This is a genomic window from Gordonia hydrophobica NBRC 16057, from assembly GCF_001592365.1.
Taxonomy (GTDB): domain Bacteria; phylum Actinomycetota; class Actinomycetes; order Mycobacteriales; family Mycobacteriaceae; genus Gordonia; species Gordonia hydrophobica.
Window position 1 is genome coordinate 1 of record NZ_BCWU01000016.1, and the last position, 57,671, is coordinate 57,671.

General features: G+C 68.5%; 54 protein-coding genes (1 of these 54 running past the window's edge). 22 read left to right on the plus strand and 32 right to left on the minus strand.

What is annotated here, in order from left to right; genetic code table 11:
• Nucleotides 1–385 precede the first annotated feature (385 nt).
• Together GH2_RS19635 and GH2_RS19640 are read left to right on the plus strand one after the other, a co-directional pair.
• Nucleotides 386–1,516: a CE1758 family FMN-dependent luciferase-like monooxygenase gene (locus GH2_RS19635; RefSeq protein ID WP_066172070.1), complete on the plus strand. Its 1,131-nt coding sequence runs from the start codon at nt 386–388 to the stop codon at nt 1,514–1,516.
• A gap of 2 nt (nt 1,517–1,518) precedes the next feature.
• The gene (locus GH2_RS19640; RefSeq protein ID WP_066172071.1) at nt 1,519–2,175 is read left to right on the plus strand and encodes a CE1759 family FMN reductase; all 657 of its coding nucleotides are present in this window, start codon (nt 1,519–1,521) and stop codon (nt 2,173–2,175) included.
• A 71-nt stretch (nt 2,176–2,246) separates the two neighbouring features.
• On the opposite strand, the gene GH2_RS19645 is transcribed toward GH2_RS19640, so the two are convergent.
• Genes GH2_RS19645 through GH2_RS19670 form a run of 6 tightly spaced genes read right to left on the minus strand, consistent with a single transcriptional unit; the run spans nt 2,247 to nt 5,291 of the window.
• Entirely contained in the window at nt 2,247–2,543 is a 297-nt protein-coding gene (locus GH2_RS19645; protein WP_066172072.1) for a WXG100 family type VII secretion target, read from the minus strand.
• A 49-nt stretch (nt 2,544–2,592) separates the two neighbouring features.
• A complete protein-coding gene (locus GH2_RS19650) occupies nt 2,593–2,892 on the minus strand; it encodes a WXG100 family type VII secretion target (protein WP_066172073.1) in 300 nt (99 codons plus the stop codon).
• A gap of 39 nt (nt 2,893–2,931) precedes the next feature.
• Nucleotides 2,932–4,263, minus strand: coding sequence for a hypothetical protein (locus tag GH2_RS19655; RefSeq protein WP_066172074.1), 1,332 nt, complete (start codon nt 4,261–4,263; stop codon nt 2,932–2,934).
• Entirely contained in the window at nt 4,263–4,556 is a 294-nt protein-coding gene (locus GH2_RS19660) for a hypothetical protein (protein WP_157086168.1), read from the minus strand. Before GH2_RS19660 ends, GH2_RS19655 begins: the two co-directional genes overlap by 1 nt.
• 37 nt (nt 4,557–4,593) lie before the next feature.
• On the minus strand, nt 4,594–4,953 hold the full coding sequence (locus GH2_RS19665; RefSeq protein ID WP_066172076.1) for a YbaB/EbfC family nucleoid-associated protein: 360 nt from the start codon (nt 4,951–4,953) through the stop codon (nt 4,594–4,596).
• On the minus strand, nt 4,950–5,291 hold the full coding sequence (locus GH2_RS19670) for a hypothetical protein (protein ID WP_239589172.1): 342 nt from the start codon (nt 5,289–5,291) through the stop codon (nt 4,950–4,952). Before GH2_RS19670 ends, GH2_RS19665 begins: the two co-directional genes overlap by 4 nt.
• 87 nt (nt 5,292–5,378) lie before the next feature.
• Between GH2_RS19670 and GH2_RS19675 the strand changes: the two genes are divergently transcribed.
• Complete coding sequence (locus GH2_RS19675; protein ID WP_372434607.1) at nt 5,379–6,572, plus strand: MinD/ParA family ATP-binding protein; 1,194 nt, start codon at nt 5,379–5,381, stop codon at nt 6,570–6,572.
• A gap of 3 nt (nt 6,573–6,575) precedes the next feature.
• Here GH2_RS19675 and GH2_RS19680 read toward each other — a convergent pair whose 3' ends face one another.
• The 9 genes from GH2_RS19680 to infA all read right to left on the minus strand — a co-directional run bounded on the left by GH2_RS19680 (nt 6,576) and on the right by infA (nt 11,961).
• Nucleotides 6,576–7,001, minus strand: a complete 426-nt coding sequence (locus tag GH2_RS19680; RefSeq protein ID WP_066172078.1) for a nuclear transport factor 2 family protein — start codon at nt 6,999–7,001, stop codon at nt 6,576–6,578.
• Between the two features lie 109 nt (nt 7,002–7,110).
• Nucleotides 7,111–8,001 carry a tRNA pseudouridine(38-40) synthase TruA gene (truA, locus tag GH2_RS19685; RefSeq protein WP_066172079.1) on the minus strand — a complete coding sequence of 297 codons (891 nt, stop codon included), beginning with the start codon at nt 7,999–8,001 and terminating at the stop codon, nt 7,111–7,113.
• 48 nt (nt 8,002–8,049) lie between these two features.
• The gene (rplQ, locus tag GH2_RS19690; protein ID WP_066172080.1) at nt 8,050–8,601 is read right to left on the minus strand and encodes a 50S ribosomal protein L17; all 552 of its coding nucleotides are present in this window, start codon (nt 8,599–8,601) and stop codon (nt 8,050–8,052) included.
• A gap of 105 nt (nt 8,602–8,706) precedes the next feature.
• The gene (locus GH2_RS19695; protein WP_066172081.1) at nt 8,707–9,759 is read right to left on the minus strand and encodes a DNA-directed RNA polymerase subunit alpha; all 1,053 of its coding nucleotides are present in this window, start codon (nt 9,757–9,759) and stop codon (nt 8,707–8,709) included.
• A gap of 200 nt (nt 9,760–9,959) precedes the next feature.
• Nucleotides 9,960–10,565 carry a 30S ribosomal protein S4 gene (gene rpsD, locus GH2_RS19700; protein WP_066172082.1) on the minus strand — a complete coding sequence of 202 codons (606 nt, stop codon included), beginning with the start codon at nt 10,563–10,565 and terminating at the stop codon, nt 9,960–9,962.
• 24 nt (nt 10,566–10,589) lie between these two features.
• The gene (rpsK, locus tag GH2_RS19705) at nt 10,590–10,997 is read right to left on the minus strand and encodes a 30S ribosomal protein S11 (protein ID WP_006895581.1); all 408 of its coding nucleotides are present in this window, start codon (nt 10,995–10,997) and stop codon (nt 10,590–10,592) included.
• Nucleotides 10,997–11,365 (minus strand): 30S ribosomal protein S13, encoded by a 369-nt coding sequence (gene rpsM, locus GH2_RS19710; RefSeq protein WP_066172083.1) that lies wholly within the window; start codon nt 11,363–11,365, stop codon nt 10,997–10,999. The genes rpsK and rpsM overlap by 1 nt, the downstream gene beginning before the upstream one ends.
• A gap of 170 nt (nt 11,366–11,535) precedes the next feature.
• Entirely contained in the window at nt 11,536–11,649 is a 114-nt protein-coding gene (rpmJ, locus tag GH2_RS19715; RefSeq protein WP_009679193.1) for a 50S ribosomal protein L36, read from the minus strand.
• A 90-nt stretch (nt 11,650–11,739) separates the two neighbouring features.
• Nucleotides 11,740–11,961 carry a translation initiation factor IF-1 gene (gene infA / locus GH2_RS19720; protein WP_004023539.1) on the minus strand — a complete coding sequence of 74 codons (222 nt, stop codon included), beginning with the start codon at nt 11,959–11,961 and terminating at the stop codon, nt 11,740–11,742.
• 202 nt (nt 11,962–12,163) lie between these two features.
• On the opposite strand from infA, the gene GH2_RS19725 reads away from it, so the two are divergent.
• Entirely contained in the window at nt 12,164–12,565 is a 402-nt protein-coding gene (locus GH2_RS19725; protein WP_066172084.1) for a phage holin family protein, read from the plus strand.
• Nucleotides 12,562–13,176, plus strand: coding sequence for an SIMPL domain-containing protein (locus tag GH2_RS19730; protein WP_066172085.1), 615 nt, complete (start codon nt 12,562–12,564; stop codon nt 13,174–13,176). The genes GH2_RS19725 and GH2_RS19730 overlap by 4 nt, the downstream gene beginning before the upstream one ends.
• A 70-nt stretch (nt 13,177–13,246) precedes the next feature.
• Here the strand turns inward: GH2_RS19730 and GH2_RS19735 are convergent, their stop codons facing one another.
• Both GH2_RS19735 and GH2_RS19740 read right to left on the minus strand, forming a co-directional pair.
• Complete coding sequence (locus GH2_RS19735) at nt 13,247–14,092, minus strand: LLM class F420-dependent oxidoreductase (RefSeq protein ID WP_066172086.1); 846 nt, start codon at nt 14,090–14,092, stop codon at nt 13,247–13,249.
• Between the two features lie 52 nt (nt 14,093–14,144).
• Nucleotides 14,145–15,377 carry a PucR family transcriptional regulator gene (locus GH2_RS19740; RefSeq protein WP_157086162.1) on the minus strand — a complete coding sequence of 411 codons (1,233 nt, stop codon included), beginning with the start codon at nt 15,375–15,377 and terminating at the stop codon, nt 14,145–14,147.
• A 90-nt stretch (nt 15,378–15,467) separates the two neighbouring features.
• Between GH2_RS19740 and GH2_RS19745 the strand changes: the two genes are divergently transcribed.
• The 4 genes from GH2_RS19745 (at nt 15,468) to GH2_RS19760 (ending at nt 19,575) form a co-directional block, all read left to right on the plus strand.
• Nucleotides 15,468–16,406, plus strand: coding sequence for a TauD/TfdA dioxygenase family protein (locus tag GH2_RS19745; RefSeq protein WP_084247651.1), 939 nt, complete (start codon nt 15,468–15,470; stop codon nt 16,404–16,406).
• A gap of 15 nt (nt 16,407–16,421) precedes the next feature.
• Nucleotides 16,422–17,783 (plus strand): MFS transporter, encoded by a 1,362-nt coding sequence (locus GH2_RS19750; RefSeq protein ID WP_066172088.1) that lies wholly within the window; start codon nt 16,422–16,424, stop codon nt 17,781–17,783.
• A gap of 10 nt (nt 17,784–17,793) precedes the next feature.
• The gene (gene dtd, locus GH2_RS19755) at nt 17,794–18,246 is read left to right on the plus strand and encodes a D-aminoacyl-tRNA deacylase (protein ID WP_066172089.1); all 453 of its coding nucleotides are present in this window, start codon (nt 17,794–17,796) and stop codon (nt 18,244–18,246) included.
• A gap of 90 nt (nt 18,247–18,336) precedes the next feature.
• Entirely contained in the window at nt 18,337–19,575 is a 1,239-nt protein-coding gene (locus GH2_RS19760; protein ID WP_084247652.1) for a glycosyltransferase 87 family protein, read from the plus strand.
• Here the strand turns inward: GH2_RS19760 and GH2_RS19765 are convergent.
• From GH2_RS19765 to rpsH, 10 genes are all read right to left on the minus strand, one after another.
• Nucleotides 19,572–20,024: a hypothetical protein gene (locus GH2_RS19765; RefSeq protein ID WP_066172090.1), complete on the minus strand. Its 453-nt coding sequence runs from the start codon at nt 20,022–20,024 to the stop codon at nt 19,572–19,574. The genes GH2_RS19760 and GH2_RS19765 overlap by 4 nt on opposite strands.
• Nucleotides 20,025–20,187: 163 nt before the next feature.
• Nucleotides 20,188–20,979: a type I methionyl aminopeptidase gene (gene map, locus GH2_RS19770; RefSeq protein ID WP_066172091.1), complete on the minus strand. Its 792-nt coding sequence runs from the start codon at nt 20,977–20,979 to the stop codon at nt 20,188–20,190.
• A 5-nt stretch (nt 20,980–20,984) separates the two neighbouring features.
• Complete coding sequence (locus tag GH2_RS19775) at nt 20,985–21,533, minus strand: adenylate kinase (RefSeq protein WP_066172092.1); 549 nt, start codon at nt 21,531–21,533, stop codon at nt 20,985–20,987.
• Nucleotides 21,530–22,867, minus strand: a complete 1,338-nt coding sequence (secY, locus tag GH2_RS19780; RefSeq protein WP_066172093.1) for a preprotein translocase subunit SecY — start codon at nt 22,865–22,867, stop codon at nt 21,530–21,532. Before secY ends, GH2_RS19775 begins: the two co-directional genes overlap by 4 nt.
• Before the next feature lie 232 nt (nt 22,868–23,099).
• Complete coding sequence (gene rplO, locus GH2_RS19785) at nt 23,100–23,540, minus strand: 50S ribosomal protein L15 (protein ID WP_066172094.1); 441 nt, start codon at nt 23,538–23,540, stop codon at nt 23,100–23,102.
• A gap of 2 nt (nt 23,541–23,542) precedes the next feature.
• Nucleotides 23,543–23,722: a 50S ribosomal protein L30 gene (rpmD, locus tag GH2_RS19790; RefSeq protein ID WP_062393706.1), complete on the minus strand. Its 180-nt coding sequence runs from the start codon at nt 23,720–23,722 to the stop codon at nt 23,543–23,545.
• 2 nt (nt 23,723–23,724) lie between these two features.
• Nucleotides 23,725–24,369, minus strand: a complete 645-nt coding sequence (gene rpsE / locus GH2_RS19795) for a 30S ribosomal protein S5 (RefSeq protein ID WP_062393707.1) — start codon at nt 24,367–24,369, stop codon at nt 23,725–23,727.
• A 46-nt stretch (nt 24,370–24,415) separates the two neighbouring features.
• Entirely contained in the window at nt 24,416–24,811 is a 396-nt protein-coding gene (gene rplR, locus GH2_RS19800; protein WP_066172095.1) for a 50S ribosomal protein L18, read from the minus strand.
• A 3-nt stretch (nt 24,812–24,814) separates the two neighbouring features.
• A complete protein-coding gene (gene rplF, locus GH2_RS19805) occupies nt 24,815–25,351 on the minus strand; it encodes a 50S ribosomal protein L6 (RefSeq protein WP_066172096.1) in 537 nt (178 codons plus the stop codon).
• Between the two features lie 13 nt (nt 25,352–25,364).
• The gene (gene rpsH / locus GH2_RS19810; protein WP_066172097.1) at nt 25,365–25,763 is read right to left on the minus strand and encodes a 30S ribosomal protein S8; all 399 of its coding nucleotides are present in this window, start codon (nt 25,761–25,763) and stop codon (nt 25,365–25,367) included.
• Nucleotides 25,764–26,180: 417 nt separating this feature from the next.
• Here rpsH and GH2_RS21715 point away from each other — a divergent pair, with 417 nt between their 5' ends.
• From GH2_RS21715 to GH2_RS19865, 11 genes are all read left to right on the plus strand, one after another.
• Nucleotides 26,181–26,345: a hypothetical protein gene (locus tag GH2_RS21715; protein ID WP_157086163.1), complete on the plus strand. Its 165-nt coding sequence runs from the start codon at nt 26,181–26,183 to the stop codon at nt 26,343–26,345.
• Nucleotides 26,312–27,700: a GGDEF domain-containing protein gene (locus GH2_RS22145; RefSeq protein WP_066172099.1), complete on the plus strand. Its 1,389-nt coding sequence runs from the start codon at nt 26,312–26,314 to the stop codon at nt 27,698–27,700. Before GH2_RS21715 ends, GH2_RS22145 begins: the two co-directional genes overlap by 34 nt.
• A gap of 118 nt (nt 27,701–27,818) precedes the next feature.
• Nucleotides 27,819–28,553, plus strand: a complete 735-nt coding sequence (locus GH2_RS19825) for an AIM24 family protein (protein WP_084247660.1) — start codon at nt 27,819–27,821, stop codon at nt 28,551–28,553.
• A gap of 307 nt (nt 28,554–28,860) precedes the next feature.
• On the plus strand, nt 28,861–41,943 hold the full coding sequence (locus tag GH2_RS19830; RefSeq protein WP_204701065.1) for a non-ribosomal peptide synthetase: 13,083 nt from the start codon (nt 28,861–28,863) through the stop codon (nt 41,941–41,943).
• Complete coding sequence (locus GH2_RS19835; RefSeq protein ID WP_066172101.1) at nt 41,933–42,715, plus strand: ABC transporter permease; 783 nt, start codon at nt 41,933–41,935, stop codon at nt 42,713–42,715. Before GH2_RS19830 ends, GH2_RS19835 begins: the two co-directional genes overlap by 11 nt.
• Before the next feature lie 714 nt (nt 42,716–43,429).
• Nucleotides 43,430–47,152, plus strand: coding sequence for a nitrate reductase subunit alpha (locus tag GH2_RS19840; protein WP_066172102.1), 3,723 nt, complete (start codon nt 43,430–43,432; stop codon nt 47,150–47,152).
• Entirely contained in the window at nt 47,152–48,813 is a 1,662-nt protein-coding gene (gene narH, locus GH2_RS19845) for a nitrate reductase subunit beta (RefSeq protein WP_066172103.1), read from the plus strand. The genes GH2_RS19840 and narH overlap by 1 nt, the downstream gene beginning before the upstream one ends.
• The gene (gene narJ, locus GH2_RS19850) at nt 48,810–49,571 is read left to right on the plus strand and encodes a nitrate reductase molybdenum cofactor assembly chaperone (RefSeq protein WP_066172104.1); all 762 of its coding nucleotides are present in this window, start codon (nt 48,810–48,812) and stop codon (nt 49,569–49,571) included. Before narH ends, narJ begins: the two co-directional genes overlap by 4 nt.
• Nucleotides 49,571–50,317, plus strand: coding sequence for a respiratory nitrate reductase subunit gamma (gene narI / locus GH2_RS19855; protein ID WP_066172105.1), 747 nt, complete (start codon nt 49,571–49,573; stop codon nt 50,315–50,317). Before narJ ends, narI begins: the two co-directional genes overlap by 1 nt.
• Nucleotides 50,317–51,567 carry an MFS transporter gene (locus GH2_RS19860; protein ID WP_066172106.1) on the plus strand — a complete coding sequence of 417 codons (1,251 nt, stop codon included), beginning with the start codon at nt 50,317–50,319 and terminating at the stop codon, nt 51,565–51,567. Before narI ends, GH2_RS19860 begins: the two co-directional genes overlap by 1 nt.
• Nucleotides 51,564–51,893, plus strand: a complete 330-nt coding sequence (locus GH2_RS19865) for a cupin domain-containing protein (RefSeq protein WP_066172107.1) — start codon at nt 51,564–51,566, stop codon at nt 51,891–51,893. The genes GH2_RS19860 and GH2_RS19865 overlap by 4 nt, the downstream gene beginning before the upstream one ends.
• A 17-nt stretch (nt 51,894–51,910) precedes the next feature.
• Here the strand turns inward: GH2_RS19865 and GH2_RS19870 are convergent, their stop codons facing one another.
• The 5 genes from GH2_RS19870 to GH2_RS19890 all read right to left on the minus strand — a co-directional run bounded on the left by GH2_RS19870 (nt 51,911) and on the right by GH2_RS19890 (nt 55,999).
• Nucleotides 51,911–52,828: a LysR family transcriptional regulator gene (locus GH2_RS19870; RefSeq protein WP_066172108.1), complete on the minus strand. Its 918-nt coding sequence runs from the start codon at nt 52,826–52,828 to the stop codon at nt 51,911–51,913.
• Between the two features lie 150 nt (nt 52,829–52,978).
• Nucleotides 52,979–54,073 (minus strand): sulfate/molybdate ABC transporter ATP-binding protein, encoded by a 1,095-nt coding sequence (locus GH2_RS19875; RefSeq protein WP_244885443.1) that lies wholly within the window; start codon nt 54,071–54,073, stop codon nt 52,979–52,981.
• Entirely contained in the window at nt 54,049–54,837 is a 789-nt protein-coding gene (locus GH2_RS19880) for an ABC transporter permease (protein ID WP_066172109.1), read from the minus strand. The genes GH2_RS19875 and GH2_RS19880 overlap by 25 nt, the downstream gene beginning before the upstream one ends.
• Nucleotides 54,834–55,595: a molybdate ABC transporter substrate-binding protein gene (gene modA, locus GH2_RS19885; RefSeq protein WP_066172110.1), complete on the minus strand. Its 762-nt coding sequence runs from the start codon at nt 55,593–55,595 to the stop codon at nt 54,834–54,836. Before modA ends, GH2_RS19880 begins: the two co-directional genes overlap by 4 nt.
• The gene (locus GH2_RS19890; RefSeq protein WP_066172111.1) at nt 55,592–55,999 is read right to left on the minus strand and encodes a TOBE domain-containing protein; all 408 of its coding nucleotides are present in this window, start codon (nt 55,997–55,999) and stop codon (nt 55,592–55,594) included. Before GH2_RS19890 ends, modA begins: the two co-directional genes overlap by 4 nt.
• 201 nt (nt 56,000–56,200) lie before the next feature.
• Between GH2_RS19890 and GH2_RS19895 the strand changes: the two genes are divergently transcribed.
• Nucleotides 56,201–57,403, plus strand: coding sequence for a molybdopterin molybdotransferase MoeA (locus GH2_RS19895; RefSeq protein ID WP_066172112.1), 1,203 nt, complete (start codon nt 56,201–56,203; stop codon nt 57,401–57,403).
• On the plus strand, nt 57,400–57,671 hold the 5' portion of the coding sequence (gene moaC / locus GH2_RS19900; protein ID WP_084247654.1) for a cyclic pyranopterin monophosphate synthase MoaC. It continues 202 nt past the right edge of the window; the window shows 272 of its 474 coding nt (coding positions 1–272); its start codon is at nt 57,400–57,402; its stop codon lies beyond the right edge, outside the window. Before GH2_RS19895 ends, moaC begins: the two co-directional genes overlap by 4 nt.

Genomic DNA, 57,671 nt, shown 5'->3' on the forward strand with positions numbered 1-57,671 from the left:
ATCGTGGCCACGTACTCGCAGGAGAAACCGGACGGACATGAGCAGCGACGGCCACCGAAAATCAAACACCAAGCACAAGCGCACCAGGGATGGGGGCGACACCGACCGAACGACACCGACCGAACGATGCGGAACGAGTCGGGGTGTGGTCGGCCGGGCCGAAATGACCGGCGACCTCTCCGCAGCGACGAGCCCCAGGGCGAGGAGTGAGGACTGCGGAGCCGGCATTTCGGCCCGGCCGACCACACCCCGACGGACACCAGCGACACAGCGAACAGCGAACGGAAAACACACCCACCCACACCCCAGGGAATGAAACGGACCACGGTCCGGTTATACTCGTCGACAGCCGCGGGAGCGGTCAGACACACACAAGGAGCCAGCGATGCAGTTCGGCATTTTCACTGTCGGCGACGTGACGACCGACCCCACCACAGGCACGACGATCAGCGAGCACGACCGTCTCGAGATGATGACGGCCATCGCGCTGAAGGCCGAGGAGGTGGGCCTCGACGTCTTCGCGACCGGCGAGCACCACAACCCGCCGTTCGTGCCGAGCTCGCCGACGACGATGCTCGGGTGGATCGCGGCCAAGACCGAGAAGCTGCAGTTGACGACGGCCACCACGCTGATCACCACCAACGATCCGGTGAAGATCGCGGAAGACTTCGCGATGCTGCAGCATCTGTCGGGTGGTCGCGTCGACCTGACGCTCGGCCGCGGCAACACCGGTCCGGTGTACCCGTGGTTCGGCAAGGACATCCGGCAGGGCATCCCGCTGGCGATCGAGAACTACCACCTGCTGCGTCGGCTGTGGCGTGAGCAGAACATCGACTGGCAGGGCAAGTTCCGCACCCCGCTCCAGGGATACACGTCGACGCCCGCGCCCCTCGATGACACTCCCCCGTTCGTGTGGCACGGGTCCATCCGGTCGCCGGAGATCGCCGAGCAGGCCGCCTTCTATGGCGACGGCTTCTTCCACAACAACATCTTCTGGAACAAGGAGCACACCGAGCAGATGGTGACGTTGTACCGCCGGCGGTACGAGCACTACGGCCACGGTTCCGCCGATCAGGCGATCGTCGGACTCGGTGGACAGGTCTTCATGGCCGAGACCGAGGCCGAGGCCAAGCGACTGTTCCGTCCGTACTTCGACAACGCTCCCGTGTACGGTCACGGCCCGTCGATGGAGGACTTCACCGAGATGACACCGTTGACGGTGGGCACCCCGGAGATGGTGATCGAGAAGACGCTGTCGTTCGCCGACTATGCGGGCGACTACCAGCGCCAGCTGTTCTTGATCGACCACGCGGGGCTGCCGCGCGAGCAGGTCCTGGAGCAGGTCGAGATCCTCGGCAAGGAAGTGGTGCCGGTGTTGCGCGCCGAGTTCGAGCGACGTCGTCCGGCGCACGTCCCGTCCGATCCGCCCAGCCACACGAGTCTGGTCGACAACGCCAAGCACCGTCTGGTGACACCCGCCGAAGAGCTGGTCGGCGCAGGCGCGGAAGGGAACTGACGATGGCACGCAGACTTCTGGTGATCAGCGCGGGCGTCTCCAGCCCGTCGTCGACACGCTTGCTGGCCGATCAGCTCGCCGACGCCGTCGGAGCCGGGGTGACCGCCCGCGGCGAGTCGGTGGACGTCGACGTCCTCGAGTTGGCGCCGCTCGCCGCATCGCTGGCGACGACGGTCACCTCCGGTGTGGCGCCCGCCGAGGTGGCGGCCGCCCGTGATCTGGTGGCGTCCGCGGACGGCATCGTCGCGGTGACGCCGATCTTCACCGCGTCGTACAGCGGACTGTTCAAGATGTTCTTCGACGTGCTCGATCCCGATGCATTAACCGGGGTGCCGATGGTGATCGCCGCGACGGCGGGCACTCCGCGGCACAGCCTGGTCCTCGATCATGCGGTGCGGCCGTTGATGGCGTACTTGCGCGCGGACGTCGTCCCGACCGCGGTGTTCGCGGCGACCGAGGATTTCGGTACCGGCGAACTCGGCAGTCGTATTCGACGTGCGGCGAGCGAGTTGGCCCAGCGGTTGGTCGACACCTCGGCGGTCGCCGGATTCGGCGGACCCACCGACACCGACGATCGTCCCCGCCGTTCGGGCGGCGCGAACGATCTCGGCACGGTGACCCCGTTCGCCGAACTGCTGCAGGGGCACACCGGCGCTTGACGATCGGTGGTTCACCGGAGAGGCGGTGGGCGAGCACAGGCTCGACCCCACCGCCTCTGCTGGTCACCGGGTCACGCGGTGAAGGTCTTCCCCACGCGGATGTCCGTGTCGCGCATGTGGTTCGCGGCCTTCGAGACGCCGACGCCCAGCGAATCGAGCCGGGTGCGGGCGTCGAGGAAGACCCGGTCCCAGTTGGCCTGCGCCTGTTGGTAGGCGCCTGCGCCGCCGGAGTCCCAGTGCACGGCGAGCGCCGCCACCTGGCGCTTGAGTTGGCCGGACAGTTCCTCGAGTCGCTGGAACTGCCCGCGGATGTCGCCCGAGAGCGTGCCGAGGTTGGCGAAGTCGTAACGGATGAGCCCACCGCTCATGTCGTCCCCCTTTGAGGTGTTGTGGTGTCTGGATTCGCCGGGCTGCCGACTACGTCGTAAGCCCGTTGAGCAGCGTGGCGACCGTGACGTCCTCGTCGTCGTAGCCGCGGAACCCGGCCGTCAGCTTCGCCTCGATCTCGTCGAGCGCCGTCTGCAGTCGCACCGCGACGGCGTGCCAGTCGGTGTGACTGCTCTCGAAGGCGGTCGACGCTTTGCCGTCCCATCCGGATTTGCCGCTGACCGCGGACTTCTGGATCTGGGTGATGATCCGTTGCATCTCATCGACGACGCCCTTGATCGACGCGGCCGACGCCTGGCCGGCCGCTACATCGACTCTCACTCCCTGCATTGCACGGTCCTTTCGTTGGTGTTCCTCTGCGGTGCCGGATCACGCTGATCCGGCGAGGTCTTGGTCGCCGATGCCGAGTGCGAGCGCGACGTCGAGATCGAGCGATTCGGCGGTCATGCGGGTGAGCCACTCGGCTTCAACGGGCTGGTCGGACGGAGCCGTCGCCGCAGGTGTCACGGTGATCGGCCGAGCGGTGTCCGACGGTCGGGCTCCGGTCGCGGCGAGCGGCGCCATCGGCATCGCGGTGTCGGCGCCGACGGCAGTCATCTGCGGTGCGGCGGAACTGGTGGTCGCCGCGGGAACGGTGGACGCGTTGGTGGTCGTGGGGCAGTCGGCCAGCGGCGCCGGTGCCGGTGCGGAGACGCCGGGGGTCGCCGGGACGGACGACACCGTGGAGGCGGCCTTCACCACGGGAGCGGCACCGCTCGGCCGGGTGCCTGCCGTCGTGCCGGTCGCCGCAGTATTCGTCGCTCCGTTGGTCGCCGTGGTCTTGTCACAGGTCGCGGGGCACGTGGTTGCCACAGGTGTCGTCGAGGTCGGCTGGTCGCTCGTCGACGGATCGGTCACCGGCACACCGTCGCCCGGTGCGACGCCCGCGAGCAACGACGTCGCGAACTGCGCACCTGCCTGGACCAGCGGTACCACGGACTCCAAGAGCTTCGCCGCCGTGCCGAAGCCGTCGGCGCCGGGCACCCCGGTGACCGATACCGGAGCGCCGGTGGCGGTCATCTGCGCGGTGGGAGCGATCAGTTGGGCGCGGGTCGCACTCACCACTGCGAGCCCTTCCGCGAGCCCCTCCGCGGCGATCGCCAAAGCGGCGATCTGTCCCGGCGGCGTCGCGATCGCAGGCATCGCCGCCGACAGCAGTCCCGTGGTCTTCACCACGACGCCCTGCAACTCCAGCGCACCCGCCGCGACGACCGCCGCCGCTGCCTGCAGATTCACCGACATCCCGGTGCCCTGCGCCGCCACGACACCGGACTCGCCCGCGGTCCGCGTGGCCGCGGTGATCGCCGACGTCGCCGCCTGTCCCAGCCAACTGCCGTCGAGCGACTGCGCGGCCCTCAGCAGGGTGCCGACTCCGTCTTCCAGCACCTGCGCGATCTGCTGATGCGCGACGGCCGGATCCCCGCCGGGTGCTGCTCCCAAGGCGCCGGTCCCGAAGACGCCGAGCAGATCGGTGATCGGTTTGAGCAAGAGCGTCGGATCCACGGTCGGCAGCACCGGCAGCGGCGGAAGGTCCAGCAGCGCGGCCAGATCGGGTAGTTCGGGCAGCGTCCAGGGCGCCGGCGCAGGCGACGGTGCAGGCAGTGATTCCCCGCCCAGCGTGCTGGGCGCTCCGTCGACGCCGACCTGGTCCGGGCAGTTCATCAGGCCCCGATTCCGCCGGCGCCCGCAGCATCGGCGCCGGTGAACGACGCCAGTCCTGCGGCGGCTGCGGCGGCCGTCGCGGCATGCGCCGCGGCCAGCTGGCCGACGGCTCGGAGGTGATTGGCCTGGGCGATCGAGTACGCCACCGCGAACTCCTGCCCGATCAGCCCGAACACCGTCGTCACCGCGGTACCGACTGCGGCGGCGTCGATGGCCCCGACCGTCGCGGTGGCCGTGCCGAGCGCGGCCGCTGTCGCGCCGAAGGTCTGCACCGCATGCGGCTGCAGCATCATCTGATTCACTTGTCCCCCTGTGATTGCTGATCCGGTGTCATGAGATTGGACGCACCGGAGCGCGATTCGGTTCCATCGACACGCCGCTGGTGTCGGTCAAGGCCTCGAACTCACCGCAGAAGTCCTGCATGATCTGCGCCCGCCGACCGAAGACCTCGATCGCCGCGCGGACCGAGGCGCCGACGATCTCCTCCGCGAGCCGTGAGCCCTTGCCGCCGCCCGCGCCGGGCGACAACTGCAGGTCGAGCAGCGTGCCGTTGCCGTCCACCTCCACACGGACGCGTCCGTGGTCGCCGGTCCCGACGGCGCGCAGGTCCTGCAGTTGTCGGTGCACGTCCTCGAGCGCGCCGAGTTGCCGCTGCGCACGGTCGTGGACCGCATCCATCTCGGTGGTCATCGGCGACTCCGTCCGCAGGCGTCGGCGGCGGCCTCGGCGGCGACCAGATCCCGGCGTGACGGCAGTCCCAGCAGTCCCAGGGTCTCGTCGTCGAGGCCCTGCCCACCGAGGTCGCCCCGGGTCCGGACGCCTGCCGCGGTTCCGGCGAGCCGACACAATGCCAGGATCTCGCGCGCCAACGATTCGGGCCTGCGACGCGCGGCGGCCGCGGCGATCGTCATTCGCACCGGGAGCCCGGCCGCCGTGCACGTCACCCGGATGGTTCCCGTCTTCGAGGAGACCGACGTCAGACCGTCGTCGCCGATCACCGGAACGGATTGCTTCTTCTGTGCTGCCATGGGACTTAGACGCAGCGGAAACGAGTTCGGTTCCATCACTGCGTTGTCGGGCGTGTCGCGCCCGCGGTCACCTAGCCTTCCCCCTCAATGCCGCGACGCACGCGGCACCGACCCGAGGGGACCCGAATGAAGCCGCAGACCCATCTCTCCGACGCACCGCCGTGGCTCGTCGCACCCGACACCGCAGCGCCCAGCGCGGACATCGACCTGTCTGCGATCGTCGGCCTGGCGCCCGAACCGGCGATCGCCGCCCCGGCGCCACCGACGCCCGCGCACTACGCTCCGCCGCCGCAGTATTCACACGCGCAGCACGGGCCCCAACCCCCGAACGGGCCTGCGCTGGATCAGGTCGCGATCCTCCGAAAGGCCAGGCGCGCTCCCGCCCGCGGCTGGCGGCGCGCGGTGCATGCGTTGTCTGCCGGCGCCATCAACCCCGGAGAATCGCCGGCGGAGATCGAATATCAGCAACTCCTGGATCGCCTCCGCCGCCCGGTCCGCGGTGACTACCGGGTGGCCGTTCTCTCGTTGAAGGGCGGTGTCGGGAAGACCACCACGACCATCGGCCTCGGGTCCACCTTCGCGTCGTTGCGCGGCGATCGAGTGATCGCGGTCGACGCGAACCCCGATCTCGGCACCCTGGCCCAGCGTGTTCCGCAGCAGACGGCGTCCACCGTGCGTGATCTGCTGGCCGACGACGCCGTCCACCGCTACTCCGACGTCCGCGCACACACCTCGCAGGCGCCGAGCCGACTGGAGGTGCTCGCGTCCGAGCGCGATCCCGCGGCGGCTGAAGCGTTCAGCGAGACCGAGTATCGCGGCGTGTTGGACGTCCTGCAGCGCTTCTACAACATCATCCTGACGGACTGCGGGACCGGCATGTCCCATTCGTCGATGCGCGGCGTCCTCGACACCGCCGACGCCTTGGTGCTCGTGTCCTCACCCGCGCTCGACGGCGCGCGCAGCGCCGGAGCGACCCTCGATTGGCTTACCGGACACGGATACGGCCATCTCATCGGCGGTGCGGTGGTCGTGCTCAGTTCCGCGCGCCCCGGGTCGTCGACGATCGACGTCGATCAGCTCTCCCAGCACTTTCTGACGCGCTGCCGGGCGGTCCACACCATCGGCTTCGACGACCATCTCGCCGAAGGCGCGGAGATCGATCTGGAACTGCTCGGCAAGCACACGCGCCGGTCGTTCGTCGAGATCGCGGCGACGATCGCCGACGAGTTCGGCGGCCCGCCGCGGCGCGAGCGTGCTCGCACGACTGACGCGGACGCCTGACGCTCACAGCGCCGTCATGTACCCTTTCTCCTCCACGCGCTGCGCGATCCGCCAACCGTCGCTGGTTCGGACCAGATCGTCGCGGTACCAGAGTCCGACGAACAGGGTGTGCTCACCGCCCTGCTCGTCGTGCGAGACCATGGGGTTGAAGAGGATGGTGCGCGCGTCGGCGGTGTCGCCGTGCAGGTCGAGCCGGGTGGTCGCCGCGAGGTGCTGGGTCACGGCGAACGCGGGCAGCACCTCCGCCAGCCATGCTTTGACCTCGCCGAAACTGCCTTTGATGCCGCCGGCAGCGGTGTAGTCGATGTGCGCGTCGGGGGTGAAGACCGCGTCGAGCGCATCCCACCGACGTTCATCGATCGCATGACTGTAGCGGGCCAGCAGGTCCTGGATCTCCAGACGGTCCGACATCTCTTGCAAGGGCATCAACGCAGGTTCCTCCTCGGGACGAGTCGGGGACAGCTTCCGGTCACCAGCATTCTGGCTGCTTCACCGCTCTGCCGCGACCAGCACCGGGAATCGCCCCTGGATCCGCCGATCAGTCGTCGCTCGACGGTGCCTCGCACTCGAGGTCCGACGCATCCCGGCGGTCGCGAGTGAGCGTGCTGCGCGCCGCCCACTCCTCCGCCGGTGGATACGCGACGTGCTGCAACGACAGCCCGCGTGCCTGCGCGACGGGCACCGACGCCGACCGCGTACGTTCCGTCAGCAGGTCGGTGCACCACGCGAGGCTGCGTCGACCGTCGCCGACGGAGGCGACCGCACCGACCAGCGACCGCACCATCGACCAGCAGAAGGCGTCGGCGACCACGGTTCCGATCACCACCTCGCCCTCGCGGCGCCAGGAGAATTGTTGCAGTTCGCGGATCGTGGTCGCGCCCTCGCGGCGTCGGCAGAAGGCGGCGAAGTCGTGCAGCCCCACGAGGCCGGCGGCCGCTCGGTTCATCGCCTCGACGTCCAACTGCCGCGGCCAGTCCGCCGTGCTGCGAGCCAGCGTCGGCTCGGCGCCCCACGGGGCGTCGGTCAAGCGGTATTCGTAGGTGCGCGCGAGTGCGGAGAACCGCGCGTCGAAGTCGGCGGAGACCGCGTCGATCCGTTTTACCCGGACGTCGTCGGGGAGCATCTTCGCCAGTCGCCGGACCAGCCGGGCGGGGTCTCCGTCGATGGATCGGGCCTGCAGCGACGCCAGCGGAACATCACAGTGCGCCACTTGCCCGGACGCGTGGACCCCGGCGTCGGTGCGGCCGGCGACGGTGAGGCGAACGGGCGCACGGAGCACGGTCCCGAGGGTCTGTTCCAGGGTCTCGCAGACGGTTCGTCGTCCCGGCTGGGTGGCCCAACCGGAGAAGTCGGTGCCGTCGTAGCCGATCACCAGACGAAGACGACACAACCCGCCCTCATCGGTGATGAGGGCGGGTTGTGTCGTCATGACGTCAGACCGTCCGCGACGGACTACCGGAGCCCGGCGCGGAATCGGCTACTTGGCCTCGTCGGCCGAGTCGTCAGCAGCGGCCTCGGTGGCGGCGTCCTCGGCGACCTCAGCGGTCTCCTCGGCGGCAGTCTCCTCGACAGCGGTCTCCTCGACGGCCTCGTCGGCCGGGGCAGCCTCTTCGGCGGCCTTGGCCTTCGACGCAGCCGCGCGGGTGGCACGGTTGGCCTCCGACGATGCGGTCTTCTCCTGCACCAGTTCGATCACAGCCATGGGGGCGTTGTCGCCCTTGCGCGGCAGGGTCTTGATGATGCGGGTGTAGCCGCCGTTGCGATCAGCGAAGTGCGGACCGATCTCGGCGAACAGGGCATGCACGATGTCCTTGTCGCGGATGTCCTTCATGACCTCGCGACGGTTCGCCAGCTCGCCGGCTTTGGCGTGCGTGATCAGCTTCTCGGCGTACGGGCGGAGCCGCTTGGCCTTGGCTTCGGTGGTGGTGATTCGACCGTGCTCGAAGAGCGCCGTGGCGAGGTTCGCCAGGATCGCCTTCTGGTGGCTGGCCGACCCGCCGAGGCGGGCACCCTTGGTGGGCTTGGGCATGTCTTTCTCCTAGGAGGGACTCACGATCTCGCGACCGGAAGTCCGTTGGCACAGCGGCTCGCTGAACGCTTGGCGCACAGGAACCGAGGTGGTTCTTAGCGAGCGCTACAGCTGCTCGGTCTCGGCGTAATCCTCGCCACCATCATTGTCGAACGACGCATCATCGGACCAGGTGCCGGTGGCCGGGTCGTACCCGGCGACCTGCGACGGGTCGAAGGTGGCCGGGCTGTCCTTGAGGGCCAGACCCAGGCTGTGCAGCTTCACCTTGACTTCGTCGATCGACTTCTGGCCGAAGTTGCGGATGTCGAGCAGATCCGACTCCGTGCGGGCAACCAGCTCGCCGACGGTGTGCACACCCTCGCGCTTGAGGCAGTTGTACGAACGGACGGTCAGCTCCAGATCCTCGATCGGCAGGCTGAACGCGGCGATGTGGTCTGCCTCCTGCGGAGACGGACCGATCTCGATGCCCTCGGCCTCGACGTTGAGCTCCCGAGCCAGGCCGAAGAGTTCGACCAGGGTCTTGCCGGCCGACGCCAGGGCGTCACGCGCGGTCATGGAGTTCTTGGTCTCCACGTCGAGCACCAGACGATCGAAGTCGGTGCGCTGCTCGACACGGGTGGCCTCGACCTTGTAGGTCACCTTGAGGACCGGCGAGTAGATCGAGTCGACCGGGATGCGGCCGATCTCGGCACCGGTGGCCTTGTTCTGCACGGCGGGCACGTAGCCGCGGCCCCGCTCGACGACGAGCTCGATCTCGAGCTTGCCCTTGTCGTTGAGGGTCGCGATGTGCAGGTCCGGGTTGTGCACCGTGACGCCGGCAGGCGGAACGATGTCAGCACCGGTGACTGCGCCCGGCCCCTGCTTGCGGACGTACATGGTGACCGGCTCGTCCTCTTCCGAGCTGACCACGAGGCCCTTGAGGTTCAGGATGATGTCGGTGACATCTTCCTTCACGCCCGGGACGGTGGTGAACTCGTGCAGGACTCCGTCGATGCGGATGCTGGTGACTGCCGCGCCCGGGATGGACGACAGCAGCGTGCGCCGCAGCGAGTTGCCCAGGGTGTAACCGAAGCCCGGCTCGAGGGGTTCGATGGTGAACTTCGAGCGGTTCTCGGCGATGACCTCTTCGGACAGACCAGGTCGCTGTGAGATGAGCATGTGGTGGGATTCTCCTTCGACCGTCCGCTATTTGACGGCTTCGAGGCGGACCGAGCAACTGTTGTTGCTCAGTAGTTTTCGCAGTGCTACTCGTAGTCTCCCCCGGCCAGACACGCAAGTGCGAAACGCAACGACGCGAGGTCGTCCATAACGCACCAACGCGGGTAGTACGGGGAACACGGGGGCGGAGCCCCGTGGGTTTACTTGGAGTAGAACTCGACGATGAGCTGCTCGGTGAGCGGCACGACGATCTGCTCACGCTCGGGCAGCGAGTGCACGAGGATACGCAGCGTCGACGGAACCACCTGCAGCCATGCCGGTGCCGGACGGTCGCCGAGGGTCTCCTTGGCGATCTGGAACGGCGTGGTCTGCAACGACTTCGGGCGAACGTCGATGATGTCGTACTGGCTGACGCGGTAGCTGGGCACATCCACGCGAACGCCGTTCACGGTGAAGTGGCCGTGGCTGACCATCTGGCGAGCCTGACGACGGGTCCGAGCCAGTCCGGCGCGGTAGACGACGTTGTCCAGACGCGACTCGAGGATCTGCAGCAGCACGTCACCGGTCTTGCCCGAGCGACGGTTGGCTTCCTCGTAGTAGCGACGGAACTGCTTCTCCATGACGCCGTAGGTGAAGCGAGCCTTCTGCTTCTCCTGCAGCTGGAGCAGGTACTCGGTCTCCTTGATCCGCGCGCGACCGTGCTGGCCGGGCGGGTAGGGACGCTTCTCGAACGCCTGGTCGCCGCCGATCAGGTCGACGCGAAGGCGACGGGACTTCTTAGTTGCGGGGCCGGTATAACGAGCCATAGTTCCTTCTTCCTCCCTTTCCCGCTAGACCCGGCGCCGCTTGGGCGGACGGCAGCCGTTGTGCGGCTGCGGGGTCACGTCGGAAATGGTGCCGACCTCGAGGCCGGCTGCCTGCAGCGACCGGATGGCGGTCTCACGACCCGAGCCCGGTCCCTTGACGAAAACATCGACCTTCTTGACGCCGTTCTCCTGCGCCTTGCGGGCAGCGTTCTCGGCGGCGAGCTGCGCGGCGAACGGAGTGCTCTTGCGCGAGCCCTTGAAGCCGACGTGGCCGGAGGAGGCCCAGCTGATCACGTTGCCCTCGGGGTCGGTGATCGAAACGATGGTGTTGTTGAACGTCGACTTGATGTGGGCGTGGCCCAGCGGGACGTTCTTCTTGTCGCGACGACGGGTGCCCTTCTTCGGGCCAGCGCTACGTGACTTGGGTGGCATTACTTCTTCTTCCCGGCGATGGTCTTCTTCGGGCCCTTACGAGTACGGGCATTGGTCTTGGTGCGCTGACCGTGGACCGGCAGGCCGCGACGGTGGCGCAGACCCTGATAGCAGCCGATCTCGATCTTGCGACGGATGTCGGCCTGCACCTCGCGGCGCAGGTCGCCCTCCACCTTGACCGAGGCCTCGATGTACTCGCGGAGCTTCGCGACGTCAGCGTCGGTCAGATCCTTGGCGCGCAGATCGGCCGAGAGTCCGGTCGCTGCGATGATTTCCTTCGAAGTGGTCCGACCCACTCCGAAGATGTAGGTGAGCGCGATCTCCAGCCGCTTCTCGCGGGGGAGATCCACACCTGCAACACGTGCCATGTGGCGATTCCTTACCTGCTCAGAGGTCTGCTCCCAGTCCGTCCTGGACTCTGCGCCAGGCCCCGGCCTCTGAACCGGGGGTCGGCGACCGCGCGTCTGCGATCGCTGGTTCTGGGAGTTCTTCTATCGATCTTCAGTTGTGTGTCTTCAAGCGACCTTGAAGAAGCTGATCAGCCCTGACGCTGCTTGTGACGCAGGTTGTCGCAGATCACCATGACCCGTCCGTTACGGCGGATCACCTTGCACTTCTCGCAGATCGGCTTGACGCTCGGCTTGACCTTCACGTCAGCTTCTCCCTTTATCTTCTTGTGGCAAGTGCCATGTGCCCGGACAGCACGAAGCGACGCGTCGCCCCGGAACCGCCCGCACGAGGGTTACTTGTACCGGTAGACGATGCGTCCGCGCGCGAGGTCGTAGGGCGAGAGCTCCACGACAACGCGATCCTCGGGCAGAATGCGGATGTAGTGCTGCCGCATCTTGCCACTGATGTGAGCAAGGACCTTGTGTCCGTTCTCCAGCTCAATGCGGAACATCGCATTGGGCAGAGGCTCGATCACACGACCCTCGACCTCAATGGCCCCATCTTTCTTCGCCATATCCTCCGCGATTCTCCGGCGACCCGGCTTTCCGTGTCTACCGACTTCTGCTTCGTCTATCCGCTACGGTGGCGGTACGAACGGCCGCCTGAGTCCGATGCGGAAAGCATCGGGCGCAGGCATGCGTGACCGCACGACGCACCGACGTTCAAGCCTACGCCAAGTCGGGCGTTGTTCCAAACCTTCGTGACAGACTGGACGCATGCGCGCATTCATCGTCCGAAGCGGACTGACGGGCCTTGCTCTGTGGATCGCCGCCCTGATCGTTCCCGGCGTCGAATTCGAGTTCGGCGACGTGACCAGTTGGTGGGGGCAGGTCGGCATCGTCTTACTGGTGGCCGTCGTGTTCGGTCTGGTGAACGGCTTCATCAAGCCCATCGTCCAGATCCTGTCGATCCCGCTGTACATCCTGACCCTGGGGCTGATTCACATCATCATCAATGCACTGATGCTGGAGATCACCAGTTGGCTGACGCACAACGTCTTCGATCACGGTCTCGTCGTCGACGACTTCTTCTGGTCGGCGATCTTCGGCGCGATCGTCGTCTCGGTGGTCGGCTGGCTCACGGCGCTCATCGCCCGCGACTCCGTGGACAACCTATGAGCCTCGACCGCACCGTCGGCGTCACCGGATCCGGGCGGGCGTCCGCCGTCCCCGATGTGATGCGCCTCGAGATCGGCGCCGCCGCGACCGAGTCGGACGTCGCGACGGCGATGGACCGCACCGGCAGATCGATGCGCTCGGTGATCGACGCCCTGACGACTGCGGGCATCGCCCGCAGCGATCTCGCGACATCCCAGGTGTCGGTGCATCCGCGATACAGCAGCGGCGACGAGCCGCGAATCGTCGGCTACGAGGCCACCACCATGCTCACCGCCACCGTCCGCGACCTCGACACGGCCGGCGACCTCCTGACTGCCGCGGTCCATGCCGGAGGCGACGACCTCCGCGTCCACGGCGTCTCACTGGTCGTCGACGATCCGTCCGCGCCGCTCGCCGCGGCCCGCGACGCCGCGTTCGCCGACGCCCGGGACCGCGCCACGCAGTACGCGCGTCTGGCGGGCGTTCGGCTGGGCCCGGTGATCTCCATCCGCGAAGGTGCCGCGGGCGGCGGTCCCGCTCCCCGCATGGTCGCCTACACCGCCGCGATGCCCGTCGAGGCGGGCGAACAACAGGTGTCGGCCACCGTCGACGTCGTCTTCGAATTGCTCTGAACCGAGCGGACTGCGATGCATCGCCCCGCGCGTGGCACTCGGCCGCACTGGGGCGCTGCCTCCGTCGATGTCACTGTGCGTCGATGATCGCCCCGAGTTCCACCGCGATGTCCGCCGAACCGAGGACCTGCACCGCGACGTGATCGGCGCCCGCCGCGAGATGCTCGTCGACCTGCGCCCGCACCGACGTCGCGTCACCGTGCGCCACCAGTGCATCGATCAGTGCGTCGCTGCCGCCGTCGGCGATGTCGGCGTCGGTGTAGCCGAGCCGCTTCAGGTTCGACGTGTAATTGCGCAGATGCAGATACGGCCGGTCCACGGGCGGGCGGCCGACGGCGCGTGCGGCCTGTGGATCGGAGTTGACGACCACCTTGTGCTCGGGCGCCAGCAGCGCCTCGTCGCCCAGTGCCTCGCGGGCGATGGCGGTGTGCGCCGGCGTCGTCAGGTACGGGTGCGCTCCGAGCGCGCGCTCCGCGGACAGCCGGAGCATGCGGGGCCCGAGCGCCGCGAGAACGCGTCGGTTCACCGGGACACCGGCGTCGTCGAGCACGTCGAGATAGTGCCGGACGGCCTGGTAGGGCGAGGTGTACTCGGCGGTCGCCTCCGGGTGTCCCGCTCCGATGCCCAGGTAGAACCGGCCGGGGAAGTCGCGCTCGAGATCGGCGAATTCTGCGGCGATCGTCGCCGGATCGGTGTTCCAGATGTTCACGATGCCGGTGGCGACGGTGATGTCCTCGGTGGCTTCAAGAATCGTGCGGACCGGCCGCAGATGCGCCGGCGAGCCGCCCATCCAGATGGCGCCGAATCCGAGTCGCTCGATCGCGCGAGCGTTCTCCGGCGAGAACTGACTGAATCCTCCCCACGCGCCGTGCCTGCCGAACCGCTGAACATGTACTGCCTTGCCACTGTCGGTCATGGTCGGTGCAACCGGGTCTCGCCTCGCCCTATTCCCCGCTCCGCATCGGCACTCAGGCGTCGACCGCCATCGAGGTGATCGCCGCGTACAGCGCGACGATTCCGGCCGTCCGGAACGGACTGACGCCGCACAGGCTCTCGATGCGGTTGAGCCGGTTGTTCACCGTGTTCGGGTGAACGTCCAGAGTCCGCGCAGCGCGCAACCGATCCAGGTCGCAGTCGAGGTAGGTACGCAGGGTCCGGAGCAGATCGGGCTGATCCCGGATCGGCGCGAGCGTCTCCGCCAAGCGGTCGGCTGCGGGCCCCGGCCGACTCAACTGGTAGGCGACGGCGACATCGTCCAATCGGTGCAGACCGGCGGGGCGGCCGAGCGCGAGCGCCACCTGGAGCACCTCCTGCGCCTGGGCCGCCGCCTCCACCACCGCGCCCCGATCGACCGATTCGACGACCGCCGCGGACGTCGCCGCGCCCGCGGCCGCTTCGATCGCCGCAACCAACCTGTGCAGACCCGCGTCGCCGCCGTCCGTCGGATAGTGCGACGTCGGAACCAACACCGTCCCGCCGTCGCGGTCGAGCAGCCCGAGCATCGCCGGGCCACCTCCCGGACGGAACAATCGCTGGACACGGTGAAGTTTGCGGCGGCCGGCCACCTCGCGGGCCGACGCCTCCGCGGTCAACTCGCCCGGCGACTTCTCCAACCGCACCGCGAGCACGTGGTAACTGGTGTCGAGCTTGACGTTCAGCCGCTCGGCGTCGGCCCGCGGATCGTGGCCGAGAAGCAGGAGCCTCCCCACGAAGTGCGGTCCGCCGGTCGCCTCGTCGGACTGCACGGCGAGTTCGCGTTGATAGGCCTCCACCAGTTCCGCGACGAACACTTCGTGAAGCCGAAAGCCGGCCGCACTGATCCAGGCGAAGGCCGCAACGTCATGATCGGCGACGGCGGCGGCCCGGCACTCGGCGTGGAGGAATTCCGAGGCGCGACTCCACAGGGCGAGCACCAGCGGGAGCGGAACGCCTTCCCGAGCCCGCTGTTCGGCGCGCTCGCGCACCACCTGCAGTTCGTTCTCGGTCGGCGTGCCGCCGGTCCGCAGGCACCGCAGCGAGATCGGCAGCATACGGTGGCCGATCGAGACCAGTTCGGAGTCGAGCATCTCCGCGGGTAATGCCTGCGCGGCCTCGGTAGAGGTGATCTGCTGCGCCACTCGGCCGATCCGCAGGCTCACCGCATCGATGATCGAGGCCACTCCCGTCGGCGGCGTCCCACTCAGTTCGGTCGAGGTCTCCATGCATTGATTGTGCAATAGCCCAATAGGCGACGGGAAGTCCTGGTGTAGGTCACAGTCGGGAGAGGTCGTGTCCGACACCACAATCGAAGTATGACAACACAGATCGCCTCCCCGTCCCTTGCCATCCACACCGCGGGCACGACCGCCTACCCGCGACTGCATCTCGGCGCCAGGTTCCTGCGACGCACTGCCGAGCACCTCGAAGAACCTCAGGTCTACACTCGATTCGACCTCACCCCGGTGAACCCGACCATCGGCGCCGTCGTGCACGGCATCGACCTCGGCCACGTCGACGACCAGGTGCACGCGGATCTGCACCGCGCCCTCCTCGAGTACAAGGTGCTGTTCTTCCGCGACCAGAACCTGACTGGTTCACAGCACATCGATCTCGCCCACCGCTGGGGACCGGTGGAGGTGAATGACTTCTTCCCCACCGCGGAGGTCGACGGCATCTCTCGCCTCGCGAAGGGCGATATGGCCATCGGCATGGAGAACGTGTGGCACAGCGACACCTCGTTCCGATCCGATCCGTCGATGGCCTCGATTCTTCGGGCCGTCGAGATCCCGGCGGCGGGCGGCGACACGCTGTGGGCCGATATGGCAGCCGCCTACGACAACCTCCCCGAATCAGTGAAGGAGCAGATCGACGGCCTCACCGCGATTCACACCTACACCAAGTCGTGGGGGCAGGCGATGACCGCCGAGCAGATCGCCGTCATGTCGGCGAAGTACCCGCCGATCGCGCATCCGATCGTCCGCACGCACCCGGAGACCGGCCGCAAACTGCTCTACGTCAACGAACCCTTCACGACCGAGATCGTCGGGCTGCCGAAGGCCGACGGGGACGCTCTCCTCGACTACCTGATGTTCCAGGCACGGACCCCCGAATACCAGGTGCGCTTTCAGTGGGCGCCGAACTCCGTCGTGATCTGGGACAACCGCGCAACCCAGCACTACGCGGTCAACGACTACTTTCCGCAGCGTCGCGTCATGGAACGCGTCACCGTCGCCGGCGACCTGCCGCGCTGACAGCAGGAGACGCCGATGACCGACACCCTCACCCCCGCGGCGACGACCGTCCCGGAAACCGCGCCGCCCGGCTATTCCACCGGCCGAGCGTGGCTCATCACCGCAGCGCTCGCGCTCTTCATGGTGATCAACTGGGGCGACAAATCCGTGCTCGGACTCACCTCGCGCGCACTCATGGACGACCTGGGCCTGAGCCCCTCGCAGTACGGCCTCATCGCGAGCTCGTTCTTCTTCCTGTTCAGCGTCGCGACACTCGTCGGCGGCATCCTGGTCGACCGCATCCAGACCCGGTGGATGCTGATGGCGATGGCGCTGGTGTGGGCGCTCGTGCAGTTCCCGGTGATGGGCGCCGCATCGTTCACGGTCCTGCTGGCCTCCCGAGTGGTGCTCGGCATGGCCGAGGGGCCGGCGTCGCCGGTGGCTCTGCACGCGGTGATGAAGTGGTTCCCCGACGAGAAGCGCGACCTGCCGAACGCGATCGTCCTGGGTTCGTCGTCCCTCGGCGTCCTGATCGCAGCGCCGGTGATGGCGTTCGTGCAGGTTCATTGGGGTTGGCGGTGGTGCTTCGGGGTTCTCGGCATCGCCGGTCTGGCGTGGACGGTGCTCTGGCTCCTCGTCGGCAGGGAAGGACCGTACGACGTCGCGCGAACGGACGATCCCCCGTCCGACGGAACGGATCCCGCCGCCGAATCCGTTCCGGAACGAGTCCCCTACCGCCGCATCTTCACCTCGCCCACCTGGCTGTTCCTCGCGTTCGCGGGATTCGCCTGCTATTTCGTGATGGCGATCCTGTCCACCTGGCTGCCGACGTATCTGGAGTCGGTCCGCGGCATGAGCACGGTCACCACCGGCAACCTCATCGCCGCGGTGGCGGCGACCGGCGCCGTCGCCATGTTCGCCCAGGGTGCGCTGTCGCGGCGACTGCTGGTGCGCGGCGTCTCCAGCCGGTGGTCGCGGTCGGGAGTCCCCGCAGCCGCCATGGCAATCGCCGCCGTCGCGATGTTCGGCTTCGCGAACACCGGCGGGATCATGCAACTCGCACTGATGCTGCCCGCGTTCGTGTTGTACACGACGATCTTCCCGGCCGCGACAGCAGCGATCGCCGAGATCACGCCGGTGACGCAGCGGGGAACGGTGCTGGGCGTCTTCTGCGCCGTGTTCGGCGTGGCCGGAATGGTGGCGCCGACCGTCGCCGGTCGCCTCATCGACAACGCTGCGGTGCAGGCGGACGGCTATCACACGGTGTTCGTGATCTGTGCCGGCCTCCTGCTGACCGCGGGCCTGGCCGTCCTGGTCCGCGTCGACCCGGAGCGAGACCGCCGTCGACTGTTCGACGCGCCGCAGGTGCCGGGCGGCGCCGGTTCGGTCACCGTCTAACCTCACCGGTATGCGAGCCGTTCTTCAGCGAGTCAGTTCCGCGTCGGTCACGGTCGACGACGAGGTGGTGGGGGAACTCCACCTGCCCGACGGCCGCCTCGGCATCGTCGCGCTGATCGGCGTCACGCACGACGACGACGCGCAGGGAGCCAGGAAGCTCGCCGACAAGATCTGGCGGTTGCGCATCCTCGACGGCGAGGGCGACCGTCGTGAGGTCTCGGCGGCCGACGTTGACGCTCCGATCCTGGTGATCAGTCAGTTCACGCTCTACGCCAACACCGACAAGGGCCGTCGTCCGTCGTGGAACGCGGCCGCCCCGGGACCGGTCGCCGAACCGCTCGTCGACGCGGTCGTCGCCGAACTCCGGGCACTCGGCGCCACCGTCGCCACCGGACAGTTCGGCGCCCATATGCACGTCGAGCTCGTCAACGACGGCCCCGTCACGATGATCGTGGACGTGTGAGCACACCCCGCGGGGTCGTCGCCCGGTGCACGACGACCTCCGCCGGACCGGCGCCCCGAGCCCGCGGCTCCGCATTGCTAGGCTGACGCAGTGTCGAACCCGTTTGCCGTGACCAGATCGTCCCGCCGGGCTCGCCTTCTTCTTCTCGCCGCAACGGTCCTGCTGGCCGTCACCACGACCGCCGGTGTGCTGCTGCACATCTGGCACGGCTATCTGGACCTGCACGTGTACCGGACTGGTGCCCGCGTGCTGCTCGACGGCCATCCGCTCTACGGCGCGATGCCCGCCGTCGACGGAACGCACCTGCCGTTCACCTATCCCCCGCTGGCCGCCATGGCGTTCACCCCGTTTGCGATGATGCCGGTGACCGTCGCCGACATCGCGATGTTCGCGGCCACGCTGGCCGCGCTCGCACTGAGCCTGTGGCTGATCCTGGGCCGGATCGCCCCGCGGACGGATGCCACACTGCGCCTGGCGATCGTCATCGCATTGACGAGCGTCTTCTCGTTCCTCGAGCCGGTTCGCGAGAATCTGAGCTTCGGACAGGTCAACGTGCTGCTGATGGCCCTGGTCGTCGTCGACGTCCTGTGCCGCCATCGCCGTTGGCCGCGCGGTCTCCTGATCGGCATCGCGGTGTCCATCAAGCTGACGCCTGCGGGCTTCCTCCTGTACTTCGTCCTCCGCCGCGACTGGCGAGCCGTCGGCTGGCTGCTGGTGGGGACCCTCGGCTCCATCGGTCTGGCCTGGCTGATCTCCCCGTCGGACTCCGTGCAGTACTGGTTCCACACCCTCCGCGAGACCGGCCGCATCGGTGCCCCGTATTTCGCAGGCAATCAGTCCATCAAGGGCGCCGTCTTCCGCTTCGGCCTCAGCGAATCCGCGTCGACGCTGCTGTGGTTGGGACTGTCGATCCTGGTGGTCGCCGTCGCGGCCGTCTGGATGCATCGGCTCCTGACGGGCCGTTCCGAGAGCGTCGTCGCACTCCTGGTCAATGCCGCCGTGGTGCTCTTGATCTCTCCGGTCAGCTGGTCGCACCACTGGGTGTGGGCGGCGCCCGCCCTGATGGTCGCCGGGTACGCCGTCGTCTCCCACCGATTCGGTCCGGCGCTCACCGCGACGTGGGCCCTCGGTCTGGTCGTCTTCGCCGTCGGACCGCACTGGCTGTTGCCGGCCCGGCACGACGCCGAACTGACCTGGGTGTGGTGGCAGCATCTGGTCGGGAACAGCTACGTGTGGCTCACCGCCGCGGTGCTGGTCGTCGGCGCGCTGCGTTGGCGCCCGGCCGCCGCACTCGAACCTGTGAGATCACGCGCGGAGGCGACCGCCTAAGACCACACGCACCAGGCGTCGTCGATGCGACGAACCTCCAGCGGCATCGCCACATTGGTGCCCATGGTGTTGAGCGATCCGTCGACGTGGGCGACATCGCCGGTCACGGTCACCGACGCGATGTTCACCCGAATGGTGCTGCCCGCCGTCCCGATGCCGCCGAGCATGCCCGCGGTCCGCGTCAGCGTGTCCTTCGGCTCCGAACGGTCTGCGCAGATGCCGGCGGCGGCGACGTCGGACGACTGCACGGCGTTCGCGAACCGGTGGTACACGGCTTCCACCGCCCGCTGGTCCGCCTCGTCTCCGCTGCTCGGCTCGTCGGCGTCTTTGACCACGAGAAAGACCGCCACGACCACCGCGATCACGACGACGGCCGCTCCGGACACCGCGAGCCAGTGTCGCCACTGAAACCGTGCGCCGGTCGATCCGTTGTCCGCCTCATCGCTCATGCCTTGTGGCCCATCCCTTCTCGCTTCGTGTCGCCGCGCCGATCGCCGCTTGGGTGCATCGTATGCTTTCGGGCCGCGCGGCACGGCCCGCACGCCGAAAGCGTCGCCACAACGCACTCGACCCCGACCGGCCATCTGGCCGATCGGGGTCGAGAGCGTCAAGCTACGGGCGCGGAGTCAGGATGCGCGGTCCGTCCGCGGTGACGGCGACGGTGTGCTCCCAGTGAGCCGACCGCGAACCGTCGTCGGTGACGACCGTCCAGTCGTCGGCCAGCACGGTGGTGTCTTCGGTGCCGAGCGTCAGCATCGGCTCGATCGCCAGCGTCGACCCGATCACCAGGAGCGGCCCGCGATTGGGCTTGCCCTCGTTGGCGAGGAACGGCTCCATGTGCATCTCGCGACCGATGCCGTGTCCGCCGTACCCGTCCACGATGCCGAAGGTGCGGCCGAACTGCTTGCCCGCGGCACGGGTCCCGGTCTCGATCGCATGCGAGACGTCGGTGAGCCGGTTGTCCGGCACCATCGCGGCGATCCCGGCTTCCATCGACAGCCGCGTCGCCTCACTGAGCTCGGCGTCGGCCTGCGCCAGCTCGCCGACGCCGAACGTCCACGCAGAGTCGCCGTGCCAGCCGTCGAGGATGGCGCCGCAGTCGATCGAGACCAGGTCGCCCTCGGCGAGCACCACATCCTTGGACGGGATGCCGTGCACCACGACCTCGTTGACCGAGCTGCAGATGGATCCGGGAAAGCCGTGGTAGCCCTTGAACGACGGCACCGCGCCCGCGTCGCGGATCACCGCTTCGGCGACCGCGTCCAGTTCCAGCGTGCTGACCCCGACTTTGGCCGCGTCACGCACGGCGACGAGCGCGCGCCCGACGATGGCACCCGCGGCCGCCATCGCGTCGAGTTCGCCCGCCGATTTGAACGGAACCGGCTTCGGTTTACGAAAAGCCAACTCGCTCAGGCTTTGCCGAGTGCGCGCAGCACGCGTTGGTGAACCTCGTCAACGGTGCCGACGGCGTCGATCTCGGTGACCTGATCGGCGTAGTGAGTCAGCAGCGGAGCCGTCTCGGCCTCGTAGACCGACATGCGGTTGCGGATCACGTCCTCGGTGTCGTCGCCGCGACCGCGGGCGAGCATGCGCTCCACGACGACCTCGGTGTCGACCTTGAACGACAGCACGCCGTCGAGCGCCGTCTTCAGGTCCTCGAGGATGCCCTCGAGGGCGACGGCCTGCTCGGTGGAGCGGGGGAAGCCGTCGAGGATGAAACCCTTCGCCGCATCCGGCTCCGCGACGCGATCGCGGACCATGTTGACGGTGATCTCCGGCGGCACCAGATTGCCCGCGTCGAGGTACTTCTTGGCCTCGACACCGATGGGGGTGCCTTGGGAGATGTTGGCGCGGAACAGGTCGCCGGTCGAGATGTGCGGAATGCCCAGGGCTTCCGACATCAATTCGGCTTGCGTGCCTTTGCCCGCTCCGGGCGGTCCGAGGATGACGAGTCTCACTTCAGGAACCCTTCGTACTTGCGTTGCATCAACTGGCTGTTCACTTGCTTGATGGTGTCGAGGCCGACGACCACGATAATCAGCAATGCCGTACCGCCGAACGGAATGTTCTGGCCGCTGCCACTGCTCATATCCAGGAACAGGTTCGGGAGGATCGAGATGATGCCCAAGTAGAACGACCCGGGCAGCGTGATCCGGCTGAGCACGTAGCTCAGGTAGTCGGCCGTCGGCTGACCGGGGCGGATGCCCGGGATGAAGCCGCCGTACCGCTTCATGTCGTCCGCGCGCTCCTCCGGGTTGAAGGTGACGGCGACGTAGAAGTATGTGAAGAAGATGATGAGCAGGAAGTAGAACGCGATGTGGAACCAGCTCGACGGGTTGATCAGGTTCGATTCCAGCCACAACTTCCAGCCCGAAGTCTCACCGTCGGCGTTCTGACCGCCGGTCAACTGCAGGATCAGCTGCGGGATGTACAGCAGCGACGACGCGAAGATGACCGGGATGACGCCCGCGGTGTTGACCTTGATCGGCATGTACGTCGACGATCCGCCGTACATCTTCCGGCCGACCATGCGTTTGGCGTACTGGACCGGGACGCGTCGCATGCCCTGCTCGATGAACACGACGGCGACCAGGATCACGACGATCGCAGCGCACATGATGCCGAAGACCAGGCCACCGCGCTGCTGCAAGATGGTGCGTCCCTCAGCCGGGATGCGGGCGGCGATGCCGACGAAGATCAGCAGCGACATGCCGTTGCCGATGCCGCGCTCAGTGATGAGCTCACCGAACCACATGACGATGGTCGCGCCCGCGGTCATGGTCAGGACGATGATCGACAGGCCGATGATCGACGTGTCCTGGAGGATCTGCTCGGGGTTGCAGTCCTCACCGCTGGAGGGCAGGAGGTTGCCCGTGGCGGCGAGAGCGACGATGCCCGTCGACTGAAGCAGTGCCAGCGCCACCGTGAGGTAGCGGGTGTACTGCGTCATCTTGTTCTGGCCGGACTGGCCTTCCTTACGCAGCTGCTCGAACCGCGGAATGACGACGGTGAGCAGCTGAACGATGATGCTGGCCGTGATGTACGGCATGATGCCGATCGCGAACACCGACAGCTGCAGCAGTGCGCCGCCGGAGAACATGTTGATCAGCGAATAGATCTGGCCCGAGTCGCCCTGGCTCGCAGCGTCCACGCAGCGGTTGATCTCGCGGAAGTCCACGCCGGGCGACGGCAGCGTCGTGCCGATCCGGTAGAGCACGAGGATACCGAGGGCGTAGAAGATCTTCTTCCTCAGGTCGGGCGTCCTGAAGGTCGCCACGAGGGGGGAAAGCACTAACTCCTCCTATTGCACCGCAGTATCGGTGGGCGCGCGTCGACGACGCACAGCCGCATCGTGCATTGGCGGTCGGCTCGGAAAAATGACCCGGGCGTCCGACGACGGACGCCCACGGGTGAAACTTTAACAGTCCCGGAAACCACCGCCGGTCAGGCGAGCGGTCGGGCGACGACTGCGTCGCCCGTTCCGTTCACCTGACCGGTTCGGTAGTTCTTCATGCGGCGAAGGCTCAGGCCTGCGTCGCGGTGCCGCCGGCAGCGGCGATCTTCTCCTTGGCGGAGCCCGTGAACTTGTCGGCGGTGATGTCGACCTTCACGGTCAGTTCACCGTCGCCAAGGACCTTGACGAGCTCGTTCTTGCGCACAGCGCCGGCCGCGACCAGATCGGCGACACCGATGGTGCCACCCTCCGGGAACAGACGGGAGATGTCGCCGACGTTGACGACCTGGTACTCCACGCGGTTGCGGTTGGTGAAGCCCTTGAGCTTCGGCAGACGCATGTGAATCGGCATCTGGCCGCCCTCGAAGCGGGCCGGAACGTTCTTGCGTGCCTTGGTGCCCTTGGTACCGCGACCAGCGGTCTTACCCTTGGACGCCTCACCGCGACCCACGCGGGTCTTCTCGGTCTTCGCACCCGGTGCAGGGCGAAGGTGGTGCAGCTTGATGGTCATGATTAAACCTCTTCGACTGTCACGAGGTGACGAACCACGTTGATGAGGCCGCGGTTGATCGGGGTGTCCTCGCGGGTGACTGTCTTGCGGATGCCCTTGAGGCCAAGGGTGCGCAGGCTGTCACGCTGGTTCTTCTTGGTACCGACGGTGCCCTTGATCTGGGTGATCTTCAGCTCGGCCATGGTCATGCTCCCTTGTTGGCTGCGGCAGCCGCGCGGGCGCGCAGCATGCCTGCCGGAGCGACGTCCTCGACCGGCAGTCCGCGACGGGCAGCGACCTCTTCAGGCTGCTGCAGCATCTTCAGTGCCGCGACAGTGGCGTGAACCACGTTGATCGCGTTGTCCGAGCCGAGGCTCTTCGCGAGAACGTCGGTCACACCGGCGCACTCCAGGACGGCACGCACGGCGCCACCGGCGATCACACCGGTACCCGAGCTGGCCGGGCGCAGCATCACGACGCCGGCCGCAGCCTCACCCTGAACCGGGTGGGTCACGGTGCCGCCGATCAGCGGAACGCGGAAGAAGTTCTTACGAGCCTCTTCGACGCCCTTCTGGATGGCCGCGGGAACTTCCTTGGCCTTGCCGTAGCCGACGCCGACCAGGCCCTGGCCGTCGCCGACCACCACGAGTGCGGTGAAGCTGAAGCGACGACCGCCCTTGACGACCTTCGACACGCGGTTGATGGTCACCACACGCTCGAGGTGATTCTTCTCCTCGCGCTCGCGGTTGCGGTTGTCGCGACGGTCGCCGCGGCCGCGACGCTCGCCGCGGTTGTCGTTGCTGTTGTTTCCGGCGGGTCCGTTTCCGCCGTCACGCTGACGTCCGGGCATCAGAAGTCCCCTCCGTTGATCTTGTTGGTCATCTGCAGGTTCGACATCAGAGCTTCAGGCCTCCCTCGCGGGCGGCGTCAGCCAGAGCCGCGATGCGACCGTGGTACTTCTTGCCGCCGCGGTCGAAGACCACAGACTCGATTCCTGCTGCCTTGGCGCGAGCTGCCACCAGCTCACCGACCTTGGCGGCCTGCGCCGACTTGTCGCCACCGGCGGCGCGCACGTCAGCCTCGATGCTGCTGGCCGCGGCCAGGGTGTGGCCGGTCAGGTCGTCGATGATCTGAACGTGGATGTGCCGACTGCTGCGCTTGACGGCCATGCGCGGACGCGCCGCGGTGCCGTTGATCTTCTTACGCAGACGGAAGTGACGACGGCTGGTCGCGGTGCGACGACGGGTCGACACGTCCTTGCCGATGGGCTTGCGAACAGTTGTTTCACTCATGTCTTACTTACCCGTCTTTCCGACCTTGCGGCGGATCTGCTCACCCTCGTAGCGAATGCCCTTGCCCTTGTAGGGGTCCGGACGACGCAGGCGGCGGATGTTCGCCGAGATCTGGCCGACTAGCTGCTTGTCGATTCCCGAGACCGAGAACTTGGTCGGGGACTCCACCGCGAAGGTGATGCCCTCCGGAGCCTCGATCGGCACGGGGTGGCTGTAGCCGAGGGCGAACTCGAGGTCCTTGCCCTTGGCCTGAACGCGGTAGCCGACACCGTGGATTTCCATCTTGGTGGTGTAGCCCTGCGTGACGCCGACGACCAGGTTGTTGACCAGCGAGCGGTTGAGGCCGTGCAGTGCACGGTTCTCGCGCTCGTCGTTCGGCCGGGTGACGACGATGGTGTTCTCTTCGGTCGCGACCTGGATCGGCGAGGTGACAGTCAGGCTGAGTTCGCCCTTCGGTCCCTTGACCTTGACATCCTGGCCATCGACGCTGACGTCGACACCGGCGGGAATTGCGATGGGGTTCTTACCAATACGCGACATTTTCTTCGCTCCCCTACCAGACGTAAGCGAGGACTTCGCCGCCCACGCCCTGGTTTGCTGCCTGGCGGTCGGTGAGGAGGCCGGACGACGTGGAGATGATGGCCACGCCGAGGCCGCCCAGGACCTTGGGCAGGTTGGTGGACTTTGCGTACACGCGCAGACCCGGCTTCGAGACACGGCGGAGACCGGCGATGCTGCGCTCGCGGGTGGGGCCGTACTTCAGGGTCACGGTGAGCTTCTTGCCGACCTCGGCGTCTTCGACGCGGTAGTCGGTGATGTAGCCCTCACGCTTGAGGATCTCGGCGATGTTCACCTTGATCTTCGACGAGGGCAGCGCGACCTCGTCGTGGAACGCCGAGTTGGCGTTACGCAGACGCGTCAAGAAGTCTGCGATCGGGTCAGTCATGGTCATGGTTCGACCGTCAACCTTTCTCGTAGCGGTTCCCATGCAGCGGTGTCCCCGGCTCGTTCCTTTTGCAGGACCGTCCCGGTTGGCACTGGTGGGCCTTCCACGAAGTGGATAGTTGTGCATTTTCACGCCGTCTGATGCCATTGGCTTTTCGCCGGCACCGTCGGGCTATATGAAGTTGTGGGCCCTGGGGGCACACTTCACCCAGGCAACCTGAAATATTGTAGGGCCCTGCTGGGCAGATCCCAAATCAGTCGCGACGCCGTCTCCACCGTGGCGCGTGACCCGCTGCGGGTAACGATCGGCGGTGGCGAGCCCGGCACCGGCGAACTGTCGTCCGATCGACCGGTTCTGTCGCGCGACATGCGGGATTCGCGAGATTTGAGCAACGATTCGCGCGACGCGTGCGACAGAGATGATGTGCCCCCAGACCGCGCGTTCCACTCGCACTTCGTCGAATCCGGCCGCGGTTCAAAATCCGAACTCTGGCTCATCCTGCTCGCCATGATCACCGTCCTGCTGCTGTTGCAGGCGTACATCCTGGGCGTGCCGTGCTGCCCGCCGTCCTCGTCGGGTTCGGCGTGATCGTCACCGCCGAGCTGCTCTACGTCCCGACCACGAGCAACGGCTTGTTCGGGCTCGCCGCGGGCGGAGCCATCCTGCTGGTGCCGCTGGCGTCGTCGTACGAGCTCGAGCGGATCTCGCGCAGCGCCTGGCGTCGACAGCAGCAGTTCGACGCGCTGGCGTCCACCGATGCGTTGACCGGTTTGCCGAATCTGCGGACGTTGCGCGACGAGTTCGCGCGCAGGCTGGCGACGTCGCCTGCTTCGGTGTCCCTCGCCCTGTTCGACATCGACCTGTTCAAGCAGGTGAACGACACCCGCGGCCACCAGGTCGGCGACGAGGAGTTCGCCGTCGTCTGGACCGAGACCGACGCCGACCGCGCCCTCTACCGAGCCAAGTCGGCCGGCCGAGATCAGACATCGCGCAGTGCGCCGTCAGCACCCGACTCCCTCGAAACCGTCGACCTGCCGGTCACCGTCGAACCCCGCCCCCGGACATCCACGTCGGTCCTCTCCGAGCCGGAACGGCGCGGACTGTTTCGTCTCGAGTACGAGCAGAGCGGCCTCGGCGCCCAGCGCACGATCATGGGCGGACTGCTGATGGTGTGCGCGCTGCTGCTGACGTTCCAGAAGGACGTCCTGCAGATCCCCGACGCCGCCGACCTCACCGGCAGGCTGTTCCTGTTGATCGGCATCATGCCGCCCGCCGCCGTGATCCTGGTGACCAGTCTGATCCCGCGGTGTCGACGCTGGTCGTCGGAGATCTACATCGCCTGCGTCGCGGTGATCGTCACCGCCCAGATGGTCCAGCGCGTGATGCAGCTGCCCAAGGGCTACGAGGTGGTGCCGCTGCTGATGCCGCTCGCAGTGATCTTAAGCATGGGCATCGTCCGCATCCGCTTCCCGCTGCTGGTCACGTCGATGACCGCACAAATCACCGCTCTGACCGTCACCGAACTCGTCGTGTTGCCGACCGACAGCGCGAGTGTCATCGCCCTGCTCACGACGATCGTCATGGCCGCGGTGACGCTGCGTTTCGCGTATCGCGTCGAGCAGATCGCACGGCTGGACTGGGACCGATCCGAAGTCCTGCTGCGACTGTCCCACGTCGACGCCCTCACCGGGCTCGCCAACCGGCGCCAGTTCGACGACGACCTCCGCGCTCTCCTCGCCTCGACCAACGCTCGCCGACGGGCGGTGGTTCTGATCGACGTCGACCACCTCAAGCAGTTCAACGACGCGTTCGGCCATGCGGCGGGCGACATGTGCCTGCGCCGCGTCGGTCGTGTGATCAGCGACACGGTTCAGCCTCGAACGGGGTGCAACGGGCCGACGCCTCCCTGTATGAAGCGACAGCCGCCGGCCGCAATCGTCTGATGATCGACTGACAGACCGTACCCTCGTGAACCACGCCGCCGGTACCATCGCCACCAGTGCACGTCCCGCCTCTCCCACCGATCCGGCAGCACACCGGGCGACGCCACCAGGAGCCACCATGAAGAGCGAGTTGTTCGCCCCCGCGCACGCGGAAGTCCAGCACGCCGGAATCCAGAAGCAGGGCAGCAAGATGTGCCGCGTCGGCCTCAACGGCGACGTGCTGGCTCGACAGGGATCCATGGTCGCCTATCAGGGAGATCTGCATTTCGAGGCGCTGGGGGCGGGCGGTTTCGGCAGGATGGTCCGACAGGCGGTGACCGGCGAGGGCGTCCCGCTGATGAAGATCAGCGGGCGCGGCGACCTCTTCCTCGCCGACGCCGCGAGCGACGTCCACCTGGTCGATCTCGACGGCTCCGACGGCCTCACCGTCAACGGCGCCAACGTCCTCGCCTTCGATCCGTCCCTGGAGTACGCCGTGGAGCGCGTCCGCGGTGCTGCAGCGTCGAGTTCGGCGGGCATGTTCAACTGCGTCTTCCGCGGTGTCGGCCGCATCGCGCTCACCACCGACGGCGCGCCCGTCGTCATGAACGTCACGGGCGACACCTATGCCGATCCGCACGCCGCGGTGGCCTGGTCGGCGAGCCTGCAGACCTCGGTCCAGCGCAACGACACCTTCGGTGTCGGCACGCTCATGGGACGGACCACCGGCGAGCGTTTCACCCTCGCCTTCCAAGGCCAGGGCTTCGTCATCGTGCAGCCGTCCGAACGGTCGCGGGGCGGCGTTCTCGGCGGCACCGGTCAGGGCCAGGACGCGGGCGTCAGCGGCATGCTCGGCGGATTCCTGGGTCGGTGAGACCGGGCCGGTGACGTTGGGAGGCGAGGTCGCCCCGGTGACGTCGGCCACACGGCCCAGGCAACGTCGCTGATCGCGAGCCTCGCTCTGCAATCAGGGGCGAAAGCCCCTGTTCATGGGACATACAGGTGTGCATCAGTCCTGTTATCTTTTCAGGCAGACCACCAAAAAGCCGCCAGAACGGCTACTTGTGACGATCAGCCCGATATCGTCCATTCACGACTCCGACGCGCCCTCTCTCCGATGGGGCGTGTCTCTCGTCATGGGCATCCCTGGCCGGCCGTCCCGGACTGCAGGAGCTTGACCAGTGACGACCGAGTCGCAGGACCATGTTGTAGACGACCGACTCGCCGATGTCAGCGCCCCACAGCCAGATGTGCTCCCCCTCACCGCCGCCCAGCGCGGCGTCTACTACGCCCAACTGATCGAACCCGACGTCCCGCTGTCGGTCTGCGCGTTCCTGGAGTTCGACGAGCCGATCGACGAGTCCGCGCTCCGCGCCGCGGTGATCGTGACCGCTCGCGAGACCGAGTCTCCGCTCGTCCGCGTCCACCGGGCCGACGACCACAACGCGCCCCGCCTCACGATCGACGACGGACCGATGGAGTTCGCCGTCCACGACTTCTCCGACCATCCCGAGCCCCGCACTGCAGCCCTGGCGTGGATCGAGAATCATCGCCGCCGGACCATCGACGTCCACGACCGTCCACTGGTCGAGTCGCACCTGCTCCGCATCGGAGGCGACCGCCGTATCTGGTACGTGTGGGGCCACCACCTCGCGGTCGACGGCTTCGCGACGACCATCATGATCGCGAAGGTCAGCCGACGGTACACCGCCACGATGTGCGGTACGCCGCCCGACCAGCCGACCGGCGTATCGCTGCACGAGATCGTGCGCATCGACGACGAGTACCGCGCGTCTGCGGATTTCGACGCGGACCGACGGTTCTGGGCGGAACGGCTCACCGAATCCGACGGCGATCCGCTGGAGCCGGCGTCGCCGTCCTCGGTGACCGAGCCCGCCGCCTTCCTGTCCGCCGTCAACTCCGCCGTGGTGCCGGAAGCGACGGCCACCGGTCTGCGAGCGGTCGCCGAGCACCTCGGCGTGCGGACCGGATCGGTGATCACCGCGGCGTGCGCGCTGTACTTGAACCGGTTCCTCGATCGCACCGAGTCGACGATCAGCCTCCCCGTCATCGCTCGGCGCCGCGGGGTCCTCCGCCAATCGGCCGGAATGCTGTCGAATGTGCTGCCGATCCCGATCCGCACCGACGATCGGAGACAGTCGCTGCACGACTTCATCCTCGCGGTCGACGCGGAGATCTGCGCGGCGCTGCCGCATCAGCGGTTCCGCCATGAGGACATCGTCCGCGACGTCATCGCGTCGCCGAGCGGGCGCCGCGGCTTCTTCGGACCGCTGATCAACATCATGCTGTTCTTCGACCGCGTGGAGTTCGGTCCGGCGACCGCCCACATCACAGTGCTCTCGACCGGCCCGATCGAAGACATGTCGGTGAATGTCTACCAGTCCTTCGACGGCGGGTTGCGGCTCGACCTGGAGACGAATCCGAACGTCTACACCGCTGATGAGGCGGGCGGACACCACTATCGGCTGTGCGACGCGCTCGACTTCGTCGCCTCCGTCGACCTGTCCCGACCGATCTCCGACCTGCCCGTCGTCGCCGCGTCGGAATGGCAAGCGTTGACCGTTGCCGCGCGCGGACGCACCGTGGATCCGGGGCCGGATCTGGTTCCCGACCTCCTGCGCGATGCAGCGCAGCGACACCGCAATCGCACCGCGGTGATCGGCCCCGACGGCGTCGAACTGTCGTATCGGGAGTACGACGACTGCGTCCGTCAGGTCGCGGCGACCCTCGCCGCCGCGGGCGCCGGCCCCGAGACCGTCATCGGCGTGATGCTGCCGCGCAGCGTGGAGCACCTGGTCACGATTCACGCGATCCTGCGCGCCGGCGCCGTCTTCGTGCCGATCGATCCCGACGAACCGGCGCAGCGCCTCGACCAGATCATCGAGGTGGCGGCCCCCGCGCTCATCGTGGTCGCCGAGGCCCGGCCCGATCTGCCCGCACCGTCGCTGACGTTCGACGAGCTTGCTGATCAGCCGGCGTCGTGCACCGACCGCCCGGTCTCGACGCTCCACCCGGACAGCGCCGCGTACCTGTTGTTCACCTCCGGCTCCACCGGACAGCCGAAGGGCGTCGTGATCAGTCACCGCGCGCTGCGGAATCGGCTGGCGTGGATGCAGGACGAGTACCCGCTCACCGGCTCCGATCGCGTACTGCACAAGACCCCGGCGACCTTCGACGTCTCGGTGTGGGAGTACTTCTGGCCGCTGCTGCACGGCGCCGGACTGGTGATCATGCCCGCCGACCAGCATCGCGACCCACTCCTGATCTCCCACGTGATCCAGCGGCATCGCGTCACGGTCGCGCACTTCGTCCCGTCGATGTTGTCCGCGTTCACCGATGCACTCACGCTCGATCCGGAGGCCACGCAGCGCCTCGCGTCCCTGCGGACCGTCGTCACCAGCGGTGAGGCCCTCACGGGTGCGGCCGTCGGTGCCGTGGCCGCGCTGAGCAACGCCGCCGTCCACAATCTCTACGGCCCCACCGAGGCAGCGATCGACGTCACCGCACACCGCGATGCGAGAGCGGACCGGCAGTTGGTCCCGATCGGCCTACCGGTGTGGAACACCGACGTCCACGTGCTCGACGACCGCCTGCAGCCGGTGCCCTTCGACGCGCTCGGCGAACTGTATCTGGGCGGTGCACAGTTGGCGCGGGGCTATCAGCGACGGCCTGATCTCTCCGCATCGACGTTCGTCGCGAACCCGTTCGCCGCCGGCGCCCGCCTGTATCGGACGGGCGATCTGGTGCGCCGACGGGTCGACGGCACCCTGGAGTACGTCGGTCGCCGGGACTTCCAGGTCAAGATCCGCGGCCAGCGCGTCGAACTGGGCGAGGTGGACGCCGCGCTCTCGGCACTCGACGGCGTCCGCGCTGCGACGGCGGTCGCCCGAACGGACGTCGTCGCCGAACCCGTGCTGGTCGCGTATGTGATCGGTGACGAGCTCTCCCGACGCGATCTACGGACTGAGTTGGCCCCGCGACTCCCCGGCCACATGATCCCCTCCCAGGTGATCATCGTCGATGCGTTTCCGACCACCCGAAACGGCAAGATCGACCAGTCGCTACTGCCGCGGCCGGAGGCCCCCGACGACACGCTCGCCGCTCCCGAGTCGCTGATGGAACACCTGGTGCACGACACCGTGTGCGCGGTGCTCGAGGTGCCCGGCGTCCCGATGACCGCCAGTCTGTTCGAGGTGGGCGGGTCGTCGCTGTCGGCGACCCGCGTCGCGGCACGACTGTCCCGTGCGTGCGATGTGGAGCTGTCCCTGCGCACCGTCTTCGAGGCTACCGACCTCCGCGGCCTCGCGATCGACCTCGAGAACCTGCCGCGACGGTCCGCCCCCGGCGCCGCCGACTTCCCACCGGTCGACGGCCCGGTCGCGCTCTCCCCCGCACAACAGCGCCTCTGGTTGGCCGAACGCCTCGATCTGGACACCGGCGGGCGCTACCACATCCCGTTCGTGGTCCACCTGCGCGGACCGCTCGACGTCGACGCCTTGACCGACGCCCTCAACGACGTGCTCGAACGCCACGAGCCGCTGCGCACCCGGGTGCTCGACATCGACGGGATCGGCCACCAGGAGGTCGTGCCCCCGGGCGGCGACCAGATCGTTCTCCCGCTGCTGACCGAGGGCGCCGACCCGGACCGCGAGGCGACCGAGTTCGCCCGCCACCCCTTCGATCTCAGCGCCCACCTGCCGATCCGGGCGCAGCTGATCCGACATCGCGCCGACGGCCCAGACGGCCCGGTGCACACCCTGCACCTGGTGGTCCACCACATCGCCGCCGACGGCTGGTCACTGGCGCCGCTCGCCACCGATCTGGCCGCCGCCTACCGCGCACGGGTCGCGGGCGAGCGCCCGTCGTTCGTTCCGCTACCGGTCAGCTATCGCCAGGTGAGCGAGCACCGACGGACAGCACTCACGGCCGCCGAGTCCACGGTCGCCCGCCAGATCGCGTTCTGGCGCGAGCGGCTCGCGGGAGTCGACAGCGCACACGCCCTCCCCTACGACCACCCGCGGACCGCGACCCCTGACGGCGACGTAGTCGTCCGACGGCTCGCGCCGGGCACCGCCGCGCGGATCGCCGACCTCGCAGCCGCGGAGCGCGCCACGGAGTTCATGGTTCTGCACAGCGCAGTCGCCGCCCTTCTGGCCCTTGCCTCCGGGCACTCCGACGTCGTGATCGGCACGCCGGTGTCGGGTCGTGGCGAGGACTTCCTCGATCCGATGGTCGGCATGTTCGTCAACACCGTCGCGCTGCGCACCGACGTCGACTGCGGCCGACCGTTCGTGGCGCTGCTCGCCACCGCCCGGGACGCCGACCTGGCGGCGTTCGAGAACGCCGATGTGCCCTTCGACCGGCTGGTGGCCGAACTGCACCCGCCCCGCGTGGCGGGCGTCCACCCCTACTTCACCGCGATCGTCTCGGTGGAGCCCGCCGGTCGGCTCGATCTCGACTTCGCCGGCCTCGAAGCGACCGCCGAACCGGTGGAGACGCACACCGCCAAATTCGACCTCCAGTTCACCTTCCGCCCCACCGCGGACGGAACCGTCGAGCTCCGCCTCGGTTACGCGCTGGCGGTCTTCGACGCCGCCGGAGCCGAGCGCCTCGCCGATCAATTCGTGGCACTGGCTGATGCCGCGTTCACCGCACCGCACCGCGCCATCGACACGCTGGCGCCCGAACCAGGAAACGAGTCGCGAGCCCTCCCGATGTCTGCCCCCGGACACCCGCTTACCACCGCCCTCGACGCCGCGACCGACCTCGCCGCACCGCCCGACGCCGCACCGCTGACCGGTGTCGAACTCGCCGTCGCGACCGACGTCGCCGAGCTGCTCGGCCTGGACCTCGCAACGCTCCGCGGCGACGACGACTTCTTCGAGCTCGGCGGAAACTCACTGCTGGCGACGCAGGTGATCGGTCGACTCGAGAACCGCACCGGCATCCGCATCCCGGTCCGCAGCGTGTTCGACGACGCGCGGATTCGGGCGATCGCGGCGCTGGCCGATCAGCCGTCGACCGCCCACTCGCGCCGTGTGGAACTGACCCACCTCGACGAGCCCGCCACCACCCCGGGAACCGCGGCCACACAGCTCTGGTTCCTGAACCGCCTCACCGAGGCCGACGACGACACCGCCGCCGGGTCGTACAACATCTCCTTCGCGCTGGACCTGCGGGGCGATGTCGACGTGCCCGCTCTGGAGCAGGCGCTCAATCAGGTGATCGCCCGCCACGAGCCGCTGCGAACCACCTATCCGGCACCGGACGGGCTGCCCGTCCTCCACATCCATGCGCCGGGTGCGGTGTCGCTGAGGCTGCACACCGAATCCATCGACGCCAAGGCCTGGCCGGATGCCGCCCGGGCTTTCGCCGCGCGCGGTTTTCATCTCGGCACCGAGATCCCGATCCGCGCGGTGATGCATCGGCTGCCCGGTCCCGGCACATGCCACCGCCTGACGATCGTCGTGCATCACATCGCCGCCGACGGGTGGTCCATGCTGCCGCTCGCGCGTGATCTCGGCGAGGCCTATCGCGCGTTGCGGTCGGGCGCCGCCGCAGAGCTCCGTCTCCCTGCGATCACCTACAGCGACTACCTGCGGTGGCAGACCGCGTCGCTCGCCGTCCCGAGCACGACGACCAGTGGTGAATCCACGCTGGTCGAACTGACCGAGTGGTGGCGGGGAGTGTTAGACGGGATCGGGTTCGCGCCGATCCTGACCCCCGAGCTGAACCCCGACGCCGACCGGCAGGGCCGGAGCCGCGTGGTCGAGGTTCCGTTCCCGGCCGCATCACGCAGCCGACTCCGCGCCGCACTCGACACCGGAGCCACCGAGTTCATGGTGACGCACGCGGTCTTCGCCGCCGTGCTGCACCGGCTGGCGAGCGATCCCGACGCGCATCTCGGCGACCGTCGCTCCGACATCGTGATCGGCACCCCGGTCGCCGGCCGCACCGATCCGCGGCTGGCCGAGCTGGTCGGCATGTTCGTCAACACCATTCCGCTGCGCACCCCGGTCCGGTCGGACGTCTCGTTCGCCGACCTGGTGGAGGCCGTCCGCGACGCCGACGTGGACGCCTTCGCCCACGCCGACCTGCCCTTCGAGCGCTTGGTCACCGCGATCCGACCCCCGCGCGGCGGACGACACCCGATCTTCCAGACCGTCCTCGCCTTCGACGACCTCGCCGACCCCGCCGCTGCCGGGATCGACCTGGACGGACTGACGACGGAGTTGATCGACGTCGACGCGGGCGGCGCTCGATTCGACCTGGAACTGCGGATCCGCGGTGACGTCGCACGCTTCACCTACGACGCCGACCTGTTCAGCGAAGCCCGCATCCAGGCGTTCGCGCACGCCTTCGTCGCCTTCGCCGACGCGGCGACCGCACAACCGTCCACCCCGCTCGGTGATCTCCCGCTCGACGCGGCGGCCACGCCGCCATCGATCCCGGCGCTCGCTCGACCCGGCCATCTCGTCGATCTCATCGACGGCGCGGTGGCGACCGCGCCGCGCGGCATCGCGCTGGTCGACGGCAACCGCCGCCTCACGTACGCCGAATGCGACGCCATCACCGATCGGTGGGCCGCCCATCTGCGATCCGTGCACGGCGCGGTCGACGACACCATCGGTCCCCGGTCCACCGACGGCGAGAATCCGCCCGCGGTGGCGATCGCGCTCCCCCGATCCGCCGACTCGGTACTCGCGTTCTGGGCGGCCGCGAAGTCCGGTCTGATGGCGGTGCCGATGGATCCGCGCTATCCCGCGAGCCGACTGCGGCACATGGCCGAGGATTCCGGCGTCACGATCGGCATCGTCGCCGACGAGGCTCAGCTCGCTCCACTCCCCGACTCCGTGCACTGGTTGCCGCTCTCGGCCCTCTCCGCAACCGTCCCCGGTGTGCCCGCGACCGCGTCGTCCCACCGGGATCCGGCCGCGGCGGCCTATCTGATCTACACCTCGGGGACCACCGGTGCACCCAAGGGCGTTCGGATCCCGCACCGCGGACTGGCACCGTTGGCCGCCGCCCAAGCGGGGTGGTTCGGCACGTCGCGGAACTCCCGCGTCCTGCACTTCGCCTCTCCCGGTTTCGACGGCTCGGTTCTGGAGATGCTGCTTGCCCTGCACTCCGCATCGACGCTGGTCGTGGCACCGCCGACTCTCTACGGCGGCCGCGAACTCGTCGACTTCCTCGCCGAACAGCGCGTCACCGAGGCCTTCGTGACACCGGCGGCGCTCGGCGGCGTCGAGGCGCCTGCGCTCCCCGCCCTGCGCACTCTCGCCATCGGCGGCGACGCCTTCGGCACCGATCTGGTCCGGATCTGGGCCGACGGTCGCCGCGTGCTGAACGTCTACGGCCCCACCGAGTCCACCGCGATCGTGATGGCGGGCGCGGTCACTCCCGACGCTCCGGTGCGACTCGGTACGGCCCTCGCCGGAAACCGGTTGGAGGTGCTCGACACCGCACTCCGTCCGACGCCCGCGTACGTGCCGGGCGAGCTGTACATCTCCGGTCCGGGGCTCGCCGACGGCTACCACCGGCATCCGGGCCGCACGGCGACCACATTCGTGGCCGGGCCCGACGGCCGGCGGCGCTACCGGACCGGCGACATCGTGTGCGCCGACGCCGACGGTGTCCTGACGCACCTCGGTCGCAGTGATCGGCAGGTCAAGGTCCGCGGCTTCCGCGTCGAGCTCAGCGAGACCGACGACGCGCTTCGCTCGCATCCCGACGTCGCCGACGCCGTCACCATCGTCCGTGGCGCCGGAGCCACGGCACGCCTCGCCGCATACGTCGAACTCAAGCCGGGCAGCGCGCTGAATCCACCGCATCTGCTGGCCCACGCCGCTGAGCATCTGCCCCACCACACCGTGCCGTCGACGGTGACCGTCATCGACCGGGTCCCGCTGACGATCAACGGCAAACTCGACACCGCCTCGCTCCCCGAGCCGGGCACGCCGTCCGGCGCAGGCGAGGGCCGTGCTCCGAGCAGTTCTGCGGAGCGACTGGTCGCCGCGGCCTTCGCCCGCGCGTTGGATCTCGACGTCACCGACATCGGAGTGGACGACGACTTCTTCGGGCTCGGCGGGACATCGCTGCAGGCGACGATTCTGGTGAACCAGGTGAACGCCGCAGCGGTCGAGGTCCCTGTCCCCGTCCGCGCAGTCTTCGACCATCCGACAGTCGTGCAACTGGCCGCCACGCTGACGCTCGTCGACCACGCGCCCGCGTCCGTCGTGCCTTCATCGCCCATCGTGCCTTCATCGCCCATCGTGTCCGCCGCGCCGACCGTCTCCGACCGGCCGACCGAGTTCCCGCTGGCGCCGATGCAGCGTCGCCTGTGGGCACTGCACCGTGCCGCACCGGACGCCGTCGACTACGCGATGCCGTTCGCGCTGCGCCTGCACGGCGCCCTCGATCGATCAGCACTCCGCGGCGCGCTGATCGACGTCGTCTCGCGGCACACCGCGCTGCGCACCGTCTTCATGCCCCGCCGCGACGGCGCGGTCGGGACCGTGCTCGCCGATCCGGCGACCGTCGTCGGCCCTCTGGAAGCCACAGCCGGTTCCGCCGATGCGCGCTTGATCGCGGTCCGGGATGATCCGTTCGACCTCACCGTCGACCCGCCCCTGCGCATCGAACTGGTCGCGGACCACGACGGTGCACACACGCTGATCCTGGTGATGCATCACATCGCCGTTGACGGGGCCTCGCTGCCCGTCGTGGTCGGTGACCTCGCCGAGGCCTACCGGGAACGCCGCTCCGGGCGCACCGACACGTGGCCCGCGGCCGATCTCGACTTCCGCGATTACGCAGTGGCAGCGGATGCGCATCAGGAACGGGCGAAGCAGGACCGCGAGTTCTGGCGGACCGTCCTGCACGGCGCGCCCGCCGAGACCACGCTGCGTCCCGACCCCGGCGTGCACTCCGCACCCGGCAGCGAGACCGTGCGGTTCGCGATCGACCCCGCGCTGCGCGACGCGGCGGTCGTGCTGGCCCGCCGTCGATCCACCTCGATGTTCACCGTGTTGCACGCCGCCCTCGTGATCGCCCTGCAGCGCCTCGGCGCAGGCGACGACCTGGTGATCGGCAGTCCGCTCGCCGGTCGTGCGCCGCTGAACGGCCGCGACTACCGCCACGTGGTCGGCATGTTCGTCAACACCGTGGCCCTGCGCACCGTCGTCGACCCGTCGGCCACGACGTCCGAGTTGCTGGCCCGCGTCCGCGACGGTGATCTCGACGCCTGGGACCATCCGTCTGCCGCCTACGACGACGTGGTCGCCGACCTCAATCCGCCGCGCAGGCCGGGGCGGGCGCCGCTGTGCCAGACCGTGCTCTCGGTCCACGACTACGCAGAGTCGCTGACCGGCCGGTTCCCCCTGACCGACGAGATCTCGGCCGAAGTCGTCGAGGCCGACGTCGCCGGTGTGAAGTTCGATCTTCAGATCACCGTCACCGGTTCGGCGGCGGGCGCCGCGGACCCCGTGCTCGCCATCACCTACGACCGCTCGCGGTACCGCACCGCGCCGCAGTCGTTGGGCACGGCGATTCTCCGCGCCCTCGACGCATTGATCGAACGACCCGATCACCTGGTCGGCGACCTCGCGGTCACCGCACCGGAGACCGCGGCGGCGCTGCTGCCCGTCCTCGGCGGGCCCGGTGCGCAGGCGCGCACGCTGCCACAGCTGCTCCTCGCTGCCGTCGCCGACCGTCCCGACGGTCCGGCGATCATCGACGGCCGCTCCTCCGACGGCGAGACGCTCACCTACCGCGACCTGGACCGACAGGCCAACGCGCTCGCACGCCTCCTGGCCGCGCACGGCATGACCGAACCCGACGCCGTCGTCGCCGTGCTGCTGCCTCGATCCGCCGACAGTCTGCTGGTTCGGTGGGCAGCGGCCACGGTCGGCGCGGTGTACGCGCCCATCGATCCCTCGTATCCGCGCGAGCGCATCACCCGAATGCTCGACGACAGCGGCGCCCGGTTGGTCGTCACCGACCGCGAGTCCGTCGGGACCCTGCCCGCCGGGCTGCCGACGCTGGTGCTCGACGACCCCGCGCAGGCGGCCCGACTGGCCCAGACCTCGGCCGACGACTTCGGCGACACCGAGCGCGGCCGCCGCATCCACCTCGACGACGTCGCCTACCTGATCTTCACGTCCGGCTCCACCGGACGGCCGAAGGCGGTGGCGGTGACCCACCGCGGTCTGGTGGCGATCCACGACGACCTCGAGCGTCGACTGGCTCCGGATCCCGAGTCCCGCGTGCTGCAGTTCGCGTCGCCGAGTTTCGACGCCTCGATCCTGGAGATGCTGCTGACCGTCGCCGGTCGGTCGGCGGCCGTGGTGGCCCCGGCCGACGTGTTCGGCGGCCGCGAACTGACCGATTTCATCGCCGACCGGCGGGTGACGCACGCGTTCATCACGCCGGCCGCCGTCGCGGGTCTTGACCCGGACGCGGTCCCGGGCCTGCGTGCGCTCGGCGTCGGCGGCGATGTGACCGACCCCGAGTCGGTCCGCCGGTGGGCCCCGGGACGTCGCCTCGTCAACTTCTACGGGCCCACGGAGGCCACCGTCTTCATGACTTCGGCGGAGCTCACGCCGGAGACGGCCGTGACGATCGGCGGCCCGATCCCCGGCGGCGCCGTCGCCGTCCTCGACCGCCGCCTGCACCCGGCGCCTGTCGGGGTACCCGGCGAGCTGTATCTGATCGGCGACCAGGTGGCGCGCGGGTACGTCGGCCGTCCCGGCCTCACGGCCGAGCGCTTCGTGGCCGTTCCCGCCGATGCGGGGATGCCGGGAATCCGGATGTACCGCACCGGCGACCTGGTCCGCTGGACCGACGAGGGGCAGTTGCAGTATCTGGGCCGCGCCGACGACCAGATCCAGCTGCGCGGATTCCGCATCGAGCTCGGCGAGATCGACGCGGCGCTGACCGCTCATCCCGGCGTCGCCGCGGTCACCACGATCGTCGACGACTCCGGTCCCGCCGAGGTGCTGCGGTCGTACATCGCACCCGAGGCGGGCGCGGACCTCGATCCGGCCGCCGTGCGACGGACCGCCGCGGCCACCCTGCCGCGCTACATGGTGCCGTCCACGGTGCAGGTGCTCGAGGCCCTGCCCCTCACACAGTCGGGCAAGGTGGATCGTTCACGCCTGCCCGCGGCGCCGCGGCGCAGCACCGCAGGCACCGCCGCCGACGGTGACACCGCGCTCGTCGCCGCCGCGTTCGCCGAGGTTCTCGACCTCGCCGACGTGGGTCCCGACGACGACTTCTTCGATCTCGGCGGCACATCGTTGACCGCAACCACGCTGATCACCGCACTGCGCGAGGCGGGCATCGCCACGACTGTCGCGGGTGTGCTGGCGTCACCGACTCCGGCCGGCATCGCCGCCGCTGCGGCCGCGCCGACCGTCGACGACGCCCAGGCGCCGCACGACGACTCGTTGGCACCGCTGCTGCCGCTGGTTCCGCCGGAGCCCGAGGTGCCGCCGCTGTTCGCCGTTCATCCGGCGATCGGGCTGGCCTGGAGTTTCACCGCCCTGCGCGGCGCGCTGACCCCGGGGACCGGGCTCGTCGGCCTGCAGAATCCGGCGCTGTCAGGCGCCGGGTGGCCGCAGTCCATCAGCGCTCTCGCCGCCGACTACGTCCGGCGGATCCGCGAGGTGACGCCCGGCCCGTATCGCCTCGTCGGCTGGTCGCTCGGCGGACTCATCGCCCAGGAGATGGCGGTCCAGTTGGCCGAGTCCGGCGCCGAGGTCGCCGAACTGGTGCTGCTCGATTCGTACGTGCTCGCCGATCACCCGGAGCTCGCGACCATCCCGTCGATCCACGACCTCGTCGCCGAGCTCGGCATCGCGACGGACGCCGAGTCGTCGACGCCGACGCTGGCCGAGATCACCCGAGCCGTCGCCGGATCCGGCGGGCCTTTCGCCGAGCTCTCCGACGTCGACGTCCTGACGTTGCACGCCGCCTACGTGGAGGCCACCCGTCTGGCCGCACAGTGGCGACCCCGGGAGTACAGCGGTGCCACCACCATCGTCGAAGCGACGGTGACGCCGCCCGCCGACACCCCGGCCCATCGCGACTGGATCGGCAGGCTCACCGGGCCGGCGACCGTGGAGCAGGTGTCGTGCACGCACGCCAGACTGCTCGATCCGGAGAACGTGGCCGCCTATGCACCGCTCTTCGGCGCACCGCCGTCCGCGTCGCGTCGACGACTGCGCGGCGTCGGAACGTCTGCGGCTCCCGCGCTGGAGATCCGCGGGGTCAGCAAGACCTTCCGATCCGGACTGTTCCGTCGCGGCCCCGGCCATCTCGCAGTCGACGACCTCGACCTGGTGGTCCCCGCGGGCACCATCCACGCGATCCTGGGCCCGAACGGTGCGGGGAAGACGACGACCGTGTCCATGGTGGCGACGCTGTCGCAGCCCGACACCGGAACCATCCTCGTCAACGGCATCGACGCCGTCCGCAGTCCCGGCGAGGTCCGCAAGACCATCGGAGTGTCCGGCCAGTACGCGGCGGTCGACGGCACGCTGACCGGCTTCGAGAATCTGCGCATGGTCGGCCAGCTGTACGGACTCGGCCGGCGCGAGGCGTCGTCGCGGGCGCGCGACATCATCGCCGAGCTCGGCCTGTCCGACGCCGCTGACCGGCCGATGAAGACCTACTCCGGTGGCATGCGCCGCCGCCTCGACCTGGCCGGAGCGCTGATCACCGATCCCGCCTTGGTGATTCTGGACGAGCCGACCACCGGCCTGGATCCGCGGGCCCGACGACAGATCTGGGAACTGGTCTCCGGTCTTGCCGACTCCGGGACCACCATCCTCCTGACGACGCAGTACCTGGAGGAGGCCGACGAGCTCGCCGACGAGATCACCGTGATCGACGCCGGCGTGGTGATCGCCCGCGGAACACCCGACTCGCTGAAGTCCGAGTTCGGCCGCACCGCGCTGTCGGTGACCGTCGCACCGGGATCCCCGCCCGAGACCGTCCGCGCGGTGCTGTCACGCGTCGGCGAGGACGCCGCCCCGGTCGACGACTCGAGCAGCACCACCTGGACCCTGTCCGTCGACGACGGCACACGGAGTTCGGCCGCCGCGGTCCGCCACCTCACCGAGAACGGCATCACGGTGGTCGACGCCGTGGTCACCGCACCGACTCTCGACACCGTGTTCCTGGCCCTCACCTCCCCCGACTCCGACGCCCCCGTTCTCCAGGAGACCGCCGATGTTCGCTGACACCCTCGTCCTCGTCGAACGCAACCTGATCACCGTCCGTCGCATCCCCACCCTGCTGCTGACGGCCACCGTGCAGCCGCTGATGTTCGTCTTCCTGTTCGCCTACGTCTTCGGCGCGACGCTCGGCGGCGGCGCCTATCGCGAGTTCCTGATGGCGGGGATCTTCACGCAGACCGTGCTGTTCAACGCGGCGTTCACCACCGTCGGCCTGTCGACGGATCTCAGCGAGGGCATCGTCACTCGACTCCGGTCGCTGCCGATGTCCCGACTGGCGGTGATCGCCGGGCGCGTCACCTCCGACATGGTGCTCGGCATCGTGGGTCTGGCGGTGATGGTGGTCTGCGGGTTCGCCGTCGGCTGGCGGATCCGGGGCAGCTGGGGCGACGCCCTCATCGCCTTCGCCCTGCTCCTGGTGTTCGCGCTCGCGATGGCGTGGGTCGGCGCGGTCATCGGGCTCATCGCCCCCAACGTGGAGGTGGCCCAGAGCGCCGGGTTGCTGTGGATGTTCCCGGTCACCTTTCTCTCCAGCGCGTTCATCTCGGCGGGCAGCCTCCCCGGCCCGCTCCGGACGTTCGCCGAATGGAATCCGGTGACTGCCATCGCGACCGCCTGCCGGGACCTGTTCGGCAACACGGCGCCGCCGTCGTTCCCCGCGCAGTCCGGGTGGCCCGCCGATCACGCGATCGCCTACGGGCTGGCGTGGAGCCTCGCGGTGCTGGCGGTCTGCATCCCCCTGTCACTGGTCCTGTACCGCCGATCCAGCAATCGCTGACGCCCGCGCACGCCCCACGCTGATCGGGCGCCACCTGGGAACACCCCCGCCCCTCACGCTGATCGAGTGCCACCTGCGAACATCCCCCGCCCCTCACGCTGATCGAGTGCCACCTGCGAGCTCAGCGAGCAAGTGGTTCATCGAGATCCTGGCGACTGACGCCGGCACCCAACCGATTCCATCACCGACAACCAAAATTCGCGTCCCCAACAGCACCCGCCAAGGGCAGATCTCCCTCGGCGAACCCTCACGGGGACGCGAATCTCGCTAGTCCCACGAACCCCGCCGGAGGCGGACAGCGGTGGTCGTCGGCGGGGTCGCATTGATCGCAACACACTCAGACCAGCCCGAGGGGACCGCAACCGCTCAGGGTCATGCACCACTTATCGTCGAGCCGCACCACTTGTGGTTCCCGCACTCGGTCGCGACCGAGTGCGGGAACCACAAGTGGTTGCGGCTCGATGCCAAGTGGTGCGGTCTCGGTTCACCCAGTCTCGCGACAGCGACTGCCGCGAGCCCTGACGGGGCCCAGCCACCGGGAATCAATCGCTAGCATCACTCCCCCGCTCTGACGTGGCTTTTCGATCCGAAAGGGACTTCTGACCCGGCTTGCGTGAGACCTTCGCTCGGGTCCCCACCGCCGAACCGAATATTTTCCGAATAGAAGCTTCGGTAAACTCACGCAGTTCACCCGACAGTCCTAGGGTGAGGGCCATGACCCAGTCCGACTCGGTCCAGGGACCGGCTGCCCAAGCACTTCTCGACATCGGCAAATTCTTCACCAAGTGGGACGAGACCAGCGACAGCCGCGCGGTGTTCCGCGAAGGCGGCCGTGCCGGCGACGTCTTCTATCGCGACCGGTGGAGCCACGACAAGATCGTCCGCTCCACACACGGCGTCAACTGCACCGGGTCGTGCTCGTGGAAGGTGTACGTCAAGGACGGCATCATCACGTGGGAGACGCAGCAGACCGACTACCCGAGCGTCGGCCCCGACCGGCCGGAGTATGAGCCCCGCGGCTGTCCCCGCGGGGCCGCTTTCTCCTGGTACACCTACTCCCCCACGCGCGTACGCCATCCGTACGCGCGTGGCGTGCTTCTGGAGATGTATCGCGAGGCCAAGAACCGCCTCGGAGATCCCGTCCTGGCGTGGGCCGACGTCGTCGGCGATCCCCTGCGCCGCCGCTCGTACCAGCAGGCGCGCGGCAAGGGCGGTCTGGTCCGCGTCACGTGGGAGGAGGCCACCGAGATGGCGGCCGCCGCCCACGTGCACACCATCAAGACCTACGGTCCCGACCGGTGCGCGGGCTTCTCGCCGATCCCCGCGATGTCGATCGTCAGCCACTGCGTCGGCACCCGCTTCATCCAGCTCATCGGCGGCGTCATGACGTCGTTCTACGACTGGTACGCCGACCTCCCCGTCGCCAGCCCGCAGGTCTTCGGCGACCAGACCGACGTTCCCGAGTCCGGCGACTGGTGGGATGCGTCGTATCTGATGATGTGGGGCTCCAACGTCCCCGTCACGCGCACCCCGGACGCCCACTGGATGGCCGAGGTCCGGTACCGCGGCACCAAGGTCGTGTCCGTCTCCCCCGACTACGCCGACAACACCAAGTTCGCCGACGAGTGGCTGCCCGCACAGGCCGGTACCGACGCCGCTCTCGCGATGGCGATGGGTCACGTGATCCTCAAGGAGTTCTACGTCGACCGACAGAACGCCGACGGCACATCGGGCACCCCGTTCTTCACTGACTTCACCCGCAAGTACACCGACCTCCCGTTCCTCATCCACCTCGACGAGCGCGACGGCACACTGGTGCCCGGCAAGTTCGTCACCTCCGACGAGCTCGGCGGCGCCACCGACGACGACCACTGGAAGACGGTCCTCGTCGACGACGAGACCGGGCGGCCGCACGTCCCGAACGGGACGCTCGGCGACCGCTACTCGGAGTCCGGCGAGGGCAGGTGGAACCTCGACCTGCAGGGGGTGACCCCGCGGCTGACTCTGCTCGACGAGCCCGACGTCGAGAACGTGGAGATCTCGTTCCCGTTGTTCGACGCCCCCGACGGCAGCGGCACGGTGGTGACCCGCGGCGTCCCCGCCCGACGGTTCAACGGTGGTCTGGTCACCACCGTCTACGACGCGCTCCTCGCGCAGTACGGCGTCGGCCGCGACGGCTTGCCCGGACAGTGGCCCACCGGCTACGACGACCCCACCAGTCCGTACACGCCCGCATGGCAGGCCGAGATCACCAGCGTCCCCGCCGAGGCCGCGATCCGCGTCGCCCGCGAGTTCGCCACCAACGCCGAGGAGTCCGGCGGCCGCTCCATGATCATCATGGGCGCAGGCATCTGCCAGTGGTTCCACGGCGACGCCACCTACCGCGCCATCCTCGCGATGCTGATCCTCACCGGCAGCATGGGTCGCAACGGCGGCGGGTGGGCGCACTACGTCGGTCAAGAGAAGTGCCGCCCGATCACCGGCTGGATCTCGCTGGCCAATGCGCTCGACTGGAGCAGGCCGCCACGCACCACGCCGGGGACGTCGTACTGGTACATGCACACCGATCAGTGGCGCAACGACGGCTATTCCACGTCGGCGCTCACCTCGCCGCTCTCGTCGGGAACGCTGGACGGGATGCACACCGCCGACGCGATCGCGCAGTCGGCGCGGCTCGGCTGGATGCCCTTCTATCCGCAGTTCTCTGCCAATCCCCTCGACGTGGCCGACGCCGCCCGCGCGGCCGTCGACGCCGGCGATGCGGCGAACCCGGCCGCGTATGTCGCGGACCGGCTGGTGGACGGCGGGCTCACTCCCGCGATCTCCGACATCGACGCCCCCGAGAACTGGCCTCGCACCCTGGTGCTGTGGCGGTCGAACCTGCTCGGCTCGTCGGCCAAGGGCAATGAGTACTTCCTGCGGCATCTGCTCGGCACCCATCACAACGTCCTCGGTCAGGAGAACCCGGAGGCGCCGCGGCCGAAGGAGGTGCGCTGGCACGACCAGGCGCCGGAGGGCAAACTCGACCTCCTGCTCTCGGCCGACTTCCGGATGACCTCGACCACGCTGCTGAGCGACATCGTCCTGCCGGCCGCCACCTGGTACGAGAAGCACGACCTCAGCTCCACCGACATGCACCCGTTCGTGCACGCCTTCAGCCCGGCGATCGATCCGCCGTGGGAGGCCAAGAGCGACTTCGATCTGTTCCATCGGCTCGCACAGGAACTGTCCCGGCAGGCGAAGACCCACCTGGGCACCCGCCACGACCTCGTCGCCACCGCCCTCCAGCACGACACCCCCGGCGAGACGGCACAGCCGCACGGGAAGGTGGTCGACTGGCGCGAGACCGGGAATCCCGCGAAGCCGGGGGTCAACACCCCGGTCTTCGCCGTGGTCGAACGCGATTATACGGCCATCGCCGACAAGCTCGCGACCGTCGGCCCGCTGGCCGACGAGCTCGGTTTCACCGTCAAGCACGTCACCTTCGACGTCGGCTCGCAGATGGGGAAGCTGGCGGCGTCGAACGGGGTGATGCCGCCGGGCCACGCCGGTGAGGGGCGGCCGGCGATCGACACCGACGCCAAGCTCGCCGAAGCCATCCTGCTGTTCTCCGGCACCACCAACGGCGAACTGGCCGTCGACGGCTTCACCAAACTGGAGCGTCGCGTCGGCAAGAAGCTCGCGGACCTCGCCGAGGGGTCGGAGGAGAAGCGGATCACCTTCGCCGACACGCAGGCCGCGCCGGTCCCGGTGATCACCTCGCCGGAGTGGTCCGGTTCGGAGACCGGCGGTCGTCGGTACGCACCGTTCACGGTCAACATCGAGCGTGACAAACCGTTCCACACGCTCACCGGGCGACTGCACTTCTATCTCGATCACGACTGGATGCTCGACATCGGGGAGGCGATGCCGATCTACCGGCCGCCGCTCGACATGCACCGGCTGTTCGGCGAACCGAAGCTGGGGCCGGACGGCAGCAAGGAGATCACCGTCCGCTTCCTGACGCCGCACAACAAGTGGTCCATCCACTCCGAGTACCAGGACAACCTGTTCATGCTGTCGCTCTCCCGCGGCGGTCCGACGGCCTGGTTGTCCGCGCAGGACGCGGCGTCGATCGACGTCCGCGACAACGACTGGATCGAGTGCGTCAACGCCAACGGCGTGTATGTGGCGCGCGCCGTCGTCAGCCACCGCATGCCCGAGGGCGTCTGCTACGTGCACCACGCGCAGGAACGCACCATCGACGTCCCGAAGTCGGAGGCCACCGGACGACGCGGGGGCATCCACAACTCCGCGACCCGGCTGCTGGTGAAGCCGTCGCACCTGATCGGCGGCTACGCGCAGCTGTCGTACGCGTTCAACTATCTCGGTCCGACGGGCAATCAGCGCGACATCGTCTCGACCATCCGGAAGCGCAGCCAGGAGGTGACGTACTGATGCGAGTCATGGCACAGGTCGCGATGGTGATGAACCTCGACAAGTGCATCGGATGCCATACCTGTTCGGTCACGTGCAAGCAGGCGTGGACCAACCGGGCGGGCACCGAGTACGTGTGGTTCAACAACGTGGAGACCCGGCCCGGCCAGGGCTATCCGCGACGGTACGAGGACCAGGAGGAGTGGAAGGGCGGCTGGCACCTCAACAAGAAGGGCAAGCTGCGGCTGCGGACCGGCGGGCGGCTGCAGAAGCTGTTCACCATCTTCCACAGTCCGGTCCAGCCCACGCTCGACGACTACTACGAGCCGTGGACGTACGACTACGAGACGCTGATCAACGCCCCGCTGGGCGACGACTTCCCCGTCGCCCGCCCCAAGTCGCTGATCACCGGTGAGGACACCAAGGTCACGTGGTCGGCCAACTGGGACGACAACCTCGGCGGCTCCATCGAGCACGGCGACCAGGATCCGATCGTCGCCAAGCTTCGACGCCAGTCCGAGGACAAGATCAAGTTCTCGTTCGAGCAGACGTTCATGTTCTACCTCCCTCGCATCTGCGAGCACTGCCTGAACCCGTCGTGCATGGCGTCGTGCCCGTCGGGCGCCATCTACAAGCGGGAGGAGGACGGCATCGTCCTGGTGGACCAGGATCGCTGCCGCGGCTGGCGGCAGTGCATCACCGGCTGCCCGTACAAGAAGATCTACTTCAATCACCGCTCGGGCAAGGCCGAGAAGTGCACGTTCTGCTATCCGCGCATCGAGGTCGGACAACCCACCGTCTGCGCCGAGACCTGCGTCGGGCGGCTGCGCTACATCGGCATCTTCCTGTACGACGCCGACGCCGTCACCGCCGCCGCATCGGTGCCGAACGAACAAGACCTGTACGAGGCCCAGCTGGAGTTGATGCTGGATCCGACCGACCCCGAGGTGATCCGCCAGGCCAAGGCGAACGGGATTCCCGACGAGTGGCTCGACGCCGCTCGGCGCTCCCCGGTGTATGCGCTCGCCAAGAAGTACAAGGTGGCGCTGCCGCTGCATCCGGAGTACCGGACCATGCCGATGGTCTGGTACATCCCACCGCTGTCGCCGATCGTCGATCTGCTCGCCGAGCAGGGGCACGACGGCGAGGACCGCGACAATCTGTTCGGCGCCATCGAATCGCTCCGCATCCCGGTCGAGTACCTGGCGGAGCTGCTCACCGCGGGCGATACCGACCTCATCGAGTTCGTGCTGCAGAAGTTGGCATCGATGCGGTCGTACATGCGCGATGTGAACCTCGGGCGGGAGACCAATCCGCAGATTCCGAACAGCGTCGGCATGAGCGAGGAGGAGATGTTCGAAATGTATCGACTCCTCGCGATCGCCAAGTACGACGACCGCTATGTGATCCCCACGGCCCATCACGAGCAGGCGCATCGGCTCGAGGAGACCGCCTGCCCGGTCGACTACGACGATGAGTTCAGCCACTACGGATCAGGCGCGTTCGGCGAGATGAGCGGCCGCCCGGTGCCGGTCTCGGTGGAGACCTTCGAAGCGCTCAAGCAGCGGCAGACGTCCGACACCGCGGCGGGCGACGCCGTCCTGCGCGGGCGGACCAACCTGCTGAACTGGGACGGCAACGGCGCGCCGGAGGGTCTGTTCCCGAAGGCGGACCGGTCATGAGGCTGCTGTCGCGCCGTCGTTCCCCGGCCCGCGTCGACTGGCGGGTGACGCATCAGGTGGCCGCCTGGTGCCTCGGTTATCCCGACGAGAACCTGTTCGGTCGGCTCGACCTGATGCGCGCCGCGCTCGCCGAACAGGAGGCGACCGAGGCGAGCGATCCGCTGCATCGCTTCCTGACGCACGCCGAGACCGGCGATCGCGCGGCGTTGGCGCAGCACTACACCGACGTCTTCGACCTCTCCCGCAAACGGACCCTGTACCTGTCGTACTGGTCGTCGGGCGACACCCGGCAGCGCGGCGCCGTCCTCGCCGAGTTCAAACAGCTCTACCGGGACAGTGGATTCGTCGTGGACCTGCACGGCGAACTCCCCGACCATCTGCCGATCGTCCTCGAGTTCACCGCGCTGGCCGACCCCGAGCGCGGCGCCTCGGTCCTCGCCGACCACCGCGCCGCACTCGAACTGATCCGATTCGCTCTGCTCGACGCGGCGTCGCCCTACGCCGACGTGCTGGCCGCGGTCTGCGCGACGCTGCCCGGCGATTCGCCGCCGGACCGCGCGGCGGCCATCGCGATGGGACCGCGGCGGCCGGCCGTGGAAGCGGTGGGGCTCGAGCCCTACGGCTCGTGGGCGCCCACGGTCGACGCCGACGGCTCCCCGGCCCCGCGGCTGCTCCCCCTCTTCACCGACACCGAATCCACCGACTCAGAACTCTTCACCGACCCAGGGCTCTTCAACGACTCAGAAAAGGCATTCTGATGGGCATCTTCCTGTGGGGCGTGCTGCCGTACATCACGCTGCTCTGCGTGATCGGCGGGACCGTCTGGCGCTACCGCTACGACAAGTTCGGCTGGACCACGCGCTCGTCCGAACTCTACGAATCACGGCTGCTGCGCATCGGCAGCCCCCTGTTCCACTACGGCATCCTGGCCGTCATCGCCGGCCACGCGATGGGGCTGATCATCCCGGAGTCGTGGACGTCGGCGATCGGCATCACCGAGACCATGTATCACTGGGTCGCGGCGGTCGGCGGCATCATCGCCGCGATCGCCGCCGTCGTCGGTGTCGCGATCCTCATCTACCGCAGGCGCACCGTCGGACCGGTGTTCGTCGCCACCACCCGCAACGACAAACTGATGTACGCGGTCCTCGTGGCCGCACTCGTCGCGGGCACCTACATCACCATCGTCGGCATGATCGATCCGCACGGCGAGGGCGTCGACTACCGCACCACCGTCTCGCCCTGGTTCCGATCAGTGTTCGCCTTCCAACCCGACGTCAGCGCGATGGAAGCCGCGCCGCTGCGCTTCCACATCCACGTGGTGATCGGCATGCTGATGTTCATCCTGGTGCCGTTCACTCGGCTGGTGCACATCTTCACCGCACCACTGCACTACCTGTTCCGCCCGTACATCGTCTACCGCCGCAAGGACGCGCGGCCCGCTCCGGGCAATGCGCCGAGCCGTCGCGGCTGGGATCCCGTCGGCGTGAAGGACCGTGACTGATGACCACTCCCGACCAGGCCGCTCCCGCCGGGATCGACAGAGCCGCCCAGACCCGCAACCTGATCCTCGCGACCGCCGCGTTCACCATCTCGTTCTGGGCGTGGAACCTGATCGCACCGCTCGCCAAGTTCTACGCGGACTCCGACCAGATGGCGCTGGGCGCCACGCAGAGGTCGGTCCTCATCGCCGTGCCGATCCTCGTCGGTTCGCTCGGCCGCATCGTCGTCGGCGTGCTCACGCCCCGGTTCGGCGGCCGGATCATGTTCACCGTACTGCTCCTGATCTCGGCCCCGTTCGTGGTGCTCGTCGCCGTCGCGGGCAGCCTGAAGTCGTACCCGATGATGATCGTGATCGGCTTCTTCCTCGGCATCGCGGGCACCAGTTTCGCGGCGGGCATTCCCTTCCTGAACAGCTGGTACGAGGCGAGTCGTCGCGGTTTCGCGACCGGTGTGTTCGGTGCGGGCATGGGCGGCACCGCCCTCTCTGCGTTCTTCACTCCGCGCTTCCAGGAGTGGTTCGGCTACGTCACCACCCACCTGATCATCGCCGTAGCACTGGTCGTGATGGCCGCGGTCTGTTGGAGCATGATGCGCGACGCCCCCGCCTGGACCCCGAACACCGAACCCGCCGTGCCGAAGCTGCTCAGCGCGCTCAAACTGCCGATCACCTGGCAGATGTCGTTCCTATACGCCGCGGCGTTCGGCGGGTTCGTCGCCTTCTCCACCTACCTGCCGACGTATCTCAACGACGTCTACGCGATCGCTGATCTGACATCGGCGGGCGCCCGCACCGCGGGCTTCGCGATCGCCGCCGTCATCGCCCGCCCGCTCGGCGGTGCGCTGTCGGACAAGTTCGGCCCGCGGGTCATCACGGCGATCTCGTGCGGCGGCGCCGCACTCCTCGCGGTCTGGATGATCACCAAACCGTCGATGGGCAGCGGCCTGGCCGCGACCGACTTCATCCTGATGGCCGTCATGATGGGCATGGGATCGGGTTCGGTGTTCGCGTGGGTCGCCGTCGCCTCACCGCCGGCACGGGTCGGGGCGGTGACCGGCCTGGTCGGCGCCGCGGGCGGCCTCGGCGGCTTCTTCCCGCCGCTGGTGATGGGCGCCACCTACAACGCCGCGGAGCACTCGTACACCATCGGCCTGGCGCTGCTGGTGGCGTTCGCCGCCGTCGCCTGCCTGTTCACGCTGTTCGGCATCCCCCGCAGCGCCGACGAGGACGATCGAGAAGGAGTGCGTTCATGACCGATGTCCAGTTGCCCGCACTGGTCGACGAGTTGCTCGCCGAAGCCCGCGCCGCCGGATCGGGCCGCGCGGCCCGCACCGTGCGCGGTCATACCGATCACCGCCTGCGGCAGACCGTGATCGCGCTGTGCGGCGGTTCCGAACTGTCCGATCACGAGAGCCCCGGCGAGGCGACGCTCCAGGTACTCGCAGGAACAGTCCGACTCACCGCGCCCGACGGCGACTGGTCCGGTGGCCCCGGGTCCCTCACCGACATTCCGCCGGTCCGGCACGGCCTCGTCGCCGACACCGACGCCGCCGTCCTGCTGACCGTCGCGCTGTCGTAGCGCAGCACCGCACCGACCTAACTCGGTGCCTCCCGCTGCTGGTGTTCTTTGACGCGCTTGCGCACGAGCGCAGCCATCCCGCCGATGGTCTTGCGCGCGGTGAGCGCCGGTGTCAGTGCGACGAGGAAGACCGTGTTGATGGGTGCTTCGCGATCCTCGACGAGGCGGACCAGACGGCCGTCGGCCACCTCCTTCGCCACCAGATAGCTCGGCAGCACCGACATCCCGAAGCCGTCCAGCACGGCCCGCTTCACCGCAAGGAGATCGGGCACCACCAGGTCGGCGTCGAAGAGCGGTTCGGCGCCGAACACCGCGTTCCAGAACCGACGGATGATTGCCAGTTCGCGATTGAACGCAACCATCGGGACGGTCGAGAGCTGCGAGACCGACCCCTTCGGTATCGGCAGGTCGGGTGAGGCCACCAGCCAGAACTCCTCGTCCGCGATCGGCCACGCCGTCACGTCCGGGTTGCGCGGCCGAATGGTCGAGACCACGAGGTCGAGCTTGCCCGACCGCAGGTCCGTGAGAAGTTCGGTGGAGGCGTCGAATCTCAGTTGCAGTTTCGGCAGTCGGCCCGCATCTTGCGCCAGGGCAGGCAGGATCACCGGGATCATCAGTTCTCGTGGACCGCCGAAGCGAACCTCGCGCAACACGGTTGTCCGCTGCTGGTCGCTGATGAAGAACCGGTCGATGTGGTCGACTTGATCGGCGACGCTGACCGCCACCTCGTGCCCGTACGCCGTCGGCGTCACACCATTCACGTCGCGGGTGAACAGCGGACTGCCGAACCAGTTCTCCAGCGAGCCGATGTGATTGGTGATCGTCGGCTGCGACAACTCCAGGCTCCGCGCGGCGGCGCTGAACGAGCCGGCGCGGTACACCGTCACGAAGGTGCGCAGTTGGTCGAGGGACGGCCGTCTCCGTGGGGCGGTCATCGGTGGACCCGCATGTCGTACTGTGCTCCGCTCTCGTCACCCCGACTTGTGCGCTCCAGCGCCTGCCCCCTGCGCCGCGTGTGTCTGACGGCTGGTCCATGATTATTCAACGAAACACTCATTACCGGCGAGTAGGACCAATGTGGCCATTCACTCAGGCGGGTCGGCGGCGACGAGCACCGGGGACCGCGTCGACGCCGCGCGCGCCGCACGCACCCGCATCCCCACCGGGGTGAACCACGCCCGCTCTCCGGCCGCGGGAGGCGCGGTCCCCTCCGGAAGTTCGGCCACTAGCCCCGCTTCGCTCTCCACGCGGACGCGCCCGGAGTGCACCGACAGCGCCCGCACCCGACTGCGAATCGCACCCGAGGTGGCGGACAGGGTCACATCCTGCGGCACCACGATCCCGAACGCGGCGTCGCCGGGCGCGATGTCGCCGTCGACGATCCCCAGCAGCACATCGTCGCCGACCACCAGCGCACCGCCATCCCACGTTCCGTGGACCACGCTGTACCCGGCGAGAGCCGCGGTGAACGGATGCCGCGGCGACGCCGTCAGCGCGGCGGGCGTGGTCTGTTCGACGACGGTCCCGGCGTCGAGCACCAGGCAGCGGCTCGCCGCCTGCCACGCATCCGACAGTTCGTGGGTCACCAGCACGCTCGTGGTCTCGGTCCGGGCGAGTTCGTCGGCCAGCATGCGTCGAATGGTCGGAGCGCTCTCGGCGTCGAGTGCGGCGAAGGGCTCGTCGAGCAGGAGCACATCGGGCTCCGCAGCCAGCGCGCGGGCGATCGCGACCCGCTGCTGCTGTCCGCCCGACAGCCGCGTCGGCCGCCACCCGCCGACGTCGGGCAGCTCGATCCGCTCCAGCCAGGCATCCGCGATCGCTCGCGCCTCCCGCCTCGACCGTCCCTGCGAACGCGGGCCGAACGCCAGGTTCTCGCGCACGCTCAGATGGGGAAACAGTCGTGGCTTCTGCTCCAGCAGCGCGATCCGTCGATGCTCGGGCGGCACATGTGTGGCACCGTCGTCGACGATGCGGTCATCGATCCGGATCTCGCCGGTCATGGTCACCAGTCCGGCGAGCGCACCGAGGATCGTCGACTTGCCCGCGCCGTTGGGCCCCAGAATCGCGAGGCAGTCGCCTGCCGGGACGTCGAACTGCGCCGACAGCACGAAGCTCGGCCGATCGACGGTGATCTGCGCCCGCAACGTCCGCCCGGTCATCGGATCGCGTCCGGTCGCCACGACCTCAGCCCCAGCACGATCACCGCGGTGCTCACCAACAGGAGCAACGACAGCGCGACGGCCGAATCCTGCGTCACGCCGACCCCGTTGAAGGCGGTGTAGATCGCCAGCGGCATGGTTCGGGTGACGCCCGGCGAGTTGCCTGCGAACAGGGCGGTGGCGCCGAACTCGCCGAGCGCACGGGCGAACGCGAGGGCCGCGCCGGCCGCCAGACCGGGCAGCACCAGCGGCAGGGTGATCCGCCCCAGCACCCGCCACCGCCCGGCGCCCAGCGTCGCCGCGATCTGCTCATAGCCGCCGTCGGCCGTCCGCAGCGCACCCTCGAGCGTGATCACGTAGAAGGGCATCGCGACGAACGACTGCGCCACGACCACCGCGGCGGTCGTGTACGGGAGGCTGTATCCGGTCGCCTCGAACAACGGTTTCCCGACCAGTCCCGACCGCCCCAGCAGGGCCAACAGGGCCAAGCCGCCGACCATCGGCGGCAGCACCAGGGGAATCAACACCACCGCGCGCAACACCGATGCCCGCCGTCGGGGTGAGCGCGCGATCATCACCGCCAGCGGCGTACCGAGCGCGACGCAGACAGCTGTTGCACACGCGGCCGTCACCAGCGACAGGCCCAACGCCGTCATCGACGCGGAGGAGAACAAGTCCTCGCCGAGCGTGCTCCACCGCACCCTCGAGACCAGCCCGATGATCGGCGCGACGAGCAGCGCCAGCGCGATCAGGGCGGGAACGTAGAGGGGTTTGGGAATGGTCACGGCACGTTGAAACCGTACTGTTCCAGGACCTTTCGTCCAGTCTCGGAGAGGACGAAGTCGACGAACGCCTGCGCGGCGGCAGCCGACGGCGCGTTGTTGGTCACGGCGATCGGGTACCGGTTGACCACCGCGTCGGCACCGTCCGGAGTGATGCCCGTCAGAGCGTCTCCGGCCGCGGCGACGTCGGTCTTGTAGACCAGCCCGGCGTCGGCCTCGCCCTGCTTCACGCGGGTGACGACCGAGGTCACGTTGGTCTCCTCGCTGACCGGCGTGACCGTCACCTTCGCATTGCCGAGCAGGGTCTGTGACGCCTTGCCGCAGGGCACCGCGGGCGCGCACAACACCGTGCTCACGCCGGGCTTGGCGAGATCGGCGAGGGTGGTGATGTTCTTGGGATTGCCCGGGGCGACAGCGATCTGCAGGGTGTTGGTCGCGAAGATCGTGCCCGCGTCGGTGATGCCCTTCTCGGTGACCGGCGTCAGACTCGACTCGTTGGCGAAGGCGACCACATCCACGTCGGCGCCTTCGACGATCTGGGTGGCGAGGGCCTGCGAGCCGTCGTAGACGATCGGTGCCACCGAGTACTGGGTGTTGGCCGTGTGGAACTGTTCGGCGAGGTCGTCGAAGACACCCTGCAGTGACGCTGCCGCGAAGATCGTGATCGCGCCGCCGTCTGCCTGGCTGTCGTCGCTGGTTCCGCCGCACCCCGCCAGCACCAGCGCCAAGGCAGAGAGGAGGGCGAGCAGTTTCTTGGTCATGCACGAGCTCCTGTCTGCGTTTCGACGACCACGGTCGTCGCCTTCACGGTGGCGGTGGCGAGCGATCCGATCTCCAGTCCCAGCTCGCGCACGGCCTCGGTGGACATCAGCGACACCACCCGATGCGGTCCGCACCGCATCTCCACCTGGCTCATCACCGGATCGGACTGCACGTGGGTGACGATGCCGACGAACCGGTTGCGGGCACTGGTCGCGCGGTCGATCGGGTCGTGCTGCGCGGTCTCCTCGGCGGTCAGAAACGCGGCGAGATCGGCGCCGTCGATCACCGCGCGTCCACTGTCGTCGGTCTGGGACGGGAGGCGCCCCTGATCGGTCCACCGGCGCAGCGTGTCGTCACTGACGCCGAGGAGCTCGGCAGCTTCGCGAATCCGAAATGCGGTCACACTGAGAGAATCTATCCGCAATCACAGGTTGTTCGCACGCTTAGGCCCGCATCTGCGACTTTCGTCCCACATCGGCGGCCCTGCCTCCGGTCCGGTTGTATCGTGTGTGGCCCTCCCGCCTTCCGACCGTGTGATCGCTCGCGGTCGGCCGCAGGCAGGCTAGGCTTGCGTCATGGCTGCTGCCGCCCTTCGGGGGCCGAAGTGATCACCGTCGACGAACACCGCGCACGCATTCTCGCTGCCACCGAACCGCTGGCCGCCATCGGCCAGTTGGCGATCGATTCCACCGGCCTCGTGCTGGCCGACGACGTCGTGAACCGGTGGCCGGTACCGCTTTTCGACAACTCCGGAATGGACGGCTATGCGGTGCGCCGCGCCGATGCCACCGTCGGCGCCACCCTGCGAGTGGTCGCCGATGTCCCCGCGGGCAGCGCCGAGGATCCTCCGATCGGTCCCGGCGAAGCGGTACGCATCATGACCGGTGCACCCGTCCCGTCCGATGCGAACGCGATCGTGCCGCTGGAGCACACCGACCTCGGCACGCAGGTCCGGGCCGACGCGCCGGAGGCCATCGTCATCACCGAACGGCCACGCAAAGCCGCCCACATCCGTCGCGCCGGAGAGGACACCGCGGCCGGATCCGTCGCCGTCGCCGCGGGCACCGTGCTCGGCCCGTGGCAGTTGTCGGCGATCGCCTCCGCCGGGCACGAGATCATCCGCGTCCAACGCAAGCCGCGCGTCGCCATCATCTCCACCGGCTCCGAGCTCATCGATCCGTCGGGCAGTCCCGAACGCGGTCAGATCCCGGAGTCCAACTCCATCCTGCTGTCCGCGGCCGTCCAGCAGGCGGGTGCGCAGGTGTGCAGCGTGACCCGGGTGCCCGACGACGAGCACGCCCTGAACTCGGTCCTCGCCGGACTGGACGCCGACGTGATCGTCCTGACCGGCGGCGCCAGCGTCGGCGCCTTCGACGTCGTCAAGGCGGTCCTCGACGGCGTCGGGAGCATCGAGTTCACCACCGTCGCCATGCAGCCGGGCAAGCCGCAGGGCTTCGGGCTCACCGACGACGGCGTCCCGGTCTTCTGCCTGCCAGGCAACCCGGTCAGTGTCGCGGTGTCGTTCGAGATGTTCGTCCGCCCCGCGCTGCGCCAGCTGGCCGGACACCACGACATCGACCGTCCGCGCATCACCCGCCGCGCCTCCGTCGGGTGGCGGCGGCGGTCGGACCGGATGCAGATTCTGCCGGTGGTCTACGACGACGAGACCGTCCGTCCCGCCTCCCGCGGCGGGAGCGGCTCCCATCTGGTGACCAGCCTCGCCGACGCCTCCGCGCTCGCCCTGGTGCCCGCTGCCGTCGACGATGTGGCCGAAGGCGATCCGATCACGGTGATGGTGCTCGAGTGAGCGACCAGCACTTCACCCACCTCGACGCGGCGGGCCAGGCCCGCATGGTGGACGTGACCGAGAAGGCGCCGACGGTTCGCAGCGCCACCGCCGCCGGGTTCGTCCGCTGTTCGCCGCCGATCGTCACTGCCCTGCGCGACGGCACCGTGCCGAAGGGCGACGTCCTCGCCGTCGCGCGGATCGCCGGGATCGCTGCGGCCAAGCGGACTCCCGACCTGCTGCCGCTGGCGCACGTGATCGGCGTGCACGGCGCGAGCGTCCACCTGGA

Excerpts from the sequence above, each read along its gene's own strand:
- GH2_RS19740 (WP_157086162.1), bottom strand. The coding sequence starts at position 15,377 with ATGGAGACCTCGACCGAACTGAGTGGGACGCCGCCGACGGGAGTGGCC.
- rplR (WP_066172095.1), bottom strand. The coding sequence starts at position 24,811 with ATGAGTGAAACAACTGTTCGCAAGCCCATCGGCAAGGACGTGTCGACC.
- GH2_RS19650 (WP_066172073.1), bottom strand. The coding sequence starts at position 2,892 with ATGCAGGGAGTGAGAGTCGATGTAGCGGCCGGCCAGGCGTCGGCCGCG.
- rpsM (WP_066172083.1), bottom strand. The coding sequence starts at position 11,365 with ATGGCACGTGTTGCAGGTGTGGATCTCCCCCGCGAGAAGCGGCTGGAG.
- rpsD (WP_066172082.1), bottom strand. The coding sequence starts at position 10,565 with ATGGCTCGTTATACCGGCCCCGCAACTAAGAAGTCCCGTCGCCTTCGC.
- GH2_RS19640 (WP_066172071.1), top strand. The coding sequence starts at position 1,519 with ATGGCACGCAGACTTCTGGTGATCAGCGCGGGCGTCTCCAGCCCGTCG.
- GH2_RS19870 (WP_066172108.1), bottom strand. The coding sequence starts at position 52,828 with ATGACCGCCCCACGGAGACGGCCGTCCCTCGACCAACTGCGCACCTTC.
- GH2_RS19665 (WP_066172076.1), bottom strand. The coding sequence starts at position 4,953 with ATGACCACCGAGATGGATGCGGTCCACGACCGTGCGCAGCGGCAACTC.
- rpsE (WP_062393707.1), bottom strand. The coding sequence starts at position 24,369 with ATGCCCGGACGTCAGCGTGACGGCGGAAACGGACCCGCCGGAAACAAC.
- GH2_RS19635 (WP_066172070.1), top strand. The coding sequence starts at position 386 with ATGCAGTTCGGCATTTTCACTGTCGGCGACGTGACGACCGACCCCACC.
- GH2_RS19745 (WP_084247651.1), top strand. The coding sequence starts at position 15,468 with ATGACAACACAGATCGCCTCCCCGTCCCTTGCCATCCACACCGCGGGC.
- GH2_RS19840 (WP_066172102.1), top strand. The coding sequence starts at position 43,430 with ATGACCCAGTCCGACTCGGTCCAGGGACCGGCTGCCCAAGCACTTCTC.
- narJ (WP_066172104.1), top strand. The coding sequence starts at position 48,810 with ATGAGGCTGCTGTCGCGCCGTCGTTCCCCGGCCCGCGTCGACTGGCGG.
- rplO (WP_066172094.1), bottom strand. The coding sequence starts at position 23,540 with ATGACCATCAAGCTGCACCACCTTCGCCCTGCACCGGGTGCGAAGACC.
- GH2_RS19735 (WP_066172086.1), bottom strand. The coding sequence starts at position 14,092 with ATGACCGACAGTGGCAAGGCAGTACATGTTCAGCGGTTCGGCAGGCAC.
- GH2_RS19725 (WP_066172084.1), top strand. The coding sequence starts at position 12,164 with ATGCGCGCATTCATCGTCCGAAGCGGACTGACGGGCCTTGCTCTGTGG.
- GH2_RS19750 (WP_066172088.1), top strand. The coding sequence starts at position 16,422 with ATGACCGACACCCTCACCCCCGCGGCGACGACCGTCCCGGAAACCGCG.
- GH2_RS19860 (WP_066172106.1), top strand. The coding sequence starts at position 50,317 with ATGACCACTCCCGACCAGGCCGCTCCCGCCGGGATCGACAGAGCCGCC.
- GH2_RS19660 (WP_157086168.1), bottom strand. The coding sequence starts at position 4,556 with ATGATGCTGCAGCCGCATGCGGTGCAGACCTTCGGCGCGACAGCGGCC.
- GH2_RS19765 (WP_066172090.1), bottom strand. The coding sequence starts at position 20,024 with ATGAGCGATGAGGCGGACAACGGATCGACCGGCGCACGGTTTCAGTGG.
- rplQ (WP_066172080.1), bottom strand. The coding sequence starts at position 8,601 with ATGCCCAAGCCCACCAAGGGTGCCCGCCTCGGCGGGTCGGCCAGCCAC.
- GH2_RS19825 (WP_084247660.1), top strand. The coding sequence starts at position 27,819 with ATGAAGAGCGAGTTGTTCGCCCCCGCGCACGCGGAAGTCCAGCACGCC.
- GH2_RS19655 (WP_066172074.1), bottom strand. The coding sequence starts at position 4,263 with ATGAACTGCCCGGACCAGGTCGGCGTCGACGGAGCGCCCAGCACGCTG.
- GH2_RS19675 (WP_372434607.1), top strand. The coding sequence starts at position 5,379 with ATGCCGCGACGCACGCGGCACCGACCCGAGGGGACCCGAATGAAGCCG.
- narH (WP_066172103.1), top strand. The coding sequence starts at position 47,152 with ATGCGAGTCATGGCACAGGTCGCGATGGTGATGAACCTCGACAAGTGC.
- rpsK (WP_006895581.1), bottom strand. The coding sequence starts at position 10,997 with ATGCCACCCAAGTCACGTAGCGCTGGCCCGAAGAAGGGCACCCGTCGT.
- GH2_RS19835 (WP_066172101.1), top strand. The coding sequence starts at position 41,933 with ATGTTCGCTGACACCCTCGTCCTCGTCGAACGCAACCTGATCACCGTC.
- GH2_RS19695 (WP_066172081.1), bottom strand. The coding sequence starts at position 9,759 with ATGCTCATCTCACAGCGACCTGGTCTGTCCGAAGAGGTCATCGCCGAG.
- rpsH (WP_066172097.1), bottom strand. The coding sequence starts at position 25,763 with ATGACCATGACTGACCCGATCGCAGACTTCTTGACGCGTCTGCGTAAC.
- GH2_RS19730 (WP_066172085.1), top strand. The coding sequence starts at position 12,562 with ATGAGCCTCGACCGCACCGTCGGCGTCACCGGATCCGGGCGGGCGTCC.
- GH2_RS19670 (WP_239589172.1), bottom strand. The coding sequence starts at position 5,291 with ATGGCAGCACAGAAGAAGCAATCCGTTCCGGTGATCGGCGACGACGGT.
- GH2_RS19865 (WP_066172107.1), top strand. The coding sequence starts at position 51,564 with ATGACCGATGTCCAGTTGCCCGCACTGGTCGACGAGTTGCTCGCCGAA.
- infA (WP_004023539.1), bottom strand. The coding sequence starts at position 11,961 with ATGGCGAAGAAAGATGGGGCCATTGAGGTCGAGGGTCGTGTGATCGAG.
- rpmD (WP_062393706.1), bottom strand. The coding sequence starts at position 23,722 with ATGGCCGAGCTGAAGATCACCCAGATCAAGGGCACCGTCGGTACCAAG.
- narI (WP_066172105.1), top strand. The coding sequence starts at position 49,571 with ATGGGCATCTTCCTGTGGGGCGTGCTGCCGTACATCACGCTGCTCTGC.
- GH2_RS19645 (WP_066172072.1), bottom strand. The coding sequence starts at position 2,543 with ATGAGCGGTGGGCTCATCCGTTACGACTTCGCCAACCTCGGCACGCTC.
- modA (WP_066172110.1), bottom strand. The coding sequence starts at position 55,595 with ATGACCAAGAAACTGCTCGCCCTCCTCTCTGCCTTGGCGCTGGTGCTG.
- rplF (WP_066172096.1), bottom strand. The coding sequence starts at position 25,351 with ATGTCGCGTATTGGTAAGAACCCCATCGCAATTCCCGCCGGTGTCGAC.
- dtd (WP_066172089.1), top strand. The coding sequence starts at position 17,794 with ATGCGAGCCGTTCTTCAGCGAGTCAGTTCCGCGTCGGTCACGGTCGAC.
- truA (WP_066172079.1), bottom strand. The coding sequence starts at position 8,001 with ATGACGACACAACCCGCCCTCATCACCGATGAGGGCGGGTTGTGTCGT.